A 57,671-nucleotide genomic window follows, 5' to 3' on the forward strand; every position below is an offset into this window, starting at 1 on the left:
GACCCAGATCGATCTCGACACCGCCATCCATACCGCCACCGCGAAATTCATCGGTTTTGCGGGTAAGTTTGGGTAGCTCCACTTCGCTGATCTGGCCGACGTGGCTAACGCCATCGTGAAACACGTTCATGTTCTTAAGCGTGCGGGGTAACGCCATGCTGTGCGCTCCTGTTTATCAAACCGGTTGACCTGCAACGGCGGCGGCAAAGTTCATCAAATAGCGATCTGTAATACGCTGACGGAAGGTCAGGTTTTCCAGAGGCGGTAGTGGCGTGTAGTCATAATCAATCGTCAGGTCACCGGCTTTCAGCGTGTCTTTGGTGTTCACACTGGGGTCAAGCCAGGCTGAGCCACCCAACAGATAGCCGTTGGCAATCCAGGATCGGAATTTATCGTTGAGACCTTCCACAATGTCTCGTGCCAAGCTGGGCGAGAGCGGCTTGTCGATAGCCCACATATGGGCATCCGCCATCGTGTCGGCCAGCACTTGGGCGGTGCGGGTGTAGGGCTCGAAGCAGAACAGCGGGTCATCCGAACAGGTACGCGAACCCCAGAAGCGGAAGCCGTTGTAGTTAATGAGCGTGGTGATATCGTTGCTGTTCAGATAATCCGCGTCGGTCGTGGTGTCTTGCAGATCAAAGAACACGTCGCGGCTGATGCCAGTCACGCCGTCCACCACCACATTGGACAGCGATTTATGCCAGCCAACGTCTTCATCGATTTTTGCGCGTAGACCCATGGCCGTGGCAGCAGCGAAGATGGTGGTTGCGCTGTTCGTATCAGTATTCCAGCCGGTGAACTCAGGCCAGATCAACATCAATTCTCGCTGGCCAAAAGTATCGCGGTAGGTGACCACATCCTCTTTTTTGGCCATTGAACGCGGCGCGGCAATGTAACCAAAACCACGTAATTGTTTAGCGATACTAGCCAGCGCCGCAGCAACCGCCGGGGACTCAAGCCCTGGGCAACCCAAAATACGCGGTTTGACACCTAACTGCGCCTGGGCGGCCAGCAAGGCTTTCATACCGGTGTATTTGCCGTTGTCGTCGGTGGCGCCAATCACGTTGGTCGTGTTTTCAGCATCATCTTTGCCAACAGGGACCCGCACGACAACCATCAGCGGGCTGCATTGATCGGCAATGGCAGAAAGCGCCGCTTTAAGTGTGCCTTTTTTGCCAGCGCCTGCCACACCAATGGCATCGCGAATGCGTGTAACCAGCACAGGCGTGTTCAGCGGAAAGACCGAGGCGTCAGCGTCATCGGCTGATGCAATCAGACCAACAATGGCAGTGTTAACGGTTCGGATTGGGCGTGAGCCTTCGTTGATCTCAATGACTCTGACGCCGTGGTGGTAATCGTTTGGCATGGGCTTTTTCTCCTGTTGCGTTCAGGATGCCGCGCACGCGCGCAGCGGGGAAATGGAGCAGGGTGTGCCGGAAGCAGGCACACGAAACAGCGGGGATGAGGGAAGGCGTGGACTCAACGCTGCTGCTATTACTCGACGGTGGCTTTCAACTGACCGGTCAGAAATGCCGCTAGTTGGTCCTGCTTCATGTCCATGATTTCTGCTTCCATTTGCAGCCGTCGCTGAAAAATCTCCGCCCCGCGGCCAACGCAGGCAGCCCATAGGCCGCGTAGTTCAAGCATGGTCATCGGTACGATATTTTTGGCGGCATCGATCCAGATATCGCCCGGCACAATGTCTGCCAGCAAAGCATCCCGAATATCTTGCAACGCATTCGGCGTTGTGAGCCAAAGATGCTCGTTGTATGAAATACCTGCGGTTCGTTCTGTCTGTTCCCATACCCGCAAACTGGCGAGCGCGGTAGCTCGAAGCTGCTCCGTGTCAGGCGGCGCGGGGTCCACTGAAATCGGATAGCCTCGTTTATTGGCGACGATAGCCTTGCCAGCGCTTTGGGAGTCCAGCAGCAACCGATAACGGGCGTCGGTAATCGCCACAGCGTCTTCTGGTAGTTCCATCGTGGCGTCGTAGAAGCCACCGGTAGATTTTGAGTAATACATGGCAATCCTTTAAAAGCCGATGGCGAAAACGAAATTGCTGGCCCCGTACTGATAATTGCAGCCGATTTGCGCGGAAAAACGGCTTGGCGCTTGATAGACATAAGCCTGGTAGGCCGCTCCTACAGAATTCAGGTTGATTGCTGAGACGTGCACAGCGGCATTCGGAAACGAAATCGGGTAGGTCCATGTGGCCGGCACGTTGACACCATTGGTGACAACTTGGCCCCATTGCAGAATTAGCCCCCCTGGTAGTTTTTGATAACCACTAGAGGCAAGGGATTGATTGGCACCTGTAAACGCAGTTGCAATAGCGTTGTTGATCGCCAATTGCGCAAAGGCGGTGGTTGCCAGCTGCGCATTGTTGGTACCTGCTGGCGCCGTCGGGCCAGTTGGAAGACCGGTTAGCGCTGGAGAGTTCAGAGGCGCTTTCATATTCAGCGAATTAGCTACGGTAGTCGCATATTTCGGGTCATTGCCAAGAGCGGCAGCCAGTTCAGCAAGTGTGTCCAGTGTCTCGGGCGCACCGTTCACCAATTTGTTTACTGCCACCTGGATCAGTGCTGAACCTTCGGGCTCAGTCAGGTATTGCGGATGTGGGTCTTGCGCAGTTGCATGAGCCGCGTCTTGCTCATCTACATATCTGCGAGTGGCCAGCACCACCGAAGGATCAATTTTCAATTCCACTGCTGCCGTGCTCGACACGATCAACACCATACGAATTACCTGGGTACGCCCGCTGCCTTCGGCCAGTTGCGGTTTGTAGCTAGGGGCACAATTCGCCACAGCACACAGATTGCCGTCTTTGTCGTACAGGCCCAATTCTCGAATCCACCAGCCGCCGACTTCTTCCGGAATTACTTGTTCCGCAATAATCTGGCTCAGGTTGAGCGGGTCGACATTGAGGCTGTTTAGCGGTGCTCGGCGTTTTTCGCTAACCAGTTTTGTCTGGTTGCGATCTGGTGGAACAACATTGCCGTTACCATCACCAACCGCCATGTAGCTTAGTTGCAGGGTGGTTCCCAAGGCTGTGGCATTGGCTAGTTTGGCCATCGCCGATGGCAGTGAGGATCGCAAAATACTGGGCGCTCATGGATAGATGCTCATGGTGTCGATAGTGTGGATGGCGCCACCGATAAGACCAGTACCGCCTACAGAAATGGACTCAGGTTGCCAGGGGTAAACAGTTAGCTCGTCACCCTGGTAAGCGGATATGCCGATGGACACGCTACCGTGAGATTCAAGAACAACTGCCAAACGCGTCAGATGCTGGCTTTTCCGCTTTGCGTCCTCGATCAATCGCTCCAGCTCGACATACATCTCTTCAGTGATGCCGGTATCGAGAACACCCACCTCAAGCTGGAATGTGCCGCGCTGACCCGGCGGATTCGTCTCCCACCACTCCAACATCCGAATCAGGTAGCCCAAGGGCTCAACCACGCGGCGGATTGCCCCGATGGTGCCTTTGCGTTGGTGCACAAATGCGGCTGACTTGATGACTGCCCGTTTTGTTGCCTCTGGCCAGTCGGCATCCCAACGATCAACTGAAAATGTCCAGGCAAGATGGGGCAGGAGGGCACTGGGACAGCTGTCAATTAGCCATAGGGTGCGCTGGGGTACCGGCACGGCAGCCAATGGCGCGCACGCAGCGGCAACATTGCGCTCAAGTTGCGTGCTGGATGGGGGTAGAAGACAGGGGTCAGTCATCCAGCACCACCGTTCGGATGGTTATGCCGGTGCAAAACCCCGCCTGTAGTTTGGTCAGCACAATATCTTCGGGAGGCGACACGATGCCCACATGCTCGACACCTTCCACGTGAGAAGCTGCATCAAGGGCAGAATGCCGAATACTGCGTCCGAGCTTGCGTTGTACGTTCCGGTATTTGTCGATGCGTGCATTGGCCGCAGCCAGGACTAGTTCAGCTTCTGGCCCGCGATAGAGGTACAAAACGACCTCAATACCGTAGGGGACAATTTCTGCTGATTGCACGGTGAGACGGTCACCCAGCGGACGCACGTCTTCGTCCGAAAGTGCTGCCATGACATTGGCGAGAATATCTTGCGATGCAGTGCCATCCCCTTCACGCGACAGCACAGCAACGACGATGTCACATGGTTCCGGGCTTTCCACAGATACGTCGGCAATACGGCCATCAGCAGCGCGGGCGTGGACCAAATAAGCGCCGCTTGGACCGGCCACGCTCATGCCTTCAAATGAGTCGGGAATGCGTGGGCGCAGCTCATCATCTGGCTCGTAGATTGCCGTGATAGGTGGCACCACGGTGTTGTCAGCAGGAGAGACCAACAGCCGAGAAACGTTAAAGCCAGCCGCAAGATTGTCCAGGTCGGGGCCTTCAGCATAAGGCACCATGACGGCGAGGCAGGCCTCATTGATCCGCTGTCGCAAAACTAGTTCGCGATAGGCAGACTCTTGTAGCAACAGGGTTAGCGGCTCTGATTCAAGCAATAGCGTCTGGCGAACCTCTTCGCGCCTTTCTGGCGCTACCAGCGCAATCAGCCCAATTTTGCGCTCAGCAAAAATCGTTTCAAAATCCAGCGACTCAATGATCACCGGGACCGGTAATTGCGAAAGATCGATGGGGCCGCTCATGCCGTGCCTCCACGTACTGGAACCGTTAGCCGTACGCTTTCAATTCGAGAGCCATCAACCCGCTCTGCGGTGAGGTCTGCAAATGCGCTACCAGGTTTGTCGCCGATAATGAAATCAACCCGGGTGAGACGAAGCCTGGGTTCCCAACGGCGCAATGCCATCACGGCAGCAGCGCGAGTTTTTTGTAATGTGACCGCATGCAGTGGCAGGTCAATTTGTTCAGCGGCCATGGCGCCGAACGTGCGCCGGGCCAGGCGCGTACCTAACGGCGTGGCCAGGATGCGTTGCACGGATTGGCGGATATGATCCAGATCGGTCAAAGCACGGCCCGTTGCCGCATTCATGCCCCAGCTCATCGCGGGCCATCCGTTCGGCCACCACCGTTTTGCACGTTACCGTGATCATGGCTATCCAGTACCACACCGTTGGACGAGAGTTTGCCGTCCTTATGGGAGAACTGGCCGCTAATCGCAGTCCCTTGGCCATTACCACCATCGGCGCCGCTCATGCCCGCCATATAAGCGAACGGCCCTTGAACGGTGCAAGCGCCTTTGATGGTGGTTTGTTGCGCGTCGATAGTGACCGTGGCCGCGCGCAGAACAACCGCGCCAGAAGCGGTAACTTCTGCCGTCTTGATACCCGACACGGTGAGCGAGCCAGATGCCGTATCGTACGAGATCACAGCACCGTCGCTGTATTGGGTGCAATGGAGGGTTTCGCTGGTCGTTGGCGCCGGGAAATCATTGGAGGGCAGGGAGCCCAGTACTATGGCTGCGGCCGGATCTCCGCTTGGGCAGAGCAAGACTACCTGCTCTCCAATATCTAGCGGTGACGAGCTACTTGTTTTGCCAGCGCGACTTGCAATGCAGGGAAGTGGCGATGTCAGCAGCGCGCCCGATGCAATAGCATAGCGAGGAGCGGCGGGGTCTGCCAGATCGCGGCTGTGAACGATGCCGATGCGAATAAGCGACGCAATCAGGCGGTGAATTTCTGGGGTTTGGTCCATGTGCATACGATGCCCATGAATCTACAAAAGCTCATCACCTCCAGGGTGTGTCATACCCGGACACACCGAAAACACAGCTGTTTATAAATCCTTGTTGAATTAATGGTAGATGCAGAAAAAGAGAGAACGTTCTACCTGTCAAATATGACATGTGAGCTAGTTAATACATTGGCATACCGCTTGTTGGCAGAATCGGTGCGTTCGTCGTAAATTAGATTTCGCTGATGTTTAAAGCAAATGACAAAACATGTCTGATTTTATTCAGTGCATTTACTAATCACCGGGGGGTGAGATTCATGAAATTAAATGGGAACAATAGTGGTAACAGAATTCGTGGGAATGGCAATGTAATTGGAAGCGGCAACGTTGTACAAACGCTCACCCAAGAGCATCACCATCACCATAAAACAAACAATTCAACTGATCCGAATAAAGGTGATGATGTAATTGGAGCGGCGGTTGGCTTGTTTATTGTTGCGGTTGGCGTAGGTTGGCTTTACGTTAAAAATGCAGAGTGGGTGTATCACTACATTAAACTAGCTAGCTTGGTTGCGGGCCTTCCTTCATTAATTACACTGGCCTACCTGCTGATTAATAGATCAGACGAAGTACGCGGAACGGTTGCTGCGCTCTACGGCGTATTGCTGTCTTCATGCGTGTTTGGTTTGGCCATGTACGGCCAAACAATGCTTGATCCGCGAATCATTGAGCTCAGCCAACAGTCTTCCACTCCCATTCAGTTCTGGAATGGCCTTAATTCATATGGCCATAACATTGTGGTGGGTTGCATGGTGGGGGCAATTTTTGTGGGTGTAGCAGCGATTTTTGCCCTGTTCATGGGTGTTTTTATTGCTCTGTATGCATTTGGTGATGGAGATACAGAGGGGAACGGATTTCTTCGCTTAGTGAATCCGTTTCGTCCTGTTCGAGGCGGAATTATCTCAGGATTTGCATTAGCATTTGGCTGGTTCTTTGAGTCAGGTTATGCCCTTCAAATTTTCAGCTCTTTCTCTGGACAAGCTGCATAAGGCATTCTGGATGTCTGGCCTCTGCAAGTGAGGCCAGACCTATCAAAGCGTGCTAATTAGCCATTCCAACATCTTTGCTTGGAGAGCTTCACGTTCCAAACTACCAAATCCCAGTAACTCGCGCTGCGGATAGACATAATCAGGCCCATTTCTAGAAATCCGGTCACGCAGCCCATATTGATGAACTCTGGCGATCCTGGCGACATTTCCGCCATATCCAACTGCCAAGCCTTCTGACGTGGCCTCAAGGCGCAAATGCCTGGCAGTGCGCAGTTTGACGAACATTTTGCCCGTGCGCTTTATTCGGCCTTCGCTGTTTTTGTGATTCTTCTCGCGGTTGACGCGGGGTCGGTAGTCGCTGCCGTCCGCATTTTTCTGGCTGGCAATTCGCAGCGTCTGGCATTTACGCAGTTGCTGGCCAAGTTTGCGTGCAAGAGCGCGGCGGCTAGCTGGCTGAAGTTTGATAGCCAGCGCTGATAGCCACGCACTAAGCAATTCGGGATTGTTTGCCAAGTTACAGGCCCACCGACGACCAGTCTGACGCTGCCGGCATTGGCTCAGGCGGATGGACGAGTTGGCCGCCACCATCGGCACTGGCAATGACGGACTCCCGCAACGGGATGCGCACAGCAATATCTACCCTCTCGTCATCCAGAATATCCACCTCAAAAGCAATCGCGTGCTCGCGTAACTGATCGTTGGCCAACAACTCAGGCTGGTGAATGTGAAGCCATCTCACAATCGGCAAAAACAGAGCATCCGGTTTGCCGGCAAAATCGGTAAGAATGAGATTGAGTTGGTAGCGATATTCCCAGCTGCTTGCTGGTACGCCGGTCGCCAGAAGCTGGCCGCTATCGATGAAACAGAGAAACTTGTCGGGATCGCGGCCCAGTGTGGGCAATGCTTCGAAAATAGTAGTCCGCAAGCTAGCGGGTTTGATCATGGTAAAACTAACCCTGATTGGTAACCGATGCCCTTAGTCCACGACAGGACTTGGCGACGCGGTTTTGAGTTCCCGGACGCTAGCCCAAGGTGTACCCAGCCACCGTTGCCACCCTCGTAAATCAATTGGTCGAACTGGAGATCGCTTTGCGCGATGGCTTTGCAGATCGCCAGCGGGTTACCGAAACGCGGCGCGGTAAAGTCTGCGGCCAGACCAAAGCGATGGGCTGACGTTGCCGAGCCACCAACTGCAGCGTTAACCTTGATTGATCGGTAGCCAGAAGACACCAGCAAAGGTACACCCAGCATTCCACGCACGCGCTCCAGTTCAGAGCAGACGCGATGAAGGTTTGTGATTTCGTCGGGGCCGGGTTGATTGTTGAGGCCCAACCTGGTTGCGGTCTGGCTTGCAGTCATTTCTTCCAGCGAAAAGTGTTCAGTCAATTGCAAGTTAAAGCCCCCTCAGAACATCGGCGATATTGCCCGACCGGCGCCAGACCCGAATGCAAAGCAAGGTCATCAATAAGGCGATGCCCGGTGGGATATTGCGATACCAACCGCAAAACACGCCGATGGTGACGTCGATGCAGCAGACCAGAAGCATCCAGGCGATAAAGGAAATGTGGCGCCGGAACGTCGCGCCCTTACGGTCATAGGTCAATAGCCGGATCGCGATAAGCAATGCCAGCATGGCTGTTAGCAGGGAAATGAAAGTCATTTGCCGCGCCCCCGAAAAATGCCGGTAACACCGTCAATCAAATTACTGAAGGCACCGCCAAAATCGAACGCCTTGGCTCCTTCAACCAGGCCTAGGGCGATGGTCACAATCAGCAGCGAATTGAAAAAGGCGACTAACCCGGAACTGGTGATTGGGACGAAACGCAAAACATCTTCTGTGGCCATGTAACCGATCACCCACGACACCAGCAAGTAAACCAGTCGGCGGCCCCGACCAAGCTCTTTGGCGCTGATTACAAACAGCGATGCCCCGGCAAATGCCCCAATCGCCGCATCTCCATTGATACCAGGCAAGATCGAGATGGTGATTACGCCAGCGCCAAGGACTGCGGCGGATGCAGAGGAAGTCAAAGGCATTTCAATCCCAAAGGTTGACCAAATTGAGAACTGGCGGAGCAGAGCTGATATCCGGCATTTCCACCAGCAGACCCGCTGGCAAGGTCACACCGACTTCGCAGAGGTGGAGGTTGGCGGCCAAGACCTTTTCGATCATGCCTGCCGTAACTCCGTAATAACGCCAGCAAAGAGCGTCAACGGTATCGTGCTGGTGGGTGCGTACCAGCATCACAGCAGCTCGATGGTGCAATGCCGCTCATTCAGAATGGCGCGGATCGCAAAACGGGCATCACGGCGAAGCTGGTCAATCTGTGGAGTGAGTTCCAGGGTGTCTTTCTGCCCTTTGCCACTGGCGTCATAGTCGGCATAGCGCTCGATCAAGTCGGCTTTGGCAGTGGCGAACACAGCTCGCTGGTAACGTTGCAGCAGCACGCTTTGCTCGCTAACGGTTTCGGCAGGCACGTCGGCCAATACTGGATATCCCAGTGAGATTTGCCGCAAGCGCCAAGCTGACAGCTCATCGTTGACGCTGGCAATGGCTTCGATCAGCGCGTGGCGCAGCCGCGGATCTGGAATGCTGTCGCCAATCCGTACCACGTCTCGCGCAGTATTCAGGGAAATGGCCGGCCAGAAAGAGTGGCTGGTTATTTCGTCACTGGGGCCGTGAGCAGCGGGTCCGGGATGATGGCATTCACCGCTGCCGGTCGCAGAAAACCCGTTCATGCTGTCCTCGCGTTGCGAATGGAAGGGGCGGTGGGCGACGCTTCAGGCATAAGTCCAGTCATGGCTTGCCATCCGCGTCGCGCCGCCTGGCTGGGGTGGTGCTCAGTGATCGCCGGTTCCCGGCGGTGATTCGGTGGTTTTGGTCTCGCGTTCGATGCGCTCGATGTCTTTTTTCACGCCAACCCTGTCGTTAAATACCAGGGCCTGCCGCAAATGATCCAAGGCAAGCGCATAGCCCGGCGCCCGTTGAGGATCGTCTACGGGTAGGGCCGCTGCATTGGCAGCTGAGACAAGCCCGCGAGCCTTGAATAGTTTGGCGCGCACCTCATCAAACATGTCTTTGTCAGCAGTGAGATCGGCGACGGCATCCAAAGCGGCAAGGTCGCATTCGCCATCGGCTTTAAGCGCCTGCAGCGTGGTGTCTGCAAACTCTTCGGCCAGCAGCGTAGGTAGCGAGCGACCATATTGATCAGGCAGCCGCAGATCATGGGCAACGGCGTACCGCGCCATTGCCAGCGCCCCGATGTAGTCGCCCACATCGATGCGCCAGACCAGCACAGTCATGAACACATCATCTTGAGCGCCACCAGCGCCCAAAATTACGCCGTCTACCCATGCTTCATAGGCGGGCAAAAGTTTGCGTTTGAGTTCGATTTTGTCGCGTACCGACTGAAAGGTTTTCAGGCTGCGCTTGTCTTCCGCCAGCTTGAGCAATTGCCGTTCATAAGCGGTAGTGTCTGGCGTTAGATCGTTGCCCGGCGATTGGCTCGCCTGAGCCGCCATCACGCGTTCGTAGTGCCGTTGAGCTGGGGTGAGCATGACTTATGCCCCCACCCCGGCTGCCTCATGCATCACGATGTTTTCAATCAACGCGCCGCAGCCGTAGTCTTCAATCACGTAAGCATCATTTGAGGACTCGAAGTTCTCGATCCGGTCTCGCCGGGAGTTGTCGATGATATTGCGGCGGCGCTTTTCGTTCTGCCAATACAAAGACAGATTATCGAAACGAGTAATCAAGATTGCATCAGCCGGGAAGAACGGCACGCGGGCAGCGGGAAGGCCACCTATGCGCTTCTGGCTCAGGATGATATCGGTCGCCAGTTGGTCGGTTGCCCGTTGAGACTGATTGACCATTGGGAAATATTTATCGGACAGCAATTTGCGCCCGCAAATGGCAACCAGCCCCGTATCGTCCTGGTACCACGGGTCAATCAAGTTGTTGATTGCATCCATCACCAAGGCATCGATATTTTCGTAATCACAATGCTCGCCAATACTGATTTCAGTATCGACCTTGCCGGACGTCATGACGCGTTGGGCGGCGTTCTCGCGGTATTTCTGTAGCCAGCCAATATTTACGTCCTGCAGCAGCGGGTTGTTTGCACGGTTCGATGTTGCGACGCGTTTGACCCCGTTGAAACCGATCACGATACGATCGAGTGCCTGGCGCTGAATGATAGCGTCGCGAAGACGGGCCTGAAAGTCTGTAAATTTCGCCCAGGCATCCAGTTTCTGGTAGGTGATATGGGTATCAAAGTTGGTTTGTTCACAACGATACCGGTCAACAACCAGCGTGGACGGGTCTGCCGTTTCACGATCTTTCTGTGTGGTGTCCGTCGTGCTGGCGACTGTGGAGCCGACCCCCAAGCCGATGGCTTCGCCCTCTTGCTCATCCACACCAACCATGTTGATTTGCTTCAGGAAGCTGGCAGATTCTTGAATCTTGGTTTCAAGCGTTTGCTGAATGGATGGCGCAACAGCAAATTTGTCAGTCACTGAGCCAACATCGTTCAAGCTCGCGACTTGCGCAGTAAACAGATTGAATTTTTCACGTGTGACTTTACGCATTTTTTTATTTCCTGATTGGGGGCGGCGCTACCAATGAGTGCGGTTGATCAGCAGTCGGTGAGAATTTCGTCACCGTTTCCGCCCGTTGCAGTGGGCCGCTGCGGTTGCTGCCGGAACTCCGGTGCTTGGCCGAGAGCAGCTTTCAGGGCAGCAAAATCGGTTTGAATTGAGGCAATCTGTCGTCGCATTTCTTCCACCAGATTCAGTGCCCCGCCAAATTCCCCAATCCGGGTCAGCATTTCGATCTGACCTTGCGCAACTAGGTGCATAAAGTCGGCATCAGGTGCCTTTGCCGCGCTTTGTTCTGACGTCTGCCTGGGAATTTCCGTATTTGCAATTGGGAGCAATCTGGAGAAGAGTGCCTTTAGTGTTTCGGTGAGCCCCGCCGTGGGATCAGTGGGCGTGGGGAGCTGTTCTAGTTCGATCTCCGCCAATTCCGCGGCAGTAAAAATATTCGTTGGAGACTGCTTTCGGTCTGCGAGAGGATTGATTTGCGCCTGTGCGCAGAACTGCAGCATTTCTGTGCCCAAGCTAGCTGGACTGTCGGTAATGGCCAGACCCACCAGGTAGGGCTCTCGGGTGTCGGCAAATTCAGGGTTCACCTCCATCGAGGTGTAAACCTTTTGCTTTTTGCGCGAAAAAGCGACCAGTTCATCAGTGGGTTCAATCTGCGCATAAAGGCCAATTTTCCCGGCCAAATCACCGCCGGTGATTTTTTCGGCCTTCAGTGCGGTGACGTCACCGTAGCGTTTAAAAATGCTTTCTGGGTCAATTCCGCGAATGTGCTCCAGATTGATTCTTGCCCCGTATTTATCCGGGTTATAACTGGCGGCCATTTTGGTAAGCCACTCACCGGGGATAGCGCGTCCGTCACTGGTTGCACCTTCAACGGCGATGCGGAAAAACTTCGATTTTCCTGCCATGGGGTTGTCTCGCTTTTAAGGTCGCCGGCACCTGAAATGACGGCCAAACTGGTCAGCTCCCATACTCGCGAGCCATCAAGCCAAGGGCAATCTGGCGCAGGTGTGCCAGCAGCGGGCACACCACCCCAGCTACGGCCTTCACGAAACAACCCCGCATCATTGCGGCATGAACTCCCCTGAATCCCTCTACGGACTGGAAGAAACACGAACGCGTGCCCGATACCTGTATTGGTCGGGCTGGTCGGTCAAACGCATCGCTGAATACATCCGAGAGAAAGCGCCAACGGTGCATTCATGGAAGCGCCGCGATGGGTGGGAGCAAATCCCGCCTTTTGAACGCGTTACTGCAGCGCTAAATGCCCGGCTGATTCAATTAATCTTGAAAGAGGCGAAGGAAGGAAAAGACTTTAAAGAGATCGACTTGCTGATGCGGGAAACCGAGCGCGCAGAAAAGATCAAGGGCAGACCAGTTTCGGGTGATAGCGAGACCGCAACCGGCGAATATCGAGAGTACAAGCGTGGCAAGAAATCGGGGAGGAAAAACGAAATCAGTGTGGCCATGGCCGACAACTTGCGGTCTGCCTTTTTAGACTCCATTTTTGATTATCAAAAGGTGTGGCATAGCGCCGGGCAACAAAACCGGGTTCGCAACATCCTTAAATCCCGGCAAATTGGCGCCACCTGGTACTTTGCGCGAGAAGCATTGATTGATGCTATTGATACCGGGCGCAATCAGATTTTTCTGTCGGCCTCAAAAGCTCAGGCGCACGTATTCAAGCAATACATTCTGGAATTCATGCGGGAGCAGTGCGATGAAGAACTAAAGGGCGATCCGATTATTTTGGCGAACGGGGCGACGCTGTATTTCCTGGGCACCAATGCGCGCACCGCACAGAGTTATCACGGCAATCTGTATTTTGATGAGTACTTCTGGACGTCACGATTTGCCGAGCTGCGCAAGGTCGCCTCCGGCATGGCCATGCACAAGAAATGGCGGCAAACCTATTTTTCTACGCCGTCAGCGCTGACCCACGAAGGATATGGTTTCTGGACTGGCGCACTGGCCAACCGTGGGCGCACTGGTAAAGATCGACTGGAAATCGATGTTTCACACGGGGCCCTGCAGCGAGGCTTGGCGTGCGCTGATGGTCAGTGGCGACAGATCGTCACTGTTGAAGATGCGCTGGCCAACGGCTGCGATCTATTCGACCTCGCCCAGCTCAAGCTTGAATATTCGCCGCTGGAATACAGCAATCTGTTGCTCTGCCAATTCATTGACGACGCGCTTTCTGTATTCCCGCTGGCGATGCTGGAGCGCTGCCTGGTCGACAGTTGGGAGGCATGGGCAGGCGACTTTAAACCGCTCACCATTCGCCCATTCGGGCATCGCCCCGTGTGGGTTGGCTACGACCCCGCGCATACCGGGGACAAGGCCGGATTGGCAGTTATCGCACCGCCCGCCGTTGCTGGCGGCAAATTCCGGATTCTGGAACGGGCGCAATTTCACGGCCTGGATTTTGAAGCGCAAGCCCAGGCGATCAAGGCGCTCACTACCAAATACCACGTCGGATATATCGGCATTGATGCGACTGGCGTCGGGCAGGGCGTGTATCAGCTGGTAAAGCAGTTTTTTCCGGCAACTGAAGCGATCAACTATTCGCCAGAAACCAAGTCCGCCATGGTGCTGAAAACCTATGACGTGATCGACAAGGGCCGGCTCGAATATGACGCTGGCTGGAACGACATCACCCAAGCCTTTATGGCTATCCGCAAATCACTCACCACCAGCGGCCAACGCGTCACCTATGACGCCGGCAGGGCAGTTGAAACTGGCCATGCCGATCTCGCCTGGGCAGTCATGCACGCGGTTTCGCATGAGCCGTTGACGGGGCAGGCCGCAAATTCAACCGGATTTATGGAGATCATCACATGAATACACACACCAACCACGCGGCCATAACTGCACCGACGTCAGATCCGAAAAGCAACGGGATTGAGGTATTCACTTTTGGTGATCCAGAATCAGTACTAGATAACCGTGGTTTGCTGGATTACCTGCACTGCATGAATGCCGGTCGTTGGTATGAACCCCCGGTCAACTTCAACGAGCTGTCGAAAACCTTCCGGATCACGCCCCACCATAGCAGCCCGATTTACGTGAAGCGCAATACATTGGTTTCCACGTTCATTCCGCACCGGCTTATGTCGGCCTCGACTTTTAGCCGTTGGGTGCTGAATTACCTGGTGTTTGGAAACGGGTATGTTGAACGCACCCTCAACCGGCTGGGAGAAGTGCTGTCTCTCGATGCGCCCTTGGCCAAATACGTGCGGCGCGGCACTGACTTAAGTAAGTACTGGTACGTGACCAACGTCGCTGACGATTTTGAGTTTGCAGCTGATGCCATCTTTCATTTGATGGAGCCGGATATCGACCAAGAGGTTTACGGCTTGCCGGAATACCTGAGCGGGCTGAGCGCAGCCCAGCTCGCAGAGGCCGCCACGCTTTTTCGGCGGAAGTATTTCAAAAACGGCAGCCATGCCGGATTTATCCTTTACCTGACCGACCCGATACACAACGAAAGCGACGTAGCAGACTTGCGCACGGCCCTGAAGAACAGCAAGGGGCCGGGCAATTTTCGCAACCTGTTGATGTATGCCCCAAACGGGAAAAAGGACGGGGTACAACTCATACCGATTTCTGAGGTCGCCGCCAAAGATGACTTCATGGGCATCAAAAACACCAGCCGCGATGATCAACTGGCTGCACACCGGGTTCCGCCACAATTGATGGGCATCATTCCAACCAACACCGGGGGATTTGGCTCGCCCCAAGATGCAGCCAACGTTTTTGCAGTTAACGAGCTAGAGCCGCTACAGGCTAGATTTCGTGAATTGAATGACTGGCTGGGGGAGGAGGTCGTTCGGTTTCGTCCGTATGCTTTGAATAAGCAAACCTAAAGGACAAAAACAAAAAAGGCCGCAGAAGCGGCCTTTTTTTGCAGGTGTTAAAACGGCATTACGCCAGTTTTACGCCTTACCCATCATAACCCCTTGATTTACAAGGAAGTACTGGTGCCGCCGGCAGGAATCGAACTCGCGACCCCCTGATTACAAGTCAGGTGCTCTACCAACTGAGCTACAGCGGCACTGGTGAGGGACCGAATACTAACACGGGTTTTCTGGTTCGTAAACGCGTGTTGCGCAGTTTTTTTCGGTCCTGTGGTTTTTACATCTAGATCGCCTCTGTACGCGCTTGCAACCAGGCCTTGGCATCGCCCTCAACGTAGGGCGACAAGCGTTCCCGGACGGTGGTGTGGTAAGCGTTTAGCCAGTCTGCCTCGGTCTGGGTGAGCAGGGCGCGGTCGATGCAGCGGGTATCGATCGGGCACAGGGTCAATGTTTCAAATTGCAGGAAATCGCCGAATTCGGTGGTTTCTGCCGGTTGATTGATGACCAGGTTCTCAATGCGGATGCCCCAGCGGCCCGGACGATATACACCGGGTTCGATGGAGGTAATCATGCCTTGCAACATGGCCGTATCAGGCCCGGCCTCGCGGAAATAACCAATGCTTTGCGGGCCTTCATGGACGTTCAAGAAGTAACCCACACCGTGGCCGGTGCCGTGGTTGTAATCAATGCCTTCGGCCCACATTGGGGCTCGCGCAATGCTGTCGAGCATGGCGGCACGAATCTGCAGCGGAAAGCGCGCAGCCGACAGCGCAATCACGCCCTTGAGCACAATAGTGAAGTCACGGCGATGATCGGCAGTGATCTGGCCGACGGGCACAACGCGGGTGATATCGGTGGTACCGCCTACATATTGGCCGCCAGAGTCAATCAGCAACAGCCCGTTCCCACTGATGACAGAGTGCGCTTCCGCTGTGGCGTGATAGTGAGGTAGCGCGCCGTTCTGGTTAAACCCGGCAATCGTGCCAAAGCTGGGCGAAACAAAGCCAGGACGCTTGGCGCGAGCAGCGGTGATGCGCTCGTCGATGGTCAGTTCGGTGACGTGTTCGCGATTTAACGCGCCGTCCAGCCAGCAGAAGAATTCGCACAGTGCGGCGCCGTCCTGCTCCATTGCGTGACGGATATGCGCGGTTTCTTCGGTGGTTTTACGGGACTTGAACAACTGTGACGGATTGAGCTTTTCAATCAGGCGCACGTTGGCCGGGATGGCATTGATCAGTCCCAAGGTGGTTCGGGCCGGATCGATCAGCACGCTGACGTTTGCTGGCAGGGCGGCGAGGGCGGTGGTGGCCGCGTTGTACGGTGCAATAATCACCCCGTCTGCTGCAAGCGTTTGCCGCAGTTCGGCCGGGACTTTGGCTTCATCAATAAACAGCGTGGCAGCGTCGTGGCCAATCAGTGCGTGCGCCAGAAAAACCGGGTTGTATTGCACGTCGGCGCCACGCAGATTGAAAATCCACGCCAGGTCATCCAGGGTGGAGACAAAATGCCAATCCGCAGCGGATTTCTGCATCGCCGCGCGAACCTGCGCCAGCTTTTCTTTGCGGGAAACCGAAGCGTAGGGCGCTACATGTTCGTAGATAGGCGCTTGCGGTAGCGCAGGGCGGTCTTGCCATATCTCATTGAGCAGATCGCTGCCGGTTTCCAGTTTGACACCGGCAGCGGCCAATGCCGCGTCGGTGGCCCGGGCGGAGGCCAGGCTGAACACTGCGCCATCTGCGCCCGCTTTGGCGCCGTCTTGCAGATTGTCAGCCAGCCAGTCTACGTGGGGCTGGGCTTGACCACTAAGCAATTTCATCAGGCGAACGCCGGTCCCGGCCAATTGCGCTTCTGCTTGCTCCCAATACCGGCCATCTACCCACACACCGGCAAAGTCTTGCGTGACTACCAGCGTGCCGACGGAACCGGTAAAGCCTGAGGTCCATTTACGGCCTTGCCAGAAGTCAGGCAGGTATTCGGAAAGATGCGGGTCGGCCGAGGGAATGATCCAGGCGTCAAACTGATGACGCGACATGGCTGCACGTAGAGCGGAGACGCGTTGTTGAATGGTTTGTGAGTGATCGATCATGACAGCAATCTCCGGAGTGTTCGGTAGCAGTATTCAAGTAAATATAAATAGATAAGGCAGAGCGTATGGATAGATTCTAAGCGTGCAGATTCCGGCTGGCTGGTCGGGATTAACCCGGGTGTGCTGCCGGGATGCATCGCTCAATCTATTTGCTTGCGCTGCTGTACGGCATAGATGAGATTACAACTGTTGCTTGCAGCGCCGCCAGGATGCGTCTGGAATACACAAAGCTTCGGCGGCTTGCAGAACAGGTTTTTACGTGACCGCATTTTCCTCTTCATCGATGGCTACGTCATCGTCGATGTGTATTTCTTTTCAGGTTGGTGGCTATGAATGCAATTGAATTAACCGTGCTGGCGGCAATCTGGGGCGCGTCATTTCTGTTTATGCGCGTTGGTGCACCCGAATTCGGACCGGTGCCCTTGATTGCTTTGCGCGTTGGCATCGCCGCGTTAATGCTGTTGCCGGTGCTGCTCCAGCCACAGGCACGCAAGGATATTCGGCAGCGGTGGTGGCCCTTGCTGGTGGTGGGCGTGACGAACTCTGCCTTCCCGTTCTGCCTGTTCGCATATTCAACCTTGTTCGTGAACGCGGGGCTCGACTCGGTCCTGAATGCGACCACCCCGTTGTGGGGCGCGCTGATTGCTTTCGTCTGGCTGGGTACGCGGCTGACCGCAGATCAGATTCTGGGAATGGCGTTAGGGATGCTGGGCGTGCTAGTCCTGGTATGGGAGCAAATCGCCTCCGGCCAGGCGACGCAAATCACTGCGGTGTGCGCGGTGCTACTAGCCACGTTGTCTTACGGTTTCGCTGGGCACTACTCAAAACGCAATCTTGCCGGGATCGCCGCGCCGGTTACCACTTGGGCCAGCCAGTTTTTCTCGATGCTGATCTTGCTGCCCGCTGCGATTATCTGGTGGCCTCAACATGTTGTATCGACGACCGCCTGGTTGGCGGTACTGGGCTTGGGCGCGATGTGTACGGGGTTGGCCTATATCCTTTACTTCCGCCTCATTGCGCATGCCGGGGCCAGCTATGCCATGGCCGTCACTTTCCTGATTCCGGTATTTGGTGTGGCGTGGGGACATTTGTTTTTAGGCGAGGCCATCACTCTGCAAATGATCGCCGGATGCGTGGTTATTTTGCTGGGCACCGCGCTGGCTACTGGCAAGCTGCAACTGATACGCCGGTTCGGGTTTGCCTAAGGCGCTTGGGTGAAAACCGAGTGTTCTGTATGGATAGAAAGGCGGGCTAACCCCGCCTTTTTTATTGTCTGGTGCAAGTCAATTGGCTGGCCCGATACCGTCTATCGGTGTTCTCAGAACTAACATTGATAAGGATCATGCGTAGTTCATGTCTGGAACACTACAAATCACTTGCATTGCTAATATATCAGAACTCATAATCCTGATATATCAGACGGCCTACTCAATCCTGGTGCGGTATTGGGTGTTGTGAACAGGCGCTACACGCACCGTTTAATGGCAAGGAGTTGTACGACGATGGCTGCTTTCATGGATAAGAATTTTCTGCTCGACACCGAAACTGCGCGGCACCTTTACCACAACGTGGCGGCGGATCTGCCCATTATTGATTACCACTCGCACCTGCAACAGGGCGAGATTGCCGAACGCAAAAAATTTCGCAACGTAGCGGAACTGTGGCTGGCGGGGGATCACTATAAATGGCGGCTGATGCGCAGCTCCGGTGTTTCCGAGGATTTCATCACCGGCAGCAAGTCGGATGAAGAAAAATTCCGCGCCTTCTGCAAGGTGCTGCCACACGCCATCGGTAACCCGATTTATCACTGGAGCCATCTGGAATTACGCCGCATTTTTGGTATTGATCTGTTGATCAACGAAAAGAATGCTGGCCGCATCTGGGAAGAGGCCAACGCCAAGCTGGCGCAGATGGACACCTGGTCGTTGCTGGAACAAGCCAAGGTAGAGATTGCCTGCACCACGGACGACCCGGCCGACGACTTGCTGCAGCATGCCGAAATTGCCAAATCAGCACTCAAAACCCGCGTTCTTCCAGCTTATCGGCCTGACAAAGCCATGCGTATCAACAAACCGGGTTTTGTTGAATATCTGGGCAAGCTGGGTAAGGCATCCGGCATCAAGATCGGCAGCTTTGCCGACATGATCGCAGCGCTGGCCAATCGCGTGGCGTTCTTCCACAGCCAGGGCGCCCGGATCAGTGATCATGCTGTCGATGTGGCGCTGCCGGTCCAACCTGCCACCGCACAGCAACTGGAAGCACTCTTCCAGAAACGACTGGCTGGCGAAATGCTGACCAGCGCTGAAGAGGGCCAGTATATCCGCGCCATTCTTACCGAGTTGGGCAAGGTCTACGCGGCTCATGCCTGGGCGATGTGTCTGCATATTGGCGCCCAGCGTAACAACAACAGCCGCATGCTTGGCCGTCTGGGTGCGGATACGGGCTATGACTCGATCTCTGACATGAGCTGCAGTGAAGGTCTGGCCGCTTTGCTGGACACCCTGGATAGCGATGACCAGTTGCCCAAAACCATGCTGTTCTGCCTGAACCCGAATATGAACGACGTTCTGTCGACCATGATCGGTAATTTCCAGGATGGCAAGGTCGCGGGCAAGCTGCAGTTCGGCCCGGCTTGGTGGTTCAACGATCACAAGGAAGGCAACCTGCAGCAGTTCGTTACTTTGGCTAATCACGGAGTACTGGGTACTTCGGTTGGCATGGTGACCGACTCCCGCAGTTTTGCTTCTTACCCACGTCACGATTACTACCGTCGCCTGTTGTGCCGCCAGTTGGGCCAATGGGTGGAAGGCGGTGAATACCCCGCAGAAGAAGTCGCGCTGGAACAGATCGTGCGCGACGTTTGCTACGAAAACGCGAAGCGTTACTTCGCCCTGTAAGTAAAAGCTGCGCCCGCGCTAAGAGCAGTGCGGGCGATTTCCAGCGAGAAGGACACACATCAGCCATGCAAAAAATACTCTGTATCCACCCCGATGATGACATGCTGGTCGCGCTTGCCGATCTGGAGTCTGGCGAGATCGTCAATTGGGAAAACGAATCGATCATGGTCACTACGCCGGTCGCAGCCAAGCACAAGCTGGCGCGACGGGCGTTTGCCAAGGGCGAACTGCTCAAGTTGTACGGTGTGCCGGTGGGTCGTGCCATGCAGCCGATCAAACGCGGCGAGGCTGTGACCACCGAGAACCTTGAGCACTATGCCGCCGACGTTGAAATCACCGATACCAAGCCCTACAGCTGGACTCCGCCTGACGTTTCAAAATGGGATGAAGCCACTTTCCCCGGTGTAGTTCGGGCAGATGGGCGAGTGGGTACGGCTAATTACTGGCTAATCTTCCCGCTAGTGTTCTGTGAAAACCGCAATGTCGAGCACCTGCGCAATGCGCTGGAAGGCCCATTGGGTTATGCCACCAACGATCTGGCAGCATTTACCCTGTCGTTGCTGGGTGAAGAAATGGAAGCGCCAGCACAGGCCGTGACCCGGCCTTTCCCGAATGTTGATGGCGTTCGCATCATTACCCACGCCGGTGGCTGTGGCGGCACGCGTGCTGACGCGCGATCGCTGTGCAAGATTCTCTCTGCCTATGCCGATCACCCCAACGTCGCTGGTATTACTGTGTTCAGCCTTGGTTGCCAGAACGCGCAAATCAAAATGTTCAAGGAAGAACTGGCAAAGCAGAACGCCAACTTCGACAAACCCTGTCTGATTTATGAGCAGCAGCAGTGGGACAGTGAAGAAGCCATGATGAAAGCTGTGTTGCAAGACACGCTTAAAGGCGTCAAAGCTGCCAATGCAGTTACGCGTACCCCGGTGCCGCTTTCACATCTCAAGATTGGCGTTAAATGTGGTGGGTCGGATGGTTTTTCCGGCATCTCTGCCAACCCCACCATGGGTATGGTTTCCGATATGGTTGTGGCACTGGGCGGCTCATCCATCCTGGCGGAATTCCCGGAACTGTGCGGCGTTGAGGCCAGCCTGATTGAGCGCTGCGAGAACGATGACGACAAGCGCCGATTTCTCGGCATGATGCGCGATTTCGAGGCCAAAGCCGCCGCTGTCGGCACCAGCTTTGCCGCCAATCCGAGCCCAGGCAATATCCGCGACGGCCTGATTACCGACGCGATCAAGTCCGCTGGCGCTGCCAAGAAGGGCGGAACATCGCCGATCGTGACGGTGCTCGACTACGGTGAGCAGACCGATAAATCCGGCCTGGCGCTGCTCTGCACACCTGGTGGTGACGTCGAATCGGTGACCGGTATCGTGGCTTCTGGTGCCAACGTCGTGCTGTTCTCTACCGGCCTTGGTACGCCAACCGGCAACCCGATCGTGCCGGTGCTCAAGATTGCGACCAACACCCGCGTTGCTACCAAACTCAAAGACCTGATCGATTTTGATTGCGGTCCGGTCGTGGACGGCAAGCCTTTACCAGTCGTCGCCACAGATTTGTTCGAAATGGTTGTCGCTACTGCGGGTGGCCAATACAAAGCCAAGGCGGATCGCCTGCAGCAATACGACTTCATTTTCTGGAAACGGGACATCTCCCTTTAAGTCTTTAATTTAAAGAGTGCCAAATCATGCAACAACTGAAGCGGGAAGGCCCGTTTACACATCCGGTCAAAGTCCTGCAGTTTGGTGAAGGCAACTTCCTGCGCGCCTTTGTCGACTGGCAAATTGATTTGCTTAACGAACGTACCGGTCTTGATGCGGGTGTGGTGGTGGTGCGTCCGCGGAGCAACCCGACGCTGCCTTTGCTGGATACCCAAGGTGGTGTGTTTACCACGCTGATTCGCGGCTTGAATGAACAGGGTGAGGCGGTAAAGGAATATCGCAAGATCACTTGCGTTCAACGTGAAATCGACCTCGCCGACAGTTATGCGGATTACCTGGAATTAGCGGCCAGCCCGGATCTGCGTTTTGTGGTGTCCAATACCACCGAGGCGGGTATCGCGATCAACGACGAAGATGCATACGATGATCTGCCGCCGGCCAGTTTTCCAGCCAAGCTGACGCGTTTTTTGCATGAACGCTATGCCCGTTTTGAAGGCGCGGCTGACAAAGGCCTGGTGCTGCTGCCCTGCGAACTGATTGATTACAACGGCGCTGCATTGAAAGCTGCCGTGCAACATTTTGCGCAGCTCTGGCAACTGGGTGAAGGCTTTGGCAACTGGCTGGATCAGGCGTGTACCTTCTGCTCTACCTTGGTGGACCGCATTGTTACCGGCTACCCGCAGACTGAAATTGCCGAGATCGAGAAAGAACTCGGCTACCGCGATACTTTCCTGGTCACGGCCGAGTATTTCTACCTGTTCGTTATCCAGGGCCCGCAGTGGCTGGCAGACGAACTCAAGCTCGATGGCGCCGGGCTGAATATCCAGCTGGTTGCAGATATCACCCCCTACAAGCAGCGCAAAGTGGGGGTATTGAATGGTGGTCATACGTCGCTGGTGCCGGTGGCTTTGCTGGCCGGGCTGAAAGAAGTCGGTGAAGCTGTGGCTGATCCAGTTGTTGGCCAGTATCTGCTTAAAACGCTGGATGAAGAAATCATCCCGGCATTGCCGCTCCCGCGTGAAGAACTGGATCCGTTTGCTGCCGACGTGTTGCGTCGTTTCCGTAATCCGTACATTCACCACCGACTGGAATCCATTGCCCTCAATAGCTGGAGCAAGTTTGCGGCGCGTGTTTTGCCGCAAATCCTGACCTATCAGAAAGCTAATGGTCATCTGCCCAAGCGACTGGTCGTGGCGCTGGCCGCAACCATGCTGCTGTACCGCGGGCATTTAATTACTCTGTCCGATGATGCGGCAAATCTGGAGTGGTTCAAGATGGCTTGGGCCCGCTTTGGCGAGCGTCGCTGGTCATTCCACGATGTTGCGCTTAACTGGCTGGCCAACGAGGCTTTGTGGGGACAGGATTTGAACCATATTCCAGGCTTTACCGCAGCTTTGACAGACGAACTCACCCGAATTGACCTTGAAGGAATCACCAAGGTGATCGCAACGCTATGAGCGTTAGTTTAATTTCCCGGGAGTTTCACTTTGCCAGACATGGTTTGGCGAGAGAGCCTTCCGGGACAGGATAGTTTCAGAGTTCTCCTGGAGACGTAGTACAGAATAATTGCTTTAATTACCGGTTTGACCATTTTTATCCAGCGAATGATCTGACCAGAACGACCATGAATTTAATAAAGGCCACCTGGCCGCCATAAAACCACTGGCTTGCAAAAAAAACCAACGGTACGAGGAAATCATGGTAAAGCTCAAAGGAATGCGCTGGTGGATGGTGGCTATAGTCACCTTCGGCCTTATTGTTAATTATCTGGCCCGCAATACATTATCGGTGGCGGCACCGACCATGATGGCGGAAATGCATATGTCGACCCAGCAGTATTCGTATGTGGTCGTCGCCTGGCAGGTCTGTTATGCCTTGATGCAACCGATTGCTGGTTACATTCTTGATGCAATTGGCACCAAGCTGGGGTTTGCCATTTTTGCGGCGTGTTGGTCTCTGGCATGTGCCGCTGCGGCGCTGGCTACGGGCTGGCAAGGATTGGCATTCTTTCGTGCACTGCTTGGCATGTCTGAAGCTGCCGGTATTCCGGCTGGGGTTAAAGCGACGACCGAATGGTTCCCCGCAAAAGAACGCTCGGTGGCTATCGGCTGGTTCAATATCGGCTCTTCAGTAGGCGCGCTGCTGGCTCCGCCGTTGGTCGTGTGGTCCATCATGCACGGCACGTGGCATTGGGGTTTCGTTATTGTCGGTGTGCTTGGTCTGATCTGGACAACAATATGGATGCTTTTCTACAAACATCCCAAAGACCAGAAAGCACTTTCGGATAAAGAACGCGATTACATTCTGGAAGGTCAGGAAGCACAATTCAAAGACGAAGTTGTTCGCAAGGCAAGCTGGAAGTCGATTGTGTCATCGCGTAATTTCTGGGCAATTGCAATTCCACGGTTCTTGTCAGAACCAGCATGGCAAACCTTTAATGCCTGGATTCCGCTTTATATGATGACTGAGCGTCACATGAATCTGAAAGAAATTGCGCTATTTGCCTGGTTGCCATTTCTGGCCGCAGATATTGGTTGCGTATTGGGCGGTTATTTGAGCCCGTTCTTCCATAAATATTTTAATGTTTCGCTGTTTACCTCCCGCAAGATGGTTGTGGTATTTGGCGCCTTGTTCATGATCGGACCAGCATGTATTGGCTTGGCTGCAAGTCCTTATACGGCTATTGCGTTGTTGTGTGTTGGTGGCTTTGCTCATCAGACTTTGTCGGGTGCGCTGTACTCGGTCACTTCGGATATGTTCGGCAAGCATGAAGTTGCCACTGCAACTGGCCTGGGGGGCATGAGCGGGTATCTGGGTGCAACACTGTTTACCCTGTTGTTTGGGTTCCTGGTTGTCAAGATTGGCTATTCACCGCTTTTCCTGCTGCTGGCGATTTTTGATCTGGTAGGGGCTGTAGTGGTTTGCGTGCTGGCTCGCGAACGCAAAGTGGAGCAACTGCCGGTTGAAGGGCAACTTGCTGGCGTGCCAGCCTGAGTAACGAGTAAACGAGCAGCGAAGCAACCGAACTGGGCCGAATATTTTTCAGTCGGTTGTTGCCCACAAAGGGCGTGGTTGCCCAAAAACAAAAGCCGGATTAATCCGGCTTTTGTTTTTGGGCCAGCGTATTGTTTCAGGCTGGTTTGCGGTCAGGTAGATGCTGAATAAAATACTCTGGTTGTAGTGTGCGGGCCACTTCCAGTACAGGCAATACGTGATCTAGATGAGACCGCATTGCCGCCAGCGCTGCCTCAGGCGCGCCTGCCTCAATAGCATCGACCACTGCGTCATGCTCATCCACTACACCTTCCATTCGGCCGGGTAATGGCAAGGTCAAACGACGGTAACGGTCGATCTGGGTCTTTGCCTGCAAGATAATGGGCCACACACCCGGATGCCCGGACAATTCGGCAAGTGCGGCGTGAAAGGCTTCATCCGTCTGATGGAAACCCCGGGTGTCGCCAGCTTGGGTGTAATTGCGTTGTGTTTCCAGAATGCCGCGCAAAATACTAACGCCTTCCGGCGTGGTTCTCTTGGCGGCTTCTTCCACAATGGCCAGTTCCAATGCTGTACGAACCAGCATGGCTTCCTCCAGGGCATCCAGCGGAATCCGGGCCACAAAAGTGCCCACGCGCGGCATGATTTCGATCAAGCCTTCTTCTGCCAGACGTTGCACTGCCTCATGTACTGGCGTGCGGCTGGTGCCGTGCTCGGCGGCAAGGTCTCGCTCAATGATGCGTGTGCCGGGCAGCATGCTCATTTCAACAATGCGTTGCCGCAAATCAAGATATACCCGGCGTGACGCGCTCAATGCAGCGTCTTGGCCAAGGGCTTCTGCTTCCAGATATTTTTCTTTGGAACTCATTGAATTGACTCAGATGCCATTGTAGATAAATTTGTTGTCAATGATGACACAGTTGCTGATTGTTTTGCTTTTGAATTTTGCGTCAATCTGTACACGATAATTGCAATCAATTATCTAAGCATTTTTCCAGCCGGGAATTACCTTTTTTATTAGGTTTCATCGTCTGGTCCACGGACACTGGAAGGTAAAAATGGTTCATGGGCACTGCTGCCGGCAACCTGGTTTCGTCCTTGTTTCTTCGCTTTGTAGAGTTGCAAGTCGGCTTGCGAGATCATTTTCTCCAGCGTGTAGGCTTGCTCATGCAAACAGGAAAACCCAATGCTGATTGTGAGGTTAATCGTTTTATCTCCGATCTTCGTCAAACCGCTTGCGGCGATATCCTGGCGGATTCGCTCCAGCGTTTGCAATGCCTTTGCCATATCGGTATCAGTCAGTAGCAATATGAATTCTTCGCCGCCATACCGCGCAAAGATATCGGAATTCCGTAAATTGACACGACAGCGATCACTCACTGCCCGAATCACGGCGTCACCAACGTCATGACCCCAGGTGTCATTCACCTGTTTGAAATGGTCGATATCCAGCAGGGCGACGCAGCAACTGCCATTGCGGCGGCGTGTTTGCGCCAGTGTAAGGCTGGCGAGCGGCACAAAGGCCCGCCGATTCAATATACCGGTGAGGTAGTCAGTGGTTGCGGCCTGATGCAGCTCAGCGATCAAAGCCTCGCGCTCGCTCTCCAGATTGCGCCGCGCCACGCTATTGTCGCGCAGCACAGCAATAGCCTGCATGACATCACCGATTTCATCCTGCCGTTTGGGCGCCGGAATGGTGGTTTCCAGCTGGCCACCTGCCAAAGCCTTGATGATGTCTGCTGAAACCGTCAGCGTATCAAGCAAGCGATAGCCAAATAAGATGACCGGTGCAATTAACAGCACGAACAATGCCACCGCCAGTAACGCCAGCCGGATCAGATTGTCGCGTGCCGTAACGCTATTGGTCAGCGCTTTTTGCGTGGCAGCCTGCAGCAGGCTGTCGCGCAATTGCAGGATAGAGTCCATGGTCGGTACATAACGTGCGGCAAATTCTCCGGTGGTGAGTGTGGGAAATTCGTTGCGTTGCCAGCTGTGGCGCAGATTATCGACAAGACCCAAGCCTGCGCCGAAGTATTGTTTATCCATATTGGCCATTGCTGCCGTAACGCTCGGGCTGTCGCAGCAACGGGTGGTGCGGTTGATTACGCCGCCGCGAATGACATCGATATGACCCGTAATCCGTTCTACGGCTGCGGAGGATTCAGCCGTCAACGCTTCGTGCCGCACCAGCGCACGCGTAAATTGCGATCCGAGTTGCCCGGCTTGCTCGCGCAGTTCGGCGGCAGCCCGCGCGGCCACGATGGCATCGTTTAGATCGGTGCCGTAGCGCTCTACCGGCTGCGCCAGACGGGTGGCGATGGGCGATGCTTGAGTGGCAATGGCAATCATTCCTGCCACTGCTGTATCCAGATCATTGCCGTTACGCTCGGCCACGGGTTTCGCGATTAACGCATCGACCCGGTAACGCGCTTGTGTGAGATTGTTGTTTAGCCGATTCAGCGCGCCAAGTTGCTCAGCTCTTTCCGGTTCTGGCAGTTGTTGCATGCTGACCCGCAGCCGGGCAACGGCCACTTCACTATTAGCGCGGGCGGTGGCCAATGCCTGCACCTGAATAATCGGGGCTGGCTTGGCGCTGCCCAGCATCGCATTGGTCGGGCCGCGCTCGCGTGACACCATTTCAAATACTTTAAGAGCCAGCCCGGCGCGCTCGACATCTTCCACCGCACGCCGGTTACTGGCGTATTCATGCCATTGCTTGTGGGCAAGCCAGCCGAGCAGGCCTGCCAGCGACAAAGCCCAGATGCCGATATAAATCAGAAGGCGTGTTTTTATTCGCATTAGTCGGTCAAATTGCAGGTTGATTAAATCTGCGCCGATTTGGGTTGGTCATGCCTCGGCCTTTTCTTCGACAGGTTGGGCCGCCACGCCCTGATGTATGGACTCATTGCTTGCCACCGTGCGCCAGATTACGTAGAAGTTCATTGACCGGTTGGCGAGGGTGGGAACATGCAGCCCATTCCTGGGTCCATCGTGAGTGTTACGGCAATAAACTGCAAATACACGGAGTTCGACATGGTGCAAAAACCCGAACGTGAAGCAGAAGAGCTCGATTATTCGGATCAGGATGTGGCGAAAAAACAGCAGCAGCGACTTGATCGCATTCGGCATGAGCACGGTAACAAGCCCCAGCATGAGCAGGTGAGCGATCCAGTGCCCAAGAGCCAGGAAGGGCCGATGTCGTTGCCCCCGCGCTAAGCCTTTGAGGTTTCGCGTTATCCTCAAGTGCCGGTCGTGGTGTCCCAGCCAGGGATTGCCCCGGCTTGATGTGCTGCGCCTGTAAGATCATAGTGCTGGCAAAACCTGGATACGGTCTGCAATCCGGCCCCGGCAACGATCTTGCCGTGTGTCGCGCGCTGGCCACTCATCATTCTTATAACTGAATTCAAGAGCCATGTAATGCCTCACTACCGGATCAAACCCGCAGATCTGCGCGCCCATTATTTCGACGTCACATTGACCATCGACAAGCCCGATGCGGCGGGTCAGATTGTCTGGTTACCGGTCTGGATACCGGGCAGCTACCTGGTGCGTGAATTCGCCCGCAATATTGTCGATATCAGTGCCAGCAGCAAAGGCAAGCCGGTCAGCCTGACCAAACTGGACAAGCATCGCTGGCAGACTGTTCCGGTCAAGGGCAAGCTCGAGATTCATTACCGCGTTTATGCGTGGGATTTATCCGTGCGCGGGGCTTATCTGGATGAAACTCGCGCATTCTTCAACGGCACCAGCACATTTCTTGCCGTAGCTGGCCAGGAACATGTGCCCTGTACCGTGGAATTGGTCGCGCCCGCCGCATCACGCTGGAAAGTGGCTACCAGCTTGCCGCTTGATGGTGCCCGCTCGGGTGATTTCGGTCTTTATCGTGCCGCTGATTACGATGAATTGATTGATCATCCGGTAGAAATGGGCGCCTTCGCCGAAGAACGCTTCAAGGCCTGTGGCGTGCCGCATCAGATCGTGATTGCCGGAAGGCACCGCACGGACATGAAGCGCTTGAAGCGCGATCTCAAGAAAATCTGCGAATACCAGATCAAACTATTTGGGGAACCCGCGCCGTTTGAGCGTTATGTCTTCATGAGTATGGTCACCGGTGACGGCTACGGCGGCTTGGAGCATCGCGCATCGACCGCCTTGATGGTCAGCCGCGATGATCTACCTCTGGAACATGAATCTGCGGTAAAGGCTGGTTATCGCCAGTATCTCGGGCTGTGTAGTCATGAGTATTTCCACACCTGGAACGTCAAACGCATCAAGCCTGCGGCATACGCGCCGTATGACCTGAATCGTGAGAGCTACACCCGTCTATTGTGGGCGTTTGAGGGGATTACTTCCTACTACGACGATCTGACGCTGGTGCGAACCGGCCTCATTACCCAACAGGAATACCTCGATCTGCTAGCTCAAACCTTGACCGGCGTGGAGCGTGGCGCTGGCCGCCAACGCCAGACTCTGGAAGAGGCCAGTCTAGATGCTTGGGTCAAATACTATCGGCAGGACGAAAACAGCCCCAACGCCATCGTCAGCTACTACACCAAGGGCGCGCTGGCCTCGTTGTGTCTGGACTTGACCATCCGGCAGCGCAGCAAAGGCAAGAGGAGCCTGGACGATGTCATGCGCGCCTTGTGGCAGCGATTTGGCAAAGACTTCTATACAAGCAATGGCGGCCAGGGGGTTGGCGAAACCGAATGGGAAGCCATTGCCAGTGAAGTGGCCGGGTTTGATCTGGCAGCGTTTTTTGACCAGGCCCTGCGCTCGACTGAAGAACTACCCGTTAGCGAGTTGCTGGCCAGTGTTGGCGTGGACAGCCAGACCCGCGTCATTGCTGGCAATGGCGACAAAGGCGGCTGGAAAGACATTGCAACGCCGGGCAACAGTATCGGCGCGCGAATCGCCAGCGAGGCGGGCGGCGTCAAGCTGACTCATGTGCTTGATGGCGGGGCGGCGCAGGCTGCCGGGTTGGCGGCTGGCGATGTGATTGTCGCCATTAATGGCTTGCGTGTCAGCAGTGCCAATCTGGATACGGCGCTTGGTTCTTACGTCGCCGGTAGCGAAGTGCAGATTCACGCATTCCGGCGTGACGAACTCAGCTTGCGCCAACTCAAGATACAGGCTGCAGCGGTTGATACCTGGGGCCTGCGTCTGGCCAAAACAGTCGATGAGAAAACCCGAGTGGCGCGCAAAGCCTGGCTGGAAGACTGAGCCTGCAAGATTCGGCAATCCAGGCTTTCTCTGCGTCAGATAGCCGCGCAAACATCAGATGATGTTTGCGCGGCTGCGTTTCCTGTCGGTTTTGAGTGTTGATATGAGGCAAAGTTACGGAAATTTCCCCCTGAACATCGGAATGATCTGATATCTGCCGACAGTACGGAGACTGAATAATGCATCCATTCTTAAAATCTCAAAAAGAAGGGTGCTCCGATGTCAGATATGGTCTCAGCGCTATCCGCACGCGATCTTCAAGTTGATTTCAATCACGCCGTCACCCAACTGGCTGATACCGACCCTGACATCCAGGCGCAGGCCATTGGCACGCTAAGACAGCTTGCCGCCGCTGGCTTGGCCAAGGCTGCTTACAACATGGGCGTGGCCTGTCTGCGCGGTTTTCATATGCCGCAAGATAGTCAACTGGCCGCCCATTTCATGTTGCAGGCGGCGCAGGCGGGTTGCTCACGTGCATATTACCCGTTGGCCAGATTGATACTGGATGGCCAATTGGCCACCTGCAATCGCTTGCCGACAGATTTCCGCCGTTTTATTTCAGCCAAATGGTTCTGGCGCGCAGCGGTGCAGGGCGATCGACGCGCTGACAGCTGGCTCCAACGCTCTTGGGTGCCAGCCATGTTTAATTGTGCCGGGTCGGTAGGTTATAAATAACGGCTTCCGGGCCAGACGCCATCGAGACGCAGCGAATGGGGCGGGGAAGAGCATTTCCGCCTCATTTCTATTTGAGTTGCAGTGGAGGCGGGCGTTCGCTTGTTTGCCGTTGTCCGCTGGGCTGCAAGTCTTGATTTTCCGGGGGAACCTCTCCATCTGAGGTAAAATCAGCACTTATTGTCCACGCGTGTTCACGCCCGCCTTTCCCGGAAATACCCATGTCCGATCTTCAAGCTATCCAGAACGCCCTGGCACTCACCATTGATCCCAATACCGGCAAGGACTACCTGTCGTCACGCGGGGTGAAGAATCTCAAATTCGAGGGTGGCGTAGCCAGTTTCGATCTCGTGCTGGGATATCCTGCGCAGAGCCAGCAAGCAATAATCCGCCAGCAACTGGATGACGCATTACGCCAGGTGCCGGGCGTTTCGGGCACGGATATCCGGATTAGCACACTGATTGTTGCGCACTCCGCCCAGCGTGGTTTGCAGCTGCATCAGGGCGTCAAGAACATCATTGCGGTGGCTAGCGGCAAAGGTGGTGTGGGCAAGTCCACTACGGCGGTCAATCTGGCGCTGGCCTTGTCGGCAGAAGGCGCACGCGTCGGCTTGCTGGATGCCGATATCTACGGACCGTCGCAACCCACCCTGATGGGTGTGGCCGACCAGCATCCGTCTTCGCCCGATAACAAACACATTGAGCCGATTGTTAATTACGGTGTACAGACCATGTCGATCGGCTTTCTGATCGACCCCGAACAACCGATGGTCTGGCGCGGTCCGATGGTGACGCAGGCGCTGACGCAACTGCTTAATGACACGCTGTGGGACAACGTTGATTACCTGATCATCGATCTGCCGCCCGGCACTGGCGATATCCAGCTGACGTTGTCGCAAAAAGTGCCACTGACCGGCGCCGTGATTGTGACCACGCCGCAAGACATCGCCTTGCTGGATGCTCGCAAGGGTCTGAAGATGTTTGAGAAGGTTGGCGTGCCGATTCTGGGTATTGTCGAAAACATGAGCACGCACATTTGCAGCAATTGCGGTCACGCCGAACCGATTTTTGGCGAAGGCGGCGGCGCGGCAATGTGCAAGGATTACGGCGTTGATCTCTTGGGCCAGCTGCCGCTAGATTTGTCGATTCGCCTGAATGCCGATGCGGGCAAGCCAAGCGTTGCAGCAGACCCGAACAGTGCTGTTTCGGAAATCTACAAAACCATCGCCCGCAAAGTGGCTGCGCGGGTGGCGATCAAGTCGCAGGATTTCTCGGCCAAGTTCCCCAAGATCGTGATCCAGAGCGATTGATTTTCGCCTGATACGGCAAGGTGTGGCGCCATTGCCACGCCTTGCTGCAACCGGCCACCCGCATTGCGCTACAATCGCCCCTTTCGCAACCGCTAGCGACCTTCTCAGTGCGTCTTACCCACATCAAGCTGGCTGGCTTTAAATCGTTTGTTGATCCGTCGACTATTCATGTCGCAGGGCAACTGGTCGCCGTTTGCGGCCCGAACGGTTGCGGCAAATCCAATGTGATTGATGCCGTGCGCTGGGTATTGGGCGAGTCATCGGCCAAGCAACTGCGTGGCGAATCCATGCAGGATGTCATCTTCAATGGTTCGGGCTCGCGCAAGCCGGTGGGCCGCGCTTCTGTGGAACTGGTGTTCGACAACAGCGCGGGACTGGCTGCCGGGCAGTGGAGTCAGTACGCCGAAATCTCGATCAAGCGCCTGCTGACCCGTCAGGGCGAGTCCTCCTACTACATCAATCAGTTGCCGGTGCGGCGGCGCGATATCACCGACTTGTTCCTCGGCACCGGGGTGGGCAAGGGCGGTTACGCGATCATCGAACAAGGCATGATCTCGCGCATCATTGAAGCGCGCCCTGAAGAATTACGCCATTTTCTGGAAGAAGCCGCTGGCGTTTCCAAATACAAAGAACGCCGCCGCGAGACCGAAGCGCGCCTGGCTGATACCAAAGACAATCTGGACCGGGTTGATGATATCCGGCTGGAACTCACCGGCCAGATCAGCAAGCTCGAATCCCAGGCCGAAATCGCGGCCCAGTACAACAACCTGAAAGACGCGATCACCGAAAAGCAGAACCTGCTGGCATTGCAACGCAAGCTGGATGCGGCGCGAGATGTTGAAAACACCCGCCGCGACATCGAAACCGCGCAAAATGCGCTCGAAGCCAAGCTGGCTGAGTTGCGGGCACTTGAGGCCGCGCTGGAAGAACTGCGCGAAACCCACTTCACCGCCAGCGATGCGGTCCATGCAGCGCAAGGCGAGTTGTATGACGCCAACGCCACGGTGGCGCGGCTGGAGCAACAACTGCTGCATTTGCGCCAGAATCGCGAGCGCCTGAGCGCCGATCTGGAAGCGGCCAAGGCGGAGCTGGCGCGTATTGACCAGAACAGCCGCCAAAGCATGGCCGAGCGCGACGACTGGCTGCAACGCCAAGAAGCTGCCGCGCTCACCGCCGAAGAAACGGCAATGTCGCTGGACGACGAAACCCAGCGCCTGCCCGAACTGGAACAAGCCTTGAAAGAGGTGGATGAGCGCTTCCAGCAAACACGTGATCAATTGGCCCAGGCACGCAATACCCTGCAATTGACGCAGCAGCAAACCCAGCACCATGTGCGTACGTGCGAAACGCTGAAAAACCGGCGTGATCGTCTGCAACTGGATTTGTCGCGCTTGAGTGCTGACGGCGACGATACGCAACTGGAAGCGCTGCGCCTGGCGCTGGAAGAATCCACGCTTAGCGTTGAGAACGAACAACTGGCTTTGGCGGATGAAGAGGCTGCGCAGGAAGAACTGCGCATTAGCTTGTCTGAAGCCACCGCTGCGCGCGAGCAAGAAACGCGAGCACGCACCGAAACCCAGGCACAAATCCGGGCATTGCAAAGCATGCCCGCGCCGGTGGATGACAAAGCCCTGGCGCAATGGCTATCGGCCAACGATTTGCAAAGCCTGCCGCGTCTGTATGAAGGTCTGCGGATTACCCCAGGCTGGGAAAAAGCCGTCGAAGCTGCTTTGGGCCAGCGCATGCAGGCCCGAGCAGTGACGCAGTTGCCGGATTCGATCCCGCCCGCTGCCGTGGCGTTGTTGCAGGCGACAGTTGCGGCTGCCCCGACCACGCAACTAGCGTTGCCTCGTTTGCTGGATCACATCCAGTGCAACGATCCCAATCTGCAGCGCGCATTGGGCGACATGCTCGCCCAGGTCTGGTGTGTCCAGACTCCGGCAGACTGGCTGCTGTGGCGCGAACAACTGCCGGCTGGTGGCTTGCTGATTACCCCGCAAGGGCACAGCGGAGATCGGCAGTCCTTGCAATATCACGCGGCGCAAGGTGTGGTCGCCAACCTGGTGGCACAGCGCCAAGCGCTGGAACAAGCGCTGGTGCGGGCGGATGAACTTGAACCGCTATGGCAGCTGTCAGTACAAGAGCACGAGCGTGTGCAGAACGAACTGACGGCGTTGGAACAAGGCATGCGCCAGCGCCGCAACGCTTTGGCCCAGTTGCAAAATCAGAGCGCCGAAATCGCCCGCCAGAGCGCCCGCCTGGAAGAAGCCAACGCACAACGTGTCCGCCAGGCTGCGCAGTGGCAGGAAGAACTGGAAACCGTCACCCTGCAGCTGGAAGAAGAAATCTATGCGGCTCAGGAAACTGAAACCTCGCGCTTGAACGCCGAGGAAGCACTGGAGCCTTTGCAGGAAGAACTGGAAGCGCAAAAGCTGGCGCGTACTGAGGCCGAATCGGCCTGTGACTTGCAGCGTAGCCGCCTGCGGCAAGTGGAGCGATTGGCGCAGGAAAGTCGTTTTGCAGTGCAAGCGGCCGAAACGCGCTTGTCCGAAATGGCGCGCCGCGACGAAGACCTGACACATCGACGCGATCTGGTGACAGAGCGGCTGGAAACGCTGACCCTTGAGCTGGAAAGCATCCACGAAGGCGATTTTGACGTGGGTTTTCAGGATGCGATCAATCTGCGCGGAGAAAAAGAACGCGCATTGGCGGCTACCCGCGATGCGCTCAACGGCTTTGCCCAGCAAATGCGTGACCGCGAGGCGGAGAAACAACGCATCGAGGCAGGCATGGAGCCAGCGCGTGAAGCGGTTAACGCTGCAAGACTCAAGGAGCAAGAGTCTCGTCTGGCGCTCGAACGCTTTACCGAGGAACTGCAAGCTGCTGGCGCGGACGAACAAGTCTTGCGGGAGAAAATTGGCGCTGGCGTCAAAATTTCCAGCCTGGTCGCCGAGATCGGACGCCTGACTCAAGCGCTGGGATCGCTCGGCTCGGTCAACCTGGCCGCGCTTGAAGAGTTAAACAATGCACGTGAACGGCAAAGTTATCTGGATGCGCAAGCCGGCGACCTGGCTGCAGCGGTAGAAACGCTGGAAAACGCCATTCGCCGCATTGATCGGGAAACCCGTGCCCTGCTGCAGAGTACGTACGATACGGTGAACGCCAATCTGCAAGAATTGTTCCCCTTGCTGTTTGGTGGCGGGCATGCCGAATTGATGCTCACCGGTGACGAAATTCTTGACGCCGGGCTGACCATCCTCGCGCAACCGCCCGGTAAAAAGAACAGTACGATCCATTTATTGTCAGGTGGCGAGAAAGCACTGACCGCGTTAAGTCTGGTATTCTCGCTGTTCCGGCTTAACCCGGCGCCTTTCTGTCTGCTGGATGAAGTTGATGCGCCGCTGGATGATGCCAATACGCTGCGTTTTTGCGAGTTGGTGAAAAAGATGGCCGAACGCACCCAGTTCCTCTATATCAGTCACAACCGGCTGACCATGGAGATGGCCGGGCAACTGGTGGGTGTGACAATGCAAGAACAAGGGGTTTCACGCGTGGTGGCGGTAGATATCGAAACCGCGCTGTCCATGCGTGAAGCTGTAACCGCTTAGGGCTACTGACAAAACTGGTGCCAGGCCGCACCCCGGTGTGGCCGTGGTCAGATGATTTGACCCGCATGGTTTTGTGAGCAGCTCTTGATGAATCACCGCTTGAGTCGTGATACGGCTCAAGGGATAACGACAACAGCCTTGATCATGACCGATTTGCAACTTGGTTCACTGATTGCCGGTGGCGCTATCGTCGCTGCCGTCTACGCATTCAACTGGTGGCAAGAGCACCGCTACCGCAAACAGGCCGCCAAAGCCTTTGCCCGCAGCCAGCCTGACGTGCTGCTGGACACCCCGCAGAATCTGGTGCGCAAAGGTGATCAGCAGCGCCTGGAGCCGGCCTTGGCTGCGCCTTCAATTGCGACGGCCGGCGTGCGCGAAGAACCCGTACTGGCAGGGCATACCGTCGAAGAGGTCTATGACGACGAGCCTGATTACGCCGCACCGTCTTATGCACCAACCGCGCCCGTTGCCGAGCCGGTTTCGCCGCGCAACACACAGCCTGCTTTTGCCGCTACCGCCCCGATGGTAGACGTCGACGATGAGTCGGAAATCGGTTTACTGGACCCATCGCTCGATTTCATCGCTGAAGTCCACACCGGCGTAGATATCCCGGCAGGCGAGATTCCACCGTTTCCTGGCGCCAAACGCGTGCGGGTGATTGGCCTGAATGAAGCCGGCCAGTGGCAAGCGGTTTACGGCAGCAACGGCAATGCGTTCAGCGAATTGCGCATTGGCCTGCAACTGGTTGACCGGCAGGGTGCGCTGACACAAGAACAGCTCAACGGCTTTTGCATGGCCGTGCAGCAGTTTGCTGATGAACACGATGCTTCCGTTACGTTCCCGCAACGCTCGGCCAAGTTGGCTGCTGCAGCAAATCTGGATGAATTCTGCGCCTCGGTTGATGTGCTGATTGGTCTGAACGTGATGGCCAGCGGCAATCCGTTGCCGATGGAGAAAGTGCGCGTGCTGGCTGAACATGCCGGGCTGATCAAAGCTCCGGATGGCACTTTCCAGTATCGCAGCGAAACTGGCAAAGCCTTGTTCTCGCTGACCAACCACGATCAAACACCATTTGGTATGACATCCGAAGGCATTACCTTGCTGTTTGACGTGCCGCGTGCGGCCGGTGGGTTGTCAGTTTTTGAATATGTGTGTCAGTTCGCACTGCATCTGTGCTCGCAACTTGGCGCCACACTGGTAGATGACAACGGCAAGCCGCTGACCACCGCCAGTCTGACCAGCATTCATCAGCAACTGGCGCAAATTTATGCCCGTATGGATGAGCGTGGCATTGAGCCCGGCTCGGCCACGGCATTGCGTTTGTTTGCTTGATAGTCTGGCAAGTTAGCTAATATCTGATGATTGATTGAACCGATAGAACGGGAACAGGGCCACTGGTCAAGCTCCCGTTCTGGCCCTCTGATGGACCGAAAATCATGACAGACCTGATAGAACAGGCGGCGCAACTGCGCCGCCTTTTGCATCAATACGGCCACGAATACTACGTGCTTGATGCGCCGAGTGTGCCCGATGCCGAGTACGACCGCATTTTTCGTGAGCTGCAGGCGCTTGAAGCCGCACATCCAGACTTGCTCACCGCAGATTCACCCACGCAGCGGGTTGGCGGCGCCGCGCTGCCCTCGTTCAATAGCGTAATCCATCGCGTGCCAATGCTGTCTTTGAACAATGCATTTGAGGACGAAGAGGTCGAGGCGTTCGACCGCCGCGTGCGTGAAGGTCTGGGGATCGCGGCGGCAACCTATGACGTCGGCCCCAAGTTTGATGGTTTGGCCATGTCGCTGACCTATCAGAATGGCGTCCTGGTTCAGGCCGCCACGCGTGGCGATGGTGCCACTGGTGAAGACGTTACGCGGAACGTACGCACCATCAATGCCATTCCGTTGCGTTTGCAGGGCGAAAACATTCCCGCTGTGCTGGAAGTGCGCGGTGAGGTGCTGATGTTCAAGAAAGACTTTGAACGTCTTAACGATGAGCAGACCGCCAAAGGACTCAAGGTCTTTGCCAATCCGCGCAATGCGGCTGCGGGCTCTTTGCGTCAGCTTGATTCGCGCATCACCGCTTCAAGACGTCTGGCGTTTTTTGCCTACGGTATCGCCACCTGCGAAGGGGTAACGCCTCCGGCCAGCCAGTCGGCCGTGATGGATTGGTTTGCCACCTTGGGATTGCCCATTTGCAAAGAGCGAGACCGGGTTGTCGGGTCTGATGGCCTGTTGGGTTATTACCATCGCATTGGCGATAAACGCCCGTCTTTGCCGTATGAGATTGATGGCGTCGTCTACAAGGTTGATTCTTTTGCGCAGCAAGAAGAACTTGGCTTCGTCTCGCGTGCGCCGCGCTGGGCCATCGCCCACAAGTTTCCGGCGCAGGAAGCGCTGACGCTGGTGGAAGCCATTGACGTGCAAGTCGGACGCACTGGAGCGATCACGCCGGTCGCGCGCTTGCAGCCGGTGTTTGTCGGCGGCGTTACCGTGACCAATGCCACCTTGCACAACGAAGATGAGGTCCGCCGCAAAGATGTACGTATCGGTGACACGGTTATCGTGCGGCGTGCTGGCGATGTGATTCCGGAAGTGGTCGGCGTGGTGCTGGAGCGTCGGCCAATGATCGAACAGACCGGTGGCGATCTATTTTCTGCGCAGCAAATCCCGCGCGAACCGGCGTATCAGCTCCCCAAAACCTGCCCGGTATGTGGCTCGCACGTGGTGCGCGAAGAAGGCGAGGCTATCGCTCGCTGTTCGGGTGGCTTGTTCTGCTCGGCTCAGCGTAAAGAGGCGATTTGGCACTTTGCCGGGCGTCGCGCCATGGATATTGATGGCCTGGGTGGTCGCTATATCGATAACCTGGTGGAACTGGATTACGTGCACGGTGTGGCCGACCTGTATCGACTGACGCTGGATGATTTTCTGGAGATGAAGCGCCGCGCCGATGAGCGCGACGGCCTTACACCGGAAACGGTCCAGCAGGGCAAAGTCGCCACCAAATGGGCAGAGAACCTGCTGGAGGCCATTGAAGCCAGCAAGAAGCCGCCACTGGCACGCATGCTGTTCGCGCTGGGTATCCGCCACGTGGGTGAGTCCACCGCCAAGACGCTGGCGGATTGGCTGGGGCGACTGCAGTGGGTGCGTCATGCTCCCGCCGCTGTTCTGCGAGTGTTGCCGGATATTGGTGGCACCGTGGCCGATTCCATTGCCGATTTCTTTGCCGAGCCCAAAAACCAGCAGGCGCTGGATGATCTGCTGAGCGCAGGTGTCGAGCCGCAGGGTGAGCGCGCCCCGAGTGCTGAGCTGAGAGAAAAACTTGATGTCGCAACGCTGTATGCCGCATTGAATATCCCCAGACTGACGCCGGTGCGAGCCAAACAACTCGCCGGGCAATTCCCGACATTGGCGGGTCTGGCCCAAGCCAATGAAACGGCCCTGGTTGGATTGCCGACGGATGTTGCAAGCGCTGTGCTGACTTGGCTGGGTCAGCCAGATCGACGCGAACAATTGCAGCAACTGGATCAGTTCCAGGCCAGATTGCTGGACGCTCTCCCGCAAGCAAGCGAGGCCACGCAAGGTGTGTTTACCGGCAAAACGTTTGTGCTAACCGGCACCTTGCCCACGCTGTCTCGCGATGAGGCCAAGGCACTGATTGAAGCGGCGGGTGGCAAGGTGAGCAGCAGCGTCTCTAAAAAGACGGATGTGGTTGTGGCGGGCGAAGAGGCGGGTTCCAAGCTGACCAAGGCCCAGGAGCTGGGCGTGCCGGTATGGGATGAAGCGCAACTGCAGGCAGCACTGACGACGTAGCAGTCGGAGGCTGGTGTTTGGTTGACAAGAAAAGGGCTGACATCAATATCGGCCCTTTTCCTATGGGATCGTGATGTTTATAAAATTAAACATCGTCTATCAGAATTCGCTGGTTGACTTTGGTGTTTAATTGTCTGAACATTGATGCTATGCACAAATCAGAAGCCATTCGCTTGTTTGGATCCCAGACCCGCCTTGCCGATTCGCTCGGCCTTGGTCGTTCCGCGGTATCCCAGTGGCCCGACGAGCTGCATCAGCGTCAAGCTGATCAAGTCATGGGGGCCGCACTGCGATTGGGATTGCTGGAATCAGCCAATCAAACCAGAGGATTCGGTATGCAAAAAATTCGTAAGGCAGTTTTTCCGGTCGCCGGGATGGGGACTCGCTTTTTGCCGGCCACCAAGGCCAGCCCTAAAGAAATGATGTCCATCGTCGACAAGCCGCTTATCCAGTACGCCGTGGAAGAAGCGCTGGCCGCTGGCATTACCGAAATGATCTTCATCACCGGGCGTAACAAGCGCTCGATCGAAGACCACTTTGATAAAGCCTATGAGCTGGAAAGCGAATTGGCAGCGAAGAACAAACAGAAGCTGCTGGATATTGTGCAAGGCATCCTGCCCAAGGGTGTTACCTGCGTGTATATCCGCCAGCCAGAAGCGCTAGGTCTGGGCCACGCCGTGTTATGCGCCAAGCCAGCGGTAGGTGATGAGCCCTTTGCCGTCATCCTGGCAGATGACTTGATCGATGGCCGTACTTCAGAACTCAAACTGATGGTGGACCTGTTCGACGACACCCATTGTTCGGTCCTGGGTGTGGAAGAGGTCCCGCATGAAGATACCGGTTCTTACGGCATTGTTGAGGTGGGTGAGCCGCAAAGTGGCCGCCTGAAAATCAACAGCATCGTAGAAAAACCCAAGCCTGCTGAAGCGCCTTCCAATCTGGCCGTGGTCGGGCGCTATGTGCTGACGCCGCGCATCTTCCATCATCTGCAAAGCGTGCAGCCAGGCAAGGGGGGCGAAATCCAGCTCACCGACGGCATTTTTGCGCTGATGCAAGAGCAGCATGTGTTGGCGCACACGCTCAAAGGCAAACGCTATGACTGCGGTTCCAAGTTCGGCTTTTTGAAAGCGACCTTTGAACTCGGTTTGAAGCACGAAGAAGTGGGCGAGGAGTTTACCTCGTATCTGAAGGAGCGTATTGCCAGCGGTGAGCTTGCTCGGTGATTTGGCGACACCTGCTGCAATATTTGTGAGATTTTGAGAAATAAGGGACTACACGGCTGGTGTCGTCCCTTTTTCTTTTTTAAGATGTTCTGGTTACACGCGCTGGCTGCTGCTGATTTTATTGATCCATCAATAACGAGTCCGGGATTGGCGCTTGCGTCAGCCCGCAGGAGAACACCTCATGCTCGCCATCATCGGCGGAACTGGCGCTGGCCAGCTGGCCAATCTGGAAGTTACGCGCCGGCAAGTCGTGCGCACACCTTATGGCGACCCGTCTGGCCCGCTGACATTTGGCGAGGTGGGTGGTAAACCAGTGGTATTCATTGCCCGTCACGGCTACGGCCATACCATCCCGCCGCACCTGATCAACTACCGCGCCAATATCTGGGCGCTGGCCGATCAAAAAGTCACCCAGATTGTGGCCATCGCTTCAGTTGGCGGAATTCGCGCCGATATGGGGCCAGGTGTGCTGACTTTGCCGGACCAGATCATCGATTACACGTGGGGGCGCAAACAGACAATGTACGAGGGCGGCCTGCACCCGGTAACGCATATTGATTTCACTGAACCCTACAGTGCAGATTTACGGGCAACAGTACTGGCCGCGGCAAGGCAAGTGGGCGTGGATATCGTCGACGGCGGCACCTATGCCTGTACCCAAGGCCCGCGCCTGGAAACCGCCGCAGAAATCCGCCGCATCCAGCGCGACGGCGGTGATATCGTAGGCATGACCGCCATGCCGGAAGCCGCACTGGCACGGGAGGCGGGTCTGGAGTACGCCACCATTGCGGTTGTCTCTAACTGGGCGGCAGGACAGCAAGACAGCGCGCGGGGTGTGGTTTTTACGACCGCAAGCGGCGTGTTTGAGGCGGCGATGGCTAGCACTAATTCGATATTGGAAGCATTGTTAAAACAGTCCTGATTGGTTCGATATAGGCATTGATTGGTAAAACGCAATTGAGGGGTGTGGCGTGAAGGTTGTTATCCTGGCTGGTGGTCTAGGTACGCGTTTGGGCGAGGAAACAGATCTTCGCCCCAAACCTATGGTTGAAATTGGCGGTCGACCAATTCTTTGGCACATCATGAAAATTTATTCGGCCTACGGCTTCAATGAATTTGTGATTTTGCTGGGTTACAAAGGCAACCATATCAAAGAATTCTTTGCCAATTACTTCCTTTACCAGGGCGACGTCACGATTGATCTTTCCAATAACCAGATTGAGGTTCACCGCAATCAATCTGAACCGTGGAAAGTTACGCTTCTGGAAACCGGGCTGGACACGCAAACGGGCGGACGCATCTTGCGAGCCAAAGACTACGTGGGGCAGGAGGATTTTCTGCTGACTTACGGGGACGGCGTGTCAAACGTCGATATTGCTTCATTGGTGACGCAACATCAGGCTTCGGCCAATACCCTGGTCACCATGACCACGGTTCAGCCAGAGGCGCGCTTCGGCATTGTCGACGATGATGATGCAGGTCTGATTCGTGAGTTCCATGAGAAACCGCCGGGTGATCTGGGCTGGATCAATGGTGGTTTCATGGCCTGTCGGCCAGAGGTCTTTGATTTCATTAAAGAGGGTGATTCCACCATTTTTGAACGGGCACCGCTGGAACAATTGGCGGCTCAAGGCAAGTTGATGGCGTACCGTCATCACGGCTTCTGGAAATGCATGGATACCCTGCGCGATAAAATCCAGCTTAACCACATGTGGGACCAGGGCAATGCCCCCTGGAAAGTCTGGGGCTAATCAATTGTTCAGCAATATCTATCATGGCCGTCGGGTTTTCCTGACCGGGCACACTGGCTTCAAAGGTTCCTGGCTGGCTTTGTGGCTGCACAAGCTCGGGGCGCAGGTGCATGGCTACGCATTGCCACCTGAGGACGAACAGAGTGCACATTGGTCCCAACTCGATTTGCCGATTGCTTCAACGCTGGCCGATATTCGCGATGCCGAAACGCTCCGGGCAACACTAAAAGAGTTTGCGCCAGAAATCGTGTTTCACCTGGCGGCGCAGCCGCTGGTTCTGGCCTCGTATCGCGATCCTCTGACCACTTGGCAGACCAACGTAATGGGCACTGCCAATCTACTGGAAGCTTGCCGGGGTCTGCCGTCGGTGAAGGCCGTGGTGGTGATCACCACCGATAAATGTTACGAAAATCAGGAGTGGTGCTGGGGCTACCGCGAGTCTGACGCGCTGGGTGGTCATGATCCATATAGCGCCTCCAAAGCGGCTACGGAACTGGTCGCCGCCTCTTATCGCCAAAGTTTTGCCGACAGATCTGCCTTTGGCGCATCGCCATTGCTGATTGCCACGGCACGTGCCGGTAATGTTATCGGTGGTGGCGACTGGGCGGCAGATCGCTTGATTCCTGATGTGGTACGCGCGACTGCGGCGCAGAAGGCGGTTGAAGTGCGTAATCCGCTGGCAATTCGACCGTGGCAACATGTGTTGGAATCGCTCTCTGCCTATTTGCTGATTGGCCAGAAGCTGTTGCAAGACGAGCACAGCGTTGCCCGAGCCTGGAACGTGGGGCCGGCGGACGAAGATAGTGCCTCTGTCGCACAGGTGCTGGATGTATTGCGAGCGGACTGGCCCGCCGTTTCTTGGCAGCAAGTGGGCGCCATGGCGCATGAAACAAGTGCATTGCGGCTTGATTCCTCTCGCATCAGGGTAGAACTGGCATGGAAACCGGTCTGGCGTTTGCAGCAGGCGCTGGCGCAGACTAGCCAATGGTACCAGGCCTGGTTACAGGGTGAATTGCGATCGGAAGCGCAGCTACAGCAATATTTGAATGATGCAACGACCCACGGTCTGAGCTGGACTCGCTAATGCAAATAGCGCATTTGCCAATTGCAGGAGTAGCGGTCCTGGAAACAGAACGTCGCGGCGATGACCGTGGCAGCTTTGCGCGCTGGTTTTGCCAGCGGGAGCTGGCTGAACTGCTGGGTGATTCGACTATCTGCCAGGTCAACCATTCGTACACCCGGGAGCAAGGCAGCATCCGCGGCTTGCATTTTCAGCGCGCGCCTGCGGCGGAAATAAAAATTGTGCGCTGCTTGTCTGGCCGGATATTCGATATTGTTTTGGATCTGCGGCGAGACTCCCCCACATTCCTGCAATGGCAAGGCATTGAACTTTCTGCAGATAATGGCAAGGCGCTTTTACTGCCACAGGGCTGTGCTCACGGCTTTCAAACGCTCACGGATGAGGTGCAACTCCTATATATGCACACCGCTTTTTATGAGCCTGCGGTGGAAGGGGGTATCCGCTTCGATGACCCGCGCGTTGGCATTAACTGGCCATTGCCGGCCACCCAGGTTTCGGCTCGTGATCAGCAACATCCGCTTTTGCCGGATGATTTCATTGGAATCCAGGTATGAAGTGCCGTCATTGTCAGAGCCCGCTACAACTCGATTTTGTTAATCTCGGATTCGCCCCGCCATCCAACGCCTATCGGCTTGCCACTGATCTGTCTACACCCGAAACCCGCTACCCCTTGCGAGTGAAGGTATGCGAGCAATGCTGGTTGGTGCAAACCGAAGACTTCGCCCGTCATGACGCACTCTTCGATGCCCAGTACGCTTATTTTTCTTCAACGTCTTCTACCTGGCTGGCGCACGCTCAATCATACGTTGCGATGATCACGCAGCGACTCGCGCTGGATTCCGCTTCATTTGTGGTGGAGGTAGCGGCCAACGATGGCTATCTGCTGCAATACGTCGCCCAGCGCGGCATCCGCTGCCTTGGGATAGAACCCACGTACAGCACCGCGCAGGCGGCCAGAGCGAAAGGGCTGCAGATAGAAGAAGTCTTTTTGGGGGCAGCATCTGCCAAAACCCTGCGCGAACGCCACGGTGCGGCTGACTTGGTTGCAGCCAACAATGTGCTGGCCCATGTGCCGGACATTAACGACTTTGTCGCGGGCATCGAGATATTGCTCGCACCAGAGGGAACCGTCACGTTTGAGTTTCCACATTTACTCAATCTGATTGCGCAAACCCAGTTCGACACCATTTACCACGAGCATTTTTCATATTTGTCGTTGCTTGCGGTACAGCCAATCTTGCAGCAGGCAGGGTTGCGGGTGTACGACGTTGAAAATCTGCCCACACATGGCGGTAGCTTGCGGATTTACGCCTGCAGGCAGAATGCCGCGCAGCCGGAACAGGCCAGCGTTGCCGCCATTATTGCCGGTGAGAAAGCCGCCGGGCTCGACCAGTCAGCTGTTTATCATGATTTTCAAGCGCGCGCTGATGCGGTCCGGTTGGGCTTGCAAGCATTTTTGCTGGAACAAAAGCGCGCTGGCAAAACGGTGATTGGCTACGGTGCCGCAGCGAAAGGTAACACGCTGTTGAACTACGCTGGTGTAGACGGATTGCTGTTGCCGCAAGTGGCGGATGCCGCCCCATCCAAACAGGGTAAATACCTGCCCGGTAGTCATATTCCGGTAATCACCCCGCAGGCATTGCTGGACGCACGGCCCGATTTTGTCCTGATATTGCCGTGGAACCTGAAGCATGAAGTGATGCAGCAGCTGGCACAAATCCGCGAGTGGGGCGGACAGTTTGTCGTCGCGGTACCCGAGGTGGAAATCCTATGAGTCAGTCAGAACCGCAAGAGCGCATTCTCTATACCAAACCATCGATTACCGAGCTTGAGGTTGGCTACGCCACAGACGCCGCAGCCAACGGCTGGGGTGCGCGTTGCTACGACTACATCAACCGGTTCGAGCGTGATTTTGCAGCCTGGAATGGCTCCACATACGCCATTGCCACCTCCAGTTGCACGGGGGCCATGCATATGGCGCTGGTGGCGCTGGACATCGGCGCTGGTGATGAAGTCATTCTGGCGGACACTAACTGGATTGCAACCGTCGCACCCATCGTGCACGTGGGGGCCACGCCGGTATTTGTCGACGTGCTGGCCCAATCATGGTGCCTTGATCCGGACAAGGTAGAGTCTGCCATTACGCCAAAAACGCGGGCGATTGTGGCAACCCATATCTACGGCAATCTGTGTGATCTGGACGCACTGGCAGCCATTGCCGACAAGCATGGCCTGGTGCTGATTGAAGATGCCGCAGAAGCCATCGGCTCGATCTATCACGGGCACCGTGCGGGTTCGGTTGGGCGGTTTGGTGTTTTCTCGTTTCATGGCACCAAAACCATGACTACCGGCGAAGGTGGCATCTTTGTCACCAACGACGCCCAACTGTATGAGCGTGTCCTCACCTTGAGTAATCACGGGCGCAAACGGGGCGAGACCCGCCAGTTCTGGCCATCAGAAGTGGGTTTTAAATACAAAATGTCCAATATTCAGGCGGCCATCGGGTGCGGTCAGCTTGAACGCATTGAAGAACTGGTGGCGCGCAAGCGCGAAGTATTTCAGCAGTATCAAGCTGCGCTGGCACCATATCCACAGATCAGTTTGAATCCGGAGCCTGCAGGAACCCGCAATGGATACTGGATGCCGACGGCGGTGTTTGATGTTGCGAGCGGCGTGACCCGCGAACAACTGCAAGCCGCTTTTCAGCGGCAGCAGATTGATGCGCGCGTATTTTTTAGCCCCTTATCCAGCACGCCACCCTTTACCCCGGTGCCAGATAACCGCAATAGCTTTGATCTGCCCACGCGTGCCATCAATTTGCCCAGCTATCACGACCTGACTCCGGACCAGATCAAACGGGTGGCGGCTTGCCTGTTGAGCGTCCTGGGGCAGGAGGCTCGGTGAAGAAAGTCTTGCTGCTGGGCGCCAATAACCCCGAATCACCGCGTATGCTGCAACGGGTAAGGGAGCATTCCCCAGTCGATTTTGTCGGCTATATCGACAATGACCCGGCCAAAAAGGGTAAAGACTTTTACGGACTGCCGATTTTTGGCGGTTTTGATGTATTGCCGCAGTTTGATCCGGCCGAATACAACTTTGTGAACCTGATTTCGGGCGACTGTGTTACCCGGCATGAGACGTCCCGGGTCATGCGCGCAGCCGGTTTTGCCATGAGCAATCTGATCCACCCAGCCGTTGACCTGCTGATGGTTGAACTGGGGACGGGAATCTACTTGCGCGAGGGCGTGATTGTGCAAGCAGGCGTCAAGCTCTCCGATAACGTTTGCATGCACATTGGCGCACTGATTGGTCATGAAACGCAGGTGGGTGAATCTTCGTTCATTGCACCCGGTGTGTCGGTATGTGGCTGTGTTGAAATAGGTTGCGGGGTTTTTGTCGGTGCGGGGGCAACAATATTGCCTCGACTAAAAATAGGCAATTGGGCGGTCATCGGAGCTGGTGCCGTGGTGACCAGAGATGTGCCGGCTGGCGCGGTGATGGTTGGCAATCCGGCGCGGGTACTCAAGATGCGTGATATGCCAACGGTGGATACCACCGGACAGAATTGAAGCGAGGACTTGATGTTGTGCAAACCGTGATAGACAGCAAAGTTGTTGCGGATTGAATTCAGGCCCTTCACTGTGCTTTACCCATAAATACCCGCGTTGCGGGATTGAATGATTGAGGTTTTCATGACAGACGACATGCACGCCAGATTTGAGGCAGAACGAGTTCGGGATATCGCGGCTCAGGGGAATGACGCAGCGCTTAAGCAAATGGGCCTGGATTTTGTTATCCAGACCGCGGTACATAAGTACACCTACAATTTCAAATCTCTTGGTCGCCCGATCATTCAGCTGCCGCAAGATATGGTGGCCATGCAGGAACTCATCTGGGCATTAAAGCCAGATCTGGTTATTGAAACCGGCATCGCCCACGGCGGCTCTTTAATCATGAGCGCATCCATGCTGGCCTTGCTGGATTATTGCGAAGCTGTGGAGCAGGGCACGGTGCTGGACCCACGGGCCAGCAAACGGCGCGTGCTGGGTCTGGATATTGATATCAGAGAACACAACCGCGCAGCCATTGAGGCGCACCCGCTGGCCCATAAAATTGAAATGATTCAGGGCTCGTCAATTGATCCCGAAATCATTGCCCAGGTGCATGCCAAAGCCAGCGGTTACCAGCGCGTGCTGGTTTGCCTTGACTCCAATCATACCCACGCGCACGTCCTGGCTGAGCTGCAAGCCTACGCGCCGCTGGTTACACCGGGCAGTTATTGTGTGGTATTCGATACTGTGGTGGAAGACATGCCGGCCGATGCTTTCCCCGATCGGCCTTGGGGCGTTGGTGATAATCCTAAAACCGCGGTGCATCAGTGGTTAAAAGATAACCCCGGATTTGAAATTGATCATGCCATTGAAAACAAATTACTGATTACCGTTGCGCCGGAAGGCTATCTGAAGCGCATTGCCTGATTTGCACACTGGAAATTGAATGAACCAATTTGGCCAACTGTTAACCCTGGTTTTGCTGACGCATAATCGCCCCCAGTTTCTGGCGCGGGCGATTCGCTATTACTCAGCCATGCCCTGCACCTTGTTGATTATGGATTCGTCGGCGGAATCCAATATCTGGGCGGTGGAGCAATACGGGAACGAGCGCACGAGCTACCAGCACTGCGGTGACTGTGACTACAGTCAGATCATGCTAAAAATCCGGCGCGGAACCAATCTGGTAACCACACCGTATATGGCATTTGTCACCGACGACGATTTCACCCTTGAGGGTGGGCTGGTCCAAGGCCTGGATTTCCTGCAAGCCAACCCTGATTACGCGCTGTGCCATGGGTACTGCCTGATGTACCTGGCTGATGGCGAACGGGTGCATTACTTCTTGCGTGACCGTAAAGTGGTCGAAGACTATGCTGGGGCTAGTGAAGACCGCATTATGTCTTTTATGGATAATTTCATTCCTCCATTTTATGCAATTGCAAGATCCACGGTATTCAAAGACTGGTTTGATTTGATTCCCGACGATATCCGGTGGGAATACAACGAGTTTGGAGAGGCGTTATATAAGCTGGCTCGCGGGAAAGCCCGCATTTTGCCAATTCCATTTGTCGTACGCGAGCTGAACTATCCGGTCTCGGATCATCAGACTGATCTTTACCAGGCATTGACCGATCCACGCTTCGACGGACCACAGAAAGAAGCTTTCTTTGATTTCATGGCCAATATTTACCGTAAACTGGAACCAACGGTTTCTTTTTACGATGCCCGGATCATGACCAAGAAGGCTGCGGCGGTATTGGCATTGTGCCTGGGCAGCAACAAATCGCTAACCGTGCAGGAAATATTCCGTTCCGAATGGCGAACCATTACACCACGACCTGATTGGTTTTTTGAAATCAAACAGTTTGTTGAAATGCCGTTTTACAACGCAGAATTTTTTGCATTGCTGGAAGAAATTGATCTGCTATTGCGCGCCATGCCGTGCGGCAAACTTCAACTGAAAGAACTGGAGCCCAAGCTGCAATGGCAAAATCAGCTGATTGTCCAAGGCATTGCCTCGATGGATGCCGGAGATGCGAAATCTGCGCAGCAGGCATTTGAAGCCATCCTTAGCCAGAATCCGTTCCATATCAATACCATCTGCAGTTTGTGCGTATTGCATGCCAATGCGGGTGCGTTGCCGCTGGCCAAGGTATTGCTGGACTGGGCTAAGCGCCTTAACCCGCAAGACCCGGCGGTGAGATCACTGGAGCCATTGGGGCGGGCTATCGAGCAACAAACGATATCTGTGAAAGATATGGGCTCCACGCGGCGTCTGGCAGTGGTTGTCCATCTGTTTTATCCGGATCTGTGGCCTGAATTTGCGCGCGCTCTCTCGACTATCGATCACGCCTTCGATCTGATCGTCACGACACCCGAAGAGCTGTTGCAAACGGTAGTCAAACTGATCAAACCGCAGTTCCCCAACGCCCGTGTTTACCCGGTCACGAATCGGGGGCGGGATATTGCTCCGCTATTCAAGTTACTGGAACACGAGAAGCTGGAAGATTTTGACCTTGTACTCAAAATTCACAGCAAAAAGTCAGCCCACCTTCGGGACGGGGTGGGGGAGGCTTGGCGCACGCAACTGCTGGCAGGATTGCTGCCTGCAGATGGCATTGGACAGGTATTGGCCTGGTTTGATACTCATCCAACGGGCGGGATGCTCTCAGTGTCCGGCACCATGCTCAATGCGTACAAAATTTCGGGCGCACACAGGGAGAATCTCCCGGGAATGCGCCAATGGGCCAAACGTATCGGGGTTGATCCTCAAAATTTTGATTATGACTTTATTGCCGGCAGCATGTACTGGGCGCGAGGGGCTCTTTTTGGAGCGCTTCGCCGGCTCGGGATCAGGCAAGAAGATTTCGAGGAGGAAACCGGGCAACTTGACGGCACTCTCGCTCATGTCTTTGAACGGTTGATGCCATTGGTCGCCAAGTCGGTGGGGTTGGAAACCGGCCAGCTGTCGGGCGTTCCGGTAAAGCCGATATACAAAGACGCGGTCAAGGTCGGAGCTAACGCGCCAACTGAGATTGCAAACTCACACTTGGAAAAAGTGGCTCAAGCCGGGCCGGTCATAAGTGTTTATGAAGACTGGCTGCAACAGCGCAGTCTCAGTCTGCCTGAAGCCCGCATGATCGACACCCGTGTCGATCAACTGCCCCCGCAGATTGCGCGTTTTTATCTTATTGACCGCATGGGCAACATGCCCGGTGTTTCAGAAACGCTGACCACGCTGGGCCAACAGTATTTTAAGGACAAACAAGCTGCTATCGTGTCGCCGCTCGTTGATCCCGAGCCCAATAGCGGTGTCGCCTGGTTTCAGAGCGCCGACGGCTATGTTGCTGCGATGGCTGACGTTGCTCAGGTGCAGGCGGATTGGGTCGGCCTGGTAGAAGTGGGCGACCGCTTGACCCTGGATGGTTTGCTGTTGGGTCTGTTGCAGGCCGCAGATAACCCGCAATGGCAAGTCATTTATTGGGACGACGACTGGATAGGCGATCAAGGCACTCCAGACATGCCTCGCTTCAAACCGGACTTCAGTCCTGATTTGATGCGGGCCATGCCTTATGCGGATGGCATGTTGTTGGTGCGGCACGGAGCGTTGAAAGCAGTCCTGGCTGCGGGCCCGTTAGAACCCGGTGCAGAGCAAATCGACCTGCTGTTACGTCTATATGAGCAATTTGGTGAAAAGGCCATTGGCCACGTGCCAACTATCGGTTGCCATCTGGCGCAATTGCCATGGAGGTCGCTGGATGATCACGGACGGGCGGGGGCATTTGCCCGTGCGGTGCGCAATCATCTTGCCCGTATCAATTGCCCGGCCACGCTGTCGGAGGGTTTGATTCCCGGCACCTTGAATGTCCAGTATCAGCATGCCACCACACCACTGGTGAGCATTATCGTCCCCACCAAAGATCAGTTTGCAATGCTGTCCCGGTGCGTGGAAAGCGTGCTGGAACGTACCCGCTACGCCCAGTTCGAATTACTGATCGTTGATAACAATACTACTGAGCTGGATGCGGTCAATTACCTGGACGGGCTGGAAAAACTGGGTAATCCGCGCATTCGAGTGATCAGATATCCACACCCATTCAATTTTTCTGCAATCAACAATTACGCGGTGGAACAGGCCCACGGTGAATATGTGGTGTTGCTGAACAATGACACCGCAATCATTCAGGAAAACTGGCTGGAAGAACTGGTCAGGCATGCCCAACGGCCAGAAGTTGGTGCCGTTGGCGCGCGTTTGCTTTATCCAGACGGCAAGATTCAGCATGCCGGGGTGGTGTTGGGGCTGCGTGGCCCGGCGGATCACCCGTTCATTGGGCTGCCTAGAGATGAACGCGGTTACATGAACCGCTTGCAGGTGATCCAGAATTATTCGGTTGTTACCGCCGCTTGTTTGATTATCCGAAAGTCCATTTACCGCGAACTTGGGGGTATGGATGAGCAAGATTTCAAAGTGTCTTACAACGATGTCGACCTGTGTTTGAAGGTACGCCAAGCTGGTTATCTGATCGTCTGGACTCCGTTCGCCACGGTGCTGCACGAAGGTAGTGTCAGTCAGACCCGAGTGGATCCAGCGGCCCAGGAGGCCAAGAGGAAGCGCTTTGCGGGCGAGCAAGAGGCCATGTTCGGTAAATGGCTACCGCAACTGGCGACGGACCCGTATTACAACCGCAACCTGATGCTGCACGGCAACGGTTTCGAGATTGAAAATCGCCGACTGGTTTCGTTCCAGCCGATTTCCTGGAAACCACCGCTGCGGGTGCTTACTCACCCGGCGGACCAGATGGGGTGTGGCCATTACCGGATGATTCAGCCATTCCAGGCGCTTAAAGGCGCTCAAAAATTGAGTGGTGCGATTTCGTTCGAGCTACTTGGAGTGATTGACCAGGAGCGTTTCAAGCCCGACGTATTGATATTCCAGCGGCAGATCACAGCTGAACAAATTGAGTTCATGGCTCGGGCCAAGCGGCTTTCCGGTGCTTATTGCATCTATGAGCTTGACGACTATCTGCCTAATATTCCGCTAAAAAGCGCCCACCGTGACCATATGCCCAAGGACGTATTGAAGTCATTACGCCGGGCAGTGGCTCACGTGGACCGATTCGTCGTGTCTACGGAACGACTGGCTGAGCAATATGCCGATCTGCACGACAATTTCCATGTAGTACATAACTATCTGCCAGAGTCTTGGTGGGGTAATTTGCCCCTGATTCAGACTGAGCATGCCCGTCCACGCGTGGGTTGGGCGGGGGGCATCAGCCACACTGGCGACCTGGAGCTGATCGAAGGCGTGGTTCGGGAGTTGGCCAACGAGGTGGATTGGGTGTTTTTTGGTATGTGCCCTCCAAAATTGCGCCCTTATATCAAAGAGTTACACGAAGGTGTACCGATTGAAGGGTATCCGGCCAAACTGGCTAGCCTGCAACTGGATCTGGCGCTGGCACCGCTAGAGCACAATCAGTTTAATGAGAGCAAAAGCAACCTGCGCTTGCTGGAGTACGGTGCTTGCGGCTTTCCAGTTGTATGTACCGATATTGAGCCGTACCGGGTTGACTTGCCGGTAACCCGAGTGCGCAATCGTCACAAAGACTGGATTGACGCCATTCGCATGCACCTGGACGACCTGTCTGCAACTCGCCAGCGCGGCATGGAATTACGCAATGCGGTGCATGACAAATGGATGCTGAAGGGCGATAACCTGGAGTTGTGGCGTAAGGCTTGGTCTCCTGATTGATGATGGATGACGCAAAAGACCACTCCTGACCACGATGGCGAGCCATAAAAGGTTCGCCATTTTTTTATTCGCAAACGGGTGGAAAGGGCAGTTGAACAGGGGAAGGGAGCGTGCATTTGAACGGCAGCGCGGATACTGGCGTCGGCTGAATTTTCTTTCTTCATTTGTCAAAATTTGCGGGAAAATTTTTTTTTGAATTTTCCTAAAGTTTATTCGGCTATCTCCGATAAACAGTCCAAGGACGCGGTGTTGCGTCTGAATGTTAAACGCATAACCCTTAACGAGGAGCTACCAAATGTCTTTGGTTCTCAACACAAACGTCGCGTCACTGATGGCTCAGCAAAACCTGAGCAAGTCGCAAGATTCGCTGAATACCTCACTGGCACGTCTGTCGTCCGGCCTGCGCATTAATAGCGCCAAGGATGACGCAGCCGGTCTGGCCATCTCCGACCGTATGACGTCGCAAGTCAATGGCATGAACCAGGCATCCCGCAATGCTAACGACGGCGTTTCGCTGTCGCAAACTGCGGAAGGTGCTCTGGGTCAGATGGGCGATATGATGCAATCCATTCGCCAACTGGCTGTTCAATCCGGCAATGCGACGAACTCTTCGTCCGACCGCCAGGCTCTGAATGCCCAGGTTAACCAACTGGTTTCCGAACTGGACCGCACAGCGCAAACCACCCAGTTCAACGGCCAGAATCTGTTTGATGGCAGCTTTACCGCTGCAACCTACCAGGTAGGCGCCAACGCCAACCAGACCATCACTGCAACCATGGGTAACTTCCGTACCAATCAGTACGGCACGTTCCAGATGGGTGGCGGTAATGGTACCGGTCAACTGGCTTATACCAACGAAGTTAGTGGCACCACTCAAGGGGCCGTAGGCGGTACTGCCACTGTGGCTGTGACCGGTGCTGTGGTAACTAGCTCCGGCACCATGTCGATCAATGGCAAGTCCATCGCTGTTTCGGGTACTGACCAAGCCAGCGACGTTGCTTCGAAGATCAACGCTGCTAACACTGGTGTAACCGCGACTGCCAATACTGAAGTTGATCTGAGTTTCGGTTCGGGTTCGTACTCGCTGGCTATTGCATCGAACAACAACACCTACGCGGGTGTATCGTTCAGCGTGACCTCCTCTGTTTCAGGTCAGGCTCCGACTGCTTCGGACTACAACCAGGCTGTAACTTCGTTCAACAACGCACAGTCGCAAACCGGCGTTGTAGCTCAACTGGCCACCTTTACCAACGCTAGCGGTGCCGTTACTTACGGTATCAAGCTGACCAATAACTCCGGTGCGAATATCCAGATCACTTCGGCCAGCGGTGTTGCCAGTGGCTTTGGTGGCGCGGTGACCCAGTACAACTACGATACGACCAACTCGGCCGGTTCGGCGCAGTACACTTCCGGTTCGTCTCTGGTGAGCTCCTCTGGTTCGGGTAGCTTCACCTTTGGTGGTCAGATCGTGCTGAACTCGTCCAATTCGTACTCCATCACTACCAGTGGCGCAGGTTTTGCCAGCGGCGTGATTACTGGTCAGAGTTCGACAGGCGCTGCTTCCTACGGTCTGTCTTCGGGTTCTACCATGACTTCTTCGCTGAAGACCGTGCAAAGCCTGGATGTTTCGACATTGGATGGCGCAACGCAGGCCCTGCGGATTGCCGACGGTGCACAATCGTACATCGACAGTCAACGCGCTCAACTTGGTGCTTTGCAAAACCGCTTCTCTTCAACCATCTCGAACCTGTCGACCACGGTGACCAATCTTTCGGCCGCCAAGAGCCGGATTCAGGATACCGACTTCGCGTCTGAAACTGCCAACCTGACTCAGTCGCAGATTCTGCAACAAGCCGGCACCGCGATGTTGTCGCAAGCTAACCAGTTGCCGCAAAGCATTCTGAGCCTGCTGAAGTAAGCAGGAACAGAGCGGCCAGTTAACCTGGTAGCATGATGCCCCGGCCGGATTTTTCCATGCCGGGGCGTTTTTCCGTCCAAGGAGATGCTCATGCAAGTGCAGTTGACTCAATCCATCGCGGCGCTTTCCCCAGCGACCAGTCAGACTGGCAGTGGCGGTCAAACCGCCCAGACCGCGCCGGCGCAACAGGGTAGTGCTGTTCAGTCCGGACAGAATGCTTCGGGCAACGCCACCAAAGATGCCGCCACGCTCAACGATGCGCTGACCAAGCTCAACGACACGGTCAAAACCTATTCCAACGGCAGCTCCTTGCAGTTTTCGGTGGATCAGGACAGCCACACGCAGATCGTGAAGGTCATTGATACGCAGACCAAAGATGTAATTCGGCAGATCCCTAGCGAGCAGGCTATCGCGCTGGCCAAGGCGATTGGACAGTTTGAAGGCTTGCTGATTAAAGATAAAGCCTGAACGGCCGATAAACATGATGTATATGCGGCGAGCTTGCCGCGGGCCGTTCTGTCCGATTGATTGTGTGCGACCGGATTCTATTCTTGTAAAGCCAGTTGGCATTTTTGACTGGTATGATGAGGTACGCACGCCAGGAGCTTTCCCCAAATGACCTCGAGCATCACTCCCACCCCTACACCGACTCCAACCCCGACGCCCACTCCAACGCCGACGACGAGCACCGGCTTATCCAGTACCAGCGGGTTGGGCACGATTACCTCAATGGGGGTTGGCTCCGGGATCGACGTCAGCGGGATCATCTCGCAGTTGATGCAAATTGAGCAGCAACCGCTGATTGCGCTGCAGACAAAAGAAGCCAGTTACGACGCTCAGTTGAGCGCGTTGGGTACGTTACAAAGTGGCCTTTCGGATTTTCAGGCGACGGTTCAGGCGCTATCTGATCCAACCAAATTGCAATTGGCTACGGCCAAGCTGGCCAACACGTCAGTGGGTACTGCCACTGCGACTAACCAGGCACAGCAAGGTTCGCATTCGCTGTTGGTGTCGCAACTGGCTCAGAACCAGGTAATTGCATCGGCATCGGTGAGCAGTGCCAACAATCCGGTCGGCACGGGCTCGATGACCATCAGCTTTGGCTCTTATAGCTCAACTGGCGGTTTTTCGGCCAATGCGACGGCGCAAAGCATCACAGTCAATATCGATTCAACCAACAATAATCTGTTTGGCCTGCGGGATGCGATTAACGCGGCCAAAGGCGGGGCCACAGCCAGCATCATTAATGATGGCTCGGGTTTCCGGTTGGTGTTGGCGTCCAATACCAGCGGTGCCGTGAACGGGATGAAAATCTCCACCACGCCGGCAGGTACCGACACCAGCTTGAATAACTTTGCCTTCGATCCAGCATCCACCACCAACACGACGTCGGTGACGCAGGCGGCGCAAGATGCCCAGTTCCAGCTGGATGGGATCACCATCTCCAAACCGACCAACTCGGTTAATGATGTGTTGCAGGGCGTGACACTGAATCTGACCGCCACCAACACCAGCGCGACCACGCTGACCATCGGCACCGACCCTTCGACGCTGGTCAAAAACGTGCAAGCCATGGTCGATGGCTATAACACGTTCATGTCACAGCTCTCCAGCCTTACCGGGTACGACACGACGACGCAAACCGCTGGCATTCTCAACGGACAGTATTCGCTGAATTCGATCAAGACCATGATGCGCGGCGTATTCAACCAGACACTGGGTGGCAGCAACCAATATCAGTCGATGTATGACGTCGGTATTAGTTTTGACATGAACGGCAAAATGACGCTGAATCAGGACACTCTCACTAACGCGGCCCAGGCGAATCCAGGCGCGGTGAGCAATCTGTTTGCAGCGGGTACCTCGGTGACCAAACCGGGCGGCGTCACGGTCGTGACGACCAGTAGCTCGCTGACTAAAGCAGGCACTTATGCCATCAACGTGACCTCACCGGCCACGCAGGGCAGCGTGACTTCCGGTGCTTTCACCTCTGGCAGTTTCCCGCTGACGATCGGCCCGGATAATGACAACTTCAGCATCAATGTCGACAAGGTTCAGTCGGGAACGATCAAGCTCACTGACGGCACGGTATTCAACAATGGCGCGGATCTTGCCGCCGCACTGCAGACGGCCATTAATGCTGATTCCAGCCTGAAAGCTTCTGGTGTTTCGGCCAATGTGGGCTTTGCCAATGGCGCACTAACATTCAGTTCCGCCTCTTACGGTTCGACTTCGCAAATCCAGATCAACGCGGTGAGTGGGGGTGGTGCGACTGATCCCGCCTTCCTGACATCGACCTCCCTGGCCGCGGGTACTGACGCTGTCGCGACCATCGGCGGGAATCCTGCCACTGCAACGGGTAATGTTCTGGTCGGCACCGGTCCGGCCGCGGGTTTGATTTTGAGTCTGGCCGCTGGGTCGAATGGTGATATGGGTTCGGTGACGGTAAGCCAGGGCTTCGCCTATAACCTGAATCAGACCATCACCAATATCCTGTCGACCAAATCTACTGACAACGGCTTGTTCAACTCGGTGACCAGCAGTATCAACGCCAGCATCACACGGCTGCAGGCCCAGGAAACTGAAATGCAGACGCGCCTGACGCAGGTGCAACAGAACTACGTGCAGCAGTTCACCGCCATGGATACCACGGTGGGCGCGCTCAAGAACACCAGTAGTTACCTCACCACGCAACTTGCCAACCTGCCCAAGATCAGTAGCTGATTGACCAGGTAATACAAGCCGCATGTCGGTGAGATAGCAGTGAGTACCAAACCGGAGAAATGGCATGAGTTATGCCGCAAAGAAAGCGCTTCAATCCTATGGTCAGATCAGCGTCGATGCCGCCGTCAGCTCTTCAAGTCCCCTTAAACTGGTGGTGATGTTGTATGAGGGCGCGATCAAGGCAGTCCTTTTGGCCAAGTACCACATGCAAGAAGGCCACATCGCAGACAAGGGCCTATCAATCAGCAAGGCCATCGCGATCATTGATGAAGGCCTGCGTCAGTC

The 57,671-nt window shown here is 55.4% G+C and carries 50 protein-coding genes and 1 tRNA gene (2 of these 51 running past the window's edge); 29 read left to right on the forward strand and 22 right to left on the reverse strand.

The genetic code is table 11. The features are described from left to right. The 8 genes from P4L78_RS16360 to P4L78_RS16395 all read right to left on the reverse strand — a co-directional run. Positions 1–157, reverse strand: the 5' portion of a protein-coding gene (locus P4L78_RS16360; protein WP_309329020.1) for a phage major tail tube protein. It extends 353 nt beyond the left edge of the window; only the first 157 of its 510 coding nucleotides appear in the window; its start codon is at positions 155–157; its stop codon lies off the left edge, out of view. An 18-nt stretch (positions 158–175) separates the two neighbouring features. After that, positions 176–1,366, reverse strand: a complete 1,191-nt coding sequence (locus tag P4L78_RS16365; RefSeq protein ID WP_309329022.1) for a phage tail sheath protein — start codon at positions 1,364–1,366, stop codon at positions 176–178. Positions 1,367–1,494: 128 nt separating this feature from the next. Further along, the gene (locus tag P4L78_RS16370; protein WP_309329025.1) at positions 1,495–2,022 is read right to left on the reverse strand and encodes a DUF4376 domain-containing protein; all 528 of its coding nucleotides are present in this window, start codon (positions 2,020–2,022) and stop codon (positions 1,495–1,497) included. 9 nt (positions 2,023–2,031) lie between these two features. Continuing rightward, the gene (locus P4L78_RS16375; protein ID WP_405051572.1) at positions 2,032–3,072 is read right to left on the reverse strand and encodes a phage tail protein; all 1,041 of its coding nucleotides are present in this window, start codon (positions 3,070–3,072) and stop codon (positions 2,032–2,034) included. A 36-nt stretch (positions 3,073–3,108) separates the two neighbouring features. Further along, positions 3,109–3,726 (reverse strand): phage tail protein I, encoded by a 618-nt coding sequence (locus P4L78_RS16380; RefSeq protein WP_309329030.1) that lies wholly within the window; start codon positions 3,724–3,726, stop codon positions 3,109–3,111. Beyond that, a complete protein-coding gene (locus tag P4L78_RS16385) occupies positions 3,719–4,630 on the reverse strand; it encodes a baseplate J/gp47 family protein (RefSeq protein ID WP_309329033.1) in 912 nt (303 codons plus the stop codon). Before P4L78_RS16385 ends, P4L78_RS16380 begins: the two co-directional genes overlap by 8 nt. Then, complete coding sequence (locus tag P4L78_RS16390) at positions 4,627–4,986, reverse strand: GPW/gp25 family protein (protein ID WP_309329036.1); 360 nt, start codon at positions 4,984–4,986, stop codon at positions 4,627–4,629. The genes P4L78_RS16385 and P4L78_RS16390 overlap by 4 nt, the downstream gene beginning before the upstream one ends. After that, a complete protein-coding gene (locus P4L78_RS16395) occupies positions 4,983–5,636 on the reverse strand; it encodes a phage baseplate assembly protein V (protein WP_309329038.1) in 654 nt (217 codons plus the stop codon). The genes P4L78_RS16390 and P4L78_RS16395 overlap by 4 nt, the downstream gene beginning before the upstream one ends. A 224-nt stretch (positions 5,637–5,860) precedes the next feature. On the opposite strand from P4L78_RS16395, the gene P4L78_RS16400 reads away from it, so the two are divergent. After that, positions 5,861–6,664 carry a hypothetical protein gene (locus P4L78_RS16400; RefSeq protein WP_309329041.1) on the forward strand — a complete coding sequence of 268 codons (804 nt, stop codon included), beginning with the start codon at positions 5,861–5,863 and terminating at the stop codon, positions 6,662–6,664. A gap of 42 nt (positions 6,665–6,706) precedes the next feature. Here the strand turns inward: P4L78_RS16400 and P4L78_RS16405 are convergent, their stop codons facing one another. The 10 genes from P4L78_RS16405 to P4L78_RS16450 all read right to left on the reverse strand — a co-directional run bounded on the left by P4L78_RS16405 (position 6,707) and on the right by P4L78_RS16450 (position 12,174). Continuing rightward, complete coding sequence (locus P4L78_RS16405) at positions 6,707–7,177, reverse strand: phage virion morphogenesis protein (protein ID WP_309329044.1); 471 nt, start codon at positions 7,175–7,177, stop codon at positions 6,707–6,709. A 1-nt stretch (position 7,178) separates the two neighbouring features. Further along, a complete protein-coding gene (locus P4L78_RS16410; protein ID WP_309329047.1) occupies positions 7,179–7,607 on the reverse strand; it encodes a phage tail protein in 429 nt (142 codons plus the stop codon). Continuing rightward, on the reverse strand, positions 7,604–8,056 hold the full coding sequence (locus tag P4L78_RS16415; protein ID WP_309329050.1) for a D-Ala-D-Ala carboxypeptidase family metallohydrolase: 453 nt from the start codon (positions 8,054–8,056) through the stop codon (positions 7,604–7,606). The genes P4L78_RS16410 and P4L78_RS16415 overlap by 4 nt, the downstream gene beginning before the upstream one ends. A 1-nt stretch (position 8,057) precedes the next feature. Continuing rightward, positions 8,058–8,324 (reverse strand): phage holin family protein, encoded by a 267-nt coding sequence (locus tag P4L78_RS16420; protein WP_309329053.1) that lies wholly within the window; start codon positions 8,322–8,324, stop codon positions 8,058–8,060. Next, the gene (locus tag P4L78_RS16425; protein WP_309329056.1) at positions 8,321–8,701 is read right to left on the reverse strand and encodes a putative holin; all 381 of its coding nucleotides are present in this window, start codon (positions 8,699–8,701) and stop codon (positions 8,321–8,323) included. Before P4L78_RS16425 ends, P4L78_RS16420 begins: the two co-directional genes overlap by 4 nt. A 1-nt stretch (position 8,702) precedes the next feature. Then, on the reverse strand, positions 8,703–8,909 hold the full coding sequence (locus P4L78_RS16430) for a tail protein X (RefSeq protein WP_309329058.1): 207 nt from the start codon (positions 8,907–8,909) through the stop codon (positions 8,703–8,705). Continuing rightward, entirely contained in the window at positions 8,909–9,403 is a 495-nt protein-coding gene (locus tag P4L78_RS16435) for a head completion/stabilization protein (RefSeq protein WP_309329061.1), read from the reverse strand. Before P4L78_RS16435 ends, P4L78_RS16430 begins: the two co-directional genes overlap by 1 nt. A 102-nt stretch (positions 9,404–9,505) precedes the next feature. Further along, on the reverse strand, positions 9,506–10,222 hold the full coding sequence (gpM, locus tag P4L78_RS16440) for a phage terminase small subunit (protein ID WP_309329066.1): 717 nt from the start codon (positions 10,220–10,222) through the stop codon (positions 9,506–9,508). A 3-nt stretch (positions 10,223–10,225) separates the two neighbouring features. Next, complete coding sequence (locus tag P4L78_RS16445) at positions 10,226–11,251, reverse strand: phage major capsid protein, P2 family (RefSeq protein WP_309329069.1); 1,026 nt, start codon at positions 11,249–11,251, stop codon at positions 10,226–10,228. Positions 11,252–11,298: 47 nt separating this feature from the next. Continuing rightward, positions 11,299–12,174, reverse strand: a complete 876-nt coding sequence (locus P4L78_RS16450) for a GPO family capsid scaffolding protein (protein ID WP_309329072.1) — start codon at positions 12,172–12,174, stop codon at positions 11,299–11,301. Positions 12,175–12,340: 166 nt separating this feature from the next. Between P4L78_RS16450 and P4L78_RS16455 the strand changes: the two genes are divergently transcribed. Both P4L78_RS16455 and P4L78_RS16460 read left to right on the forward strand, forming a co-directional pair. Continuing rightward, positions 12,341–14,107 carry a terminase large subunit domain-containing protein gene (locus tag P4L78_RS16455; RefSeq protein WP_309329074.1) on the forward strand — a complete coding sequence of 589 codons (1,767 nt, stop codon included), beginning with the start codon at positions 12,341–12,343 and terminating at the stop codon, positions 14,105–14,107. Beyond that, entirely contained in the window at positions 14,104–15,132 is a 1,029-nt protein-coding gene (locus P4L78_RS16460; RefSeq protein WP_309329077.1) for a phage portal protein, read from the forward strand. Before P4L78_RS16455 ends, P4L78_RS16460 begins: the two co-directional genes overlap by 4 nt. 112 nt (positions 15,133–15,244) lie before the next feature. On the opposite strand, the gene P4L78_RS16465 is transcribed toward P4L78_RS16460, so the two are convergent. Both P4L78_RS16465 and P4L78_RS16470 read right to left on the reverse strand, forming a co-directional pair. Next, a tRNA-Thr gene (locus P4L78_RS16465) sits at positions 15,245–15,320 on the reverse strand. An 86-nt stretch (positions 15,321–15,406) separates the two neighbouring features. After that, positions 15,407–17,209, reverse strand: a complete 1,803-nt coding sequence (locus P4L78_RS16470; protein WP_309329081.1) for an aminopeptidase P family protein — start codon at positions 17,207–17,209, stop codon at positions 15,407–15,409. 329 nt (positions 17,210–17,538) lie between these two features. Between P4L78_RS16470 and P4L78_RS16475 the strand changes: the two genes are divergently transcribed. From P4L78_RS16475 to P4L78_RS16495, 5 genes are all read left to right on the forward strand, one after another. Then, a complete protein-coding gene (locus tag P4L78_RS16475; RefSeq protein WP_309329084.1) occupies positions 17,539–18,414 on the forward strand; it encodes a DMT family transporter in 876 nt (291 codons plus the stop codon). A 309-nt stretch (positions 18,415–18,723) separates the two neighbouring features. After that, the gene (uxaC, locus tag P4L78_RS16480) at positions 18,724–20,106 is read left to right on the forward strand and encodes a glucuronate isomerase (RefSeq protein WP_309329086.1); all 1,383 of its coding nucleotides are present in this window, start codon (positions 18,724–18,726) and stop codon (positions 20,104–20,106) included. Positions 20,107–20,171: 65 nt separating this feature from the next. Further along, a complete protein-coding gene (locus tag P4L78_RS16485; protein WP_309329089.1) occupies positions 20,172–21,773 on the forward strand; it encodes an altronate dehydratase family protein in 1,602 nt (533 codons plus the stop codon). Positions 21,774–21,799: 26 nt separating this feature from the next. Continuing rightward, on the forward strand, positions 21,800–23,230 hold the full coding sequence (locus tag P4L78_RS16490; protein WP_309329092.1) for a tagaturonate reductase: 1,431 nt from the start codon (positions 21,800–21,802) through the stop codon (positions 23,228–23,230). Positions 23,231–23,471: 241 nt separating this feature from the next. Continuing rightward, positions 23,472–24,767, forward strand: coding sequence for an MFS transporter (locus P4L78_RS16495; RefSeq protein ID WP_309329096.1), 1,296 nt, complete (start codon positions 23,472–23,474; stop codon positions 24,765–24,767). A 136-nt stretch (positions 24,768–24,903) separates the two neighbouring features. Here the strand turns inward: P4L78_RS16495 and P4L78_RS16500 are convergent, their stop codons facing one another. After that, on the reverse strand, positions 24,904–25,635 hold the full coding sequence (locus tag P4L78_RS16500; protein ID WP_283149214.1) for a GntR family transcriptional regulator: 732 nt from the start codon (positions 25,633–25,635) through the stop codon (positions 24,904–24,906). Between the two features lie 149 nt (positions 25,636–25,784). Then, positions 25,785–27,566: a GGDEF domain-containing protein gene (locus tag P4L78_RS16505; RefSeq protein ID WP_309329099.1), complete on the reverse strand. Its 1,782-nt coding sequence runs from the start codon at positions 27,564–27,566 to the stop codon at positions 25,785–25,787. A gap of 234 nt (positions 27,567–27,800) precedes the next feature. Here P4L78_RS16505 and P4L78_RS16510 point away from each other — a divergent pair, with 234 nt between their 5' ends. The 21 genes from P4L78_RS16510 to fliS form a co-directional block, all read left to right on the forward strand. Beyond that, a complete protein-coding gene (locus tag P4L78_RS16510; protein WP_283149216.1) occupies positions 27,801–27,983 on the forward strand; it encodes a hypothetical protein in 183 nt (60 codons plus the stop codon). Positions 27,984–28,184: 201 nt separating this feature from the next. Beyond that, a complete protein-coding gene (locus P4L78_RS16515) occupies positions 28,185–29,987 on the forward strand; it encodes a M61 family metallopeptidase (protein ID WP_283149217.1) in 1,803 nt (600 codons plus the stop codon). Positions 29,988–30,206: 219 nt separating this feature from the next. After that, complete coding sequence (locus P4L78_RS16520; protein ID WP_309329104.1) at positions 30,207–30,662, forward strand: hypothetical protein; 456 nt, start codon at positions 30,207–30,209, stop codon at positions 30,660–30,662. Between the two features lie 218 nt (positions 30,663–30,880). Next, positions 30,881–31,969, forward strand: a complete 1,089-nt coding sequence (gene apbC, locus P4L78_RS16525) for an iron-sulfur cluster carrier protein ApbC (protein WP_309329107.1) — start codon at positions 30,881–30,883, stop codon at positions 31,967–31,969. A gap of 107 nt (positions 31,970–32,076) precedes the next feature. Beyond that, entirely contained in the window at positions 32,077–35,577 is a 3,501-nt protein-coding gene (smc, locus tag P4L78_RS16530) for a chromosome segregation protein SMC (protein WP_309329110.1), read from the forward strand. Positions 35,578–35,664: 87 nt separating this feature from the next. Beyond that, positions 35,665–36,909: a cell division protein ZipA C-terminal FtsZ-binding domain-containing protein gene (locus P4L78_RS16535; RefSeq protein ID WP_283149221.1), complete on the forward strand. Its 1,245-nt coding sequence runs from the start codon at positions 35,665–35,667 to the stop codon at positions 36,907–36,909. Positions 36,910–37,013: 104 nt separating this feature from the next. Beyond that, positions 37,014–39,386 carry an NAD-dependent DNA ligase LigA gene (gene ligA / locus P4L78_RS16540; protein WP_309329117.1) on the forward strand — a complete coding sequence of 791 codons (2,373 nt, stop codon included), beginning with the start codon at positions 37,014–37,016 and terminating at the stop codon, positions 39,384–39,386. 335 nt (positions 39,387–39,721) lie between these two features. Next, entirely contained in the window at positions 39,722–40,609 is an 888-nt protein-coding gene (gene galU / locus P4L78_RS16545; RefSeq protein ID WP_283149223.1) for a UTP--glucose-1-phosphate uridylyltransferase GalU, read from the forward strand. Positions 40,610–40,790: 181 nt separating this feature from the next. Beyond that, a complete protein-coding gene (locus P4L78_RS16550) occupies positions 40,791–41,531 on the forward strand; it encodes an S-methyl-5'-thioinosine phosphorylase (RefSeq protein ID WP_309329122.1) in 741 nt (246 codons plus the stop codon). Between the two features lie 49 nt (positions 41,532–41,580). Then, the gene (rfbF, locus tag P4L78_RS16555) at positions 41,581–42,360 is read left to right on the forward strand and encodes a glucose-1-phosphate cytidylyltransferase (protein WP_283149225.1); all 780 of its coding nucleotides are present in this window, start codon (positions 41,581–41,583) and stop codon (positions 42,358–42,360) included. A gap of 4 nt (positions 42,361–42,364) precedes the next feature. Beyond that, complete coding sequence (gene rfbG / locus P4L78_RS16560) at positions 42,365–43,444, forward strand: CDP-glucose 4,6-dehydratase (protein ID WP_309329125.1); 1,080 nt, start codon at positions 42,365–42,367, stop codon at positions 43,442–43,444. After that, positions 43,444–43,995: a dTDP-4-dehydrorhamnose 3,5-epimerase gene (gene rfbC, locus P4L78_RS16565; protein WP_283149227.1), complete on the forward strand. Its 552-nt coding sequence runs from the start codon at positions 43,444–43,446 to the stop codon at positions 43,993–43,995. The genes rfbG and rfbC overlap by 1 nt, the downstream gene beginning before the upstream one ends. After that, positions 43,992–45,215, forward strand: a complete 1,224-nt coding sequence (locus P4L78_RS16570) for a class I SAM-dependent methyltransferase (RefSeq protein WP_309329128.1) — start codon at positions 43,992–43,994, stop codon at positions 45,213–45,215. Before rfbC ends, P4L78_RS16570 begins: the two co-directional genes overlap by 4 nt. Further along, a complete protein-coding gene (locus P4L78_RS16575) occupies positions 45,212–46,345 on the forward strand; it encodes a DegT/DnrJ/EryC1/StrS aminotransferase family protein (RefSeq protein WP_283149229.1) in 1,134 nt (377 codons plus the stop codon). Before P4L78_RS16570 ends, P4L78_RS16575 begins: the two co-directional genes overlap by 4 nt. Further along, positions 46,342–47,010, forward strand: coding sequence for a NeuD/PglB/VioB family sugar acetyltransferase (locus tag P4L78_RS16580; RefSeq protein WP_283149230.1), 669 nt, complete (start codon positions 46,342–46,344; stop codon positions 47,008–47,010). Before P4L78_RS16575 ends, P4L78_RS16580 begins: the two co-directional genes overlap by 4 nt. A gap of 123 nt (positions 47,011–47,133) precedes the next feature. Further along, positions 47,134–47,919, forward strand: coding sequence for a cephalosporin hydroxylase family protein (locus P4L78_RS16585; protein ID WP_283149231.1), 786 nt, complete (start codon positions 47,134–47,136; stop codon positions 47,917–47,919). A gap of 19 nt (positions 47,920–47,938) precedes the next feature. Then, the gene (locus P4L78_RS16590) at positions 47,939–52,744 is read left to right on the forward strand and encodes a TIGR00180 family glycosyltransferase (protein ID WP_309329131.1); all 4,806 of its coding nucleotides are present in this window, start codon (positions 47,939–47,941) and stop codon (positions 52,742–52,744) included. Between the two features lie 295 nt (positions 52,745–53,039). Then, positions 53,040–54,662 (forward strand): flagellin, encoded by a 1,623-nt coding sequence (locus P4L78_RS16595; protein WP_283149233.1) that lies wholly within the window; start codon positions 53,040–53,042, stop codon positions 54,660–54,662. Positions 54,663–54,752: 90 nt separating this feature from the next. Then, positions 54,753–55,130: a flagellar protein FlaG gene (locus P4L78_RS16600; protein WP_309329134.1), complete on the forward strand. Its 378-nt coding sequence runs from the start codon at positions 54,753–54,755 to the stop codon at positions 55,128–55,130. 147 nt (positions 55,131–55,277) lie between these two features. Next, entirely contained in the window at positions 55,278–57,386 is a 2,109-nt protein-coding gene (gene fliD, locus P4L78_RS16605; RefSeq protein ID WP_309329137.1) for a flagellar filament capping protein FliD, read from the forward strand. A 64-nt stretch (positions 57,387–57,450) separates the two neighbouring features. Then, positions 57,451–57,671, forward strand: the 5' end (the start) of a protein-coding gene (fliS, locus tag P4L78_RS16610) for a flagellar export chaperone FliS (RefSeq protein WP_283149236.1). 262 nt of this gene lie beyond the right edge of the window; the window shows 221 of its 483 coding nt (coding positions 1–221); the start codon lies at positions 57,451–57,453; its stop codon lies beyond the right edge, outside the window.

Origin of the sequence: Silvimonas sp. (genome assembly GCF_031291215.1) — a bacterium.
GTDB lineage: Bacteria > Pseudomonadota > Gammaproteobacteria > Burkholderiales > Chitinibacteraceae > Silvimonas > Silvimonas soli.

Bases quoted from the DNA above. Each gene is read 5' to 3' on its own strand.
- P4L78_RS16430 (WP_309329058.1), bottom strand. From the start codon at position 8,909: ATGCTGGTACGCACCCACCAGCACGATACCGTTGACGCTCTTTGCTGG.
- P4L78_RS16410 (WP_309329047.1), bottom strand. From the start codon at position 7,607: ATGATCAAACCCGCTAGCTTGCGGACTACTATTTTCGAAGCATTGCCC.
- P4L78_RS16490 (WP_309329092.1), top strand. From the start codon at position 21,800: ATGCAACAACTGAAGCGGGAAGGCCCGTTTACACATCCGGTCAAAGTC.
- P4L78_RS16495 (WP_309329096.1), top strand. From the start codon at position 23,472: ATGGTAAAGCTCAAAGGAATGCGCTGGTGGATGGTGGCTATAGTCACC.
- P4L78_RS16460 (WP_309329077.1), top strand. From the start codon at position 14,104: ATGAATACACACACCAACCACGCGGCCATAACTGCACCGACGTCAGAT.
- P4L78_RS16390 (WP_309329036.1), bottom strand. From the start codon at position 4,986: ATGAGCTGGGGCATGAATGCGGCAACGGGCCGTGCTTTGACCGATCTG.
- P4L78_RS16550 (WP_309329122.1), top strand. From the start codon at position 40,791: ATGCTCGCCATCATCGGCGGAACTGGCGCTGGCCAGCTGGCCAATCTG.
- P4L78_RS16535 (WP_283149221.1), top strand. From the start codon at position 35,665: ATGAATCACCGCTTGAGTCGTGATACGGCTCAAGGGATAACGACAACA.
- P4L78_RS16375 (WP_405051572.1), bottom strand. From the start codon at position 3,072: ATGGCCAAACTAGCCAATGCCACAGCCTTGGGAACCACCCTGCAACTA.
- P4L78_RS16505 (WP_309329099.1), bottom strand. From the start codon at position 27,566: ATGCGAATAAAAACACGCCTTCTGATTTATATCGGCATCTGGGCTTTG.
- uxaC (WP_309329086.1), top strand. From the start codon at position 18,724: ATGGATAAGAATTTTCTGCTCGACACCGAAACTGCGCGGCACCTTTAC.
- P4L78_RS16510 (WP_283149216.1), top strand. From the start codon at position 27,801: ATGGTGCAAAAACCCGAACGTGAAGCAGAAGAGCTCGATTATTCGGAT.
- P4L78_RS16425 (WP_309329056.1), bottom strand. From the start codon at position 8,701: ATGCCTTTGACTTCCTCTGCATCCGCCGCAGTCCTTGGCGCTGGCGTA.
- P4L78_RS16585 (WP_283149231.1), top strand. From the start codon at position 47,134: ATGACAGACGACATGCACGCCAGATTTGAGGCAGAACGAGTTCGGGAT.
- P4L78_RS16595 (WP_283149233.1), top strand. From the start codon at position 53,040: ATGTCTTTGGTTCTCAACACAAACGTCGCGTCACTGATGGCTCAGCAA.
- gpM (WP_309329066.1), bottom strand. From the start codon at position 10,222: ATGCTCACCCCAGCTCAACGGCACTACGAACGCGTGATGGCGGCTCAG.
- P4L78_RS16470 (WP_309329081.1), bottom strand. From the start codon at position 17,209: ATGATCGATCACTCACAAACCATTCAACAACGCGTCTCCGCTCTACGT.
- P4L78_RS16450 (WP_309329072.1), bottom strand. From the start codon at position 12,174: ATGGCAGGAAAATCGAAGTTTTTCCGCATCGCCGTTGAAGGTGCAACC.
- P4L78_RS16515 (WP_283149217.1), top strand. From the start codon at position 28,185: ATGCCTCACTACCGGATCAAACCCGCAGATCTGCGCGCCCATTATTTC.
- P4L78_RS16445 (WP_309329069.1), bottom strand. From the start codon at position 11,251: ATGCGTAAAGTCACACGTGAAAAATTCAATCTGTTTACTGCGCAAGTC.
- P4L78_RS16435 (WP_309329061.1), bottom strand. From the start codon at position 9,403: ATGAACGGGTTTTCTGCGACCGGCAGCGGTGAATGCCATCATCCCGGA.
- ligA (WP_309329117.1), top strand. From the start codon at position 37,014: ATGACAGACCTGATAGAACAGGCGGCGCAACTGCGCCGCCTTTTGCAT.
- P4L78_RS16590 (WP_309329131.1), top strand. From the start codon at position 47,939: ATGAACCAATTTGGCCAACTGTTAACCCTGGTTTTGCTGACGCATAAT.
- P4L78_RS16600 (WP_309329134.1), top strand. From the start codon at position 54,753: ATGCAAGTGCAGTTGACTCAATCCATCGCGGCGCTTTCCCCAGCGACC.
- P4L78_RS16500 (WP_283149214.1), bottom strand. From the start codon at position 25,635: ATGAGTTCCAAAGAAAAATATCTGGAAGCAGAAGCCCTTGGCCAAGAC.
- P4L78_RS16420 (WP_309329053.1), bottom strand. From the start codon at position 8,324: ATGACTTTCATTTCCCTGCTAACAGCCATGCTGGCATTGCTTATCGCG.
- apbC (WP_309329107.1), top strand. From the start codon at position 30,881: ATGTCCGATCTTCAAGCTATCCAGAACGCCCTGGCACTCACCATTGAT.
- P4L78_RS16455 (WP_309329074.1), top strand. From the start codon at position 12,341: ATGAACTCCCCTGAATCCCTCTACGGACTGGAAGAAACACGAACGCGT.
- rfbC (WP_283149227.1), top strand. From the start codon at position 43,444: ATGCAAATAGCGCATTTGCCAATTGCAGGAGTAGCGGTCCTGGAAACA.
- P4L78_RS16380 (WP_309329030.1), bottom strand. From the start codon at position 3,726: ATGACTGACCCCTGTCTTCTACCCCCATCCAGCACGCAACTTGAGCGC.
- galU (WP_283149223.1), top strand. From the start codon at position 39,722: ATGCAAAAAATTCGTAAGGCAGTTTTTCCGGTCGCCGGGATGGGGACT.
- P4L78_RS16570 (WP_309329128.1), top strand. From the start codon at position 43,992: ATGAAGTGCCGTCATTGTCAGAGCCCGCTACAACTCGATTTTGTTAAT.
- P4L78_RS16475 (WP_309329084.1), top strand. From the start codon at position 17,539: ATGAATGCAATTGAATTAACCGTGCTGGCGGCAATCTGGGGCGCGTCA.
- P4L78_RS16370 (WP_309329025.1), bottom strand. From the start codon at position 2,022: ATGTATTACTCAAAATCTACCGGTGGCTTCTACGACGCCACGATGGAA.
- P4L78_RS16365 (WP_309329022.1), bottom strand. From the start codon at position 1,366: ATGCCAAACGATTACCACCACGGCGTCAGAGTCATTGAGATCAACGAA.
- fliD (WP_309329137.1), top strand. From the start codon at position 55,278: ATGACCTCGAGCATCACTCCCACCCCTACACCGACTCCAACCCCGACG.
- P4L78_RS16385 (WP_309329033.1), bottom strand. From the start codon at position 4,630: ATGAGCGGCCCCATCGATCTTTCGCAATTACCGGTCCCGGTGATCATT.
- P4L78_RS16485 (WP_309329089.1), top strand. From the start codon at position 20,172: ATGCAAAAAATACTCTGTATCCACCCCGATGATGACATGCTGGTCGCG.
- P4L78_RS16520 (WP_309329104.1), top strand. From the start codon at position 30,207: ATGTCAGATATGGTCTCAGCGCTATCCGCACGCGATCTTCAAGTTGAT.
- P4L78_RS16400 (WP_309329041.1), top strand. From the start codon at position 5,861: ATGTTTAAAGCAAATGACAAAACATGTCTGATTTTATTCAGTGCATTT.
- P4L78_RS16395 (WP_309329038.1), bottom strand. From the start codon at position 5,636: ATGGACCAAACCCCAGAAATTCACCGCCTGATTGCGTCGCTTATTCGC.
- P4L78_RS16575 (WP_283149229.1), top strand. From the start codon at position 45,212: ATGAGTCAGTCAGAACCGCAAGAGCGCATTCTCTATACCAAACCATCG.